Source organism: Anianabacter salinae, from assembly GCF_019061145.1.
GTDB lineage: Bacteria > Pseudomonadota > Alphaproteobacteria > Rhodobacterales > Rhodobacteraceae > Anianibacter > Anianibacter salinarum.
The window spans coordinates 280,773-334,190 of sequence record NZ_JAHQZS010000005.1 but is presented as its reverse complement, the minus strand read 5'-3'; the positions used below and the strand labels follow the sequence as shown (position 1 = coordinate 334,190).

Annotated in this window: 58 protein-coding genes and 1 tRNA gene (2 of these 59 running past the window's edge); 24 read left to right on the top strand and 35 right to left on the bottom strand. The window is 66.0% G+C overall.

The features are described from left to right. Nucleotides 1-368: the end of an iron exporter MbfA gene (gene mbfA / locus KTJ87_RS15125; RefSeq protein WP_267139973.1), read on the top strand. 610 nt of this gene lie to the left of the window's left edge; the window shows 368 of its 978 coding nt (coding positions 611-978); its start codon lies beyond the left edge, outside the window; the stop codon is at nt 366-368. Nucleotides 369-415: 47 nt separating this feature from the next. On the opposite strand, the gene KTJ87_RS15120 is transcribed toward mbfA, so the two are convergent. From KTJ87_RS15120 to KTJ87_RS15105, 4 genes are all read right to left on the bottom strand, one after another. After that, nucleotides 416-1,132, bottom strand: coding sequence for an NYN domain-containing protein (locus KTJ87_RS15120; RefSeq protein ID WP_267139972.1), 717 nt, complete (start codon nt 1,130-1,132; stop codon nt 416-418). A 96-nt stretch (nt 1,133-1,228) separates the two neighbouring features. Then, nucleotides 1,229-1,708, bottom strand: coding sequence for a GNAT family N-acetyltransferase (locus tag KTJ87_RS15115; protein ID WP_267139971.1), 480 nt, complete (start codon nt 1,706-1,708; stop codon nt 1,229-1,231). Then, nucleotides 1,708-2,838 carry an S-(hydroxymethyl)glutathione dehydrogenase/class III alcohol dehydrogenase gene (locus tag KTJ87_RS15110; protein WP_267139970.1) on the bottom strand — a complete coding sequence of 377 codons (1,131 nt, stop codon included), beginning with the start codon at nt 2,836-2,838 and terminating at the stop codon, nt 1,708-1,710. Before KTJ87_RS15110 ends, KTJ87_RS15115 begins: the two co-directional genes overlap by 1 nt. A gap of 125 nt (nt 2,839-2,963) precedes the next feature. After that, nucleotides 2,964-3,407: a c-type cytochrome gene (locus KTJ87_RS15105; RefSeq protein ID WP_267139969.1), complete on the bottom strand. Its 444-nt coding sequence runs from the start codon at nt 3,405-3,407 to the stop codon at nt 2,964-2,966. A 149-nt stretch (nt 3,408-3,556) separates the two neighbouring features. Here KTJ87_RS15105 and KTJ87_RS15100 point away from each other — a divergent pair, with 149 nt between their 5' ends. Both KTJ87_RS15100 and KTJ87_RS15095 read left to right on the top strand, forming a co-directional pair. Then, complete coding sequence (locus KTJ87_RS15100; protein ID WP_267139968.1) at nt 3,557-5,212, top strand: Y-family DNA polymerase; 1,656 nt, start codon at nt 3,557-3,559, stop codon at nt 5,210-5,212. A 255-nt stretch (nt 5,213-5,467) separates the two neighbouring features. After that, complete coding sequence (locus KTJ87_RS15095; RefSeq protein ID WP_267139967.1) at nt 5,468-5,815, top strand: DUF2794 domain-containing protein; 348 nt, start codon at nt 5,468-5,470, stop codon at nt 5,813-5,815. On the opposite strand, the gene KTJ87_RS15090 is transcribed toward KTJ87_RS15095, so the two are convergent. Genes KTJ87_RS15090 through KTJ87_RS15080 form a run of 3 tightly spaced genes read right to left on the bottom strand, consistent with a single transcriptional unit; the run spans nt 5,812 to nt 8,412 of the window. Continuing rightward, complete coding sequence (locus KTJ87_RS15090) at nt 5,812-6,657, bottom strand: C40 family peptidase (RefSeq protein WP_267139966.1); 846 nt, start codon at nt 6,655-6,657, stop codon at nt 5,812-5,814. The two genes, KTJ87_RS15095 and KTJ87_RS15090, sit on opposite strands and share 4 nt — an antisense overlap. Then, nucleotides 6,657-8,033 (bottom strand): leucyl aminopeptidase family protein, encoded by a 1,377-nt coding sequence (locus tag KTJ87_RS15085; RefSeq protein WP_267139965.1) that lies wholly within the window; start codon nt 8,031-8,033, stop codon nt 6,657-6,659. Before KTJ87_RS15085 ends, KTJ87_RS15090 begins: the two co-directional genes overlap by 1 nt. A 58-nt stretch (nt 8,034-8,091) precedes the next feature. Continuing rightward, the gene (locus tag KTJ87_RS15080; RefSeq protein ID WP_267139964.1) at nt 8,092-8,412 is read right to left on the bottom strand and encodes a hypothetical protein; all 321 of its coding nucleotides are present in this window, start codon (nt 8,410-8,412) and stop codon (nt 8,092-8,094) included. A 136-nt stretch (nt 8,413-8,548) separates the two neighbouring features. Between KTJ87_RS15080 and KTJ87_RS15075 the strand changes: the two genes are divergently transcribed. The 4 genes from KTJ87_RS15075 to KTJ87_RS15060 all read left to right on the top strand — a co-directional run bounded on the left by KTJ87_RS15075 (nt 8,549) and on the right by KTJ87_RS15060 (nt 10,654). Next, the gene (locus KTJ87_RS15075) at nt 8,549-9,199 is read left to right on the top strand and encodes a carbonic anhydrase (RefSeq protein ID WP_267139963.1); all 651 of its coding nucleotides are present in this window, start codon (nt 8,549-8,551) and stop codon (nt 9,197-9,199) included. A gap of 30 nt (nt 9,200-9,229) precedes the next feature. Further along, the gene (locus tag KTJ87_RS15070; protein WP_267139962.1) at nt 9,230-10,210 is read left to right on the top strand and encodes a sodium-dependent bicarbonate transport family permease; all 981 of its coding nucleotides are present in this window, start codon (nt 9,230-9,232) and stop codon (nt 10,208-10,210) included. 3 nt (nt 10,211-10,213) lie between these two features. Next, a complete protein-coding gene (locus KTJ87_RS15065) occupies nt 10,214-10,525 on the top strand; it encodes a P-II family nitrogen regulator (RefSeq protein WP_267139961.1) in 312 nt (103 codons plus the stop codon). A 52-nt stretch (nt 10,526-10,577) separates the two neighbouring features. Next, nucleotides 10,578-10,654: transfer RNA gene (locus KTJ87_RS15060), tRNA-Pro, on the top strand. A 53-nt stretch (nt 10,655-10,707) separates the two neighbouring features. Here the strand turns inward: KTJ87_RS15060 and modC are convergent. The 4 genes from modC to KTJ87_RS15040 all read right to left on the bottom strand — a co-directional run bounded on the left by modC (nt 10,708) and on the right by KTJ87_RS15040 (nt 13,733). Continuing rightward, nucleotides 10,708-11,799 carry a molybdenum ABC transporter ATP-binding protein gene (gene modC, locus KTJ87_RS15055; RefSeq protein WP_267139960.1) on the bottom strand — a complete coding sequence of 364 codons (1,092 nt, stop codon included), beginning with the start codon at nt 11,797-11,799 and terminating at the stop codon, nt 10,708-10,710. Next, the gene (gene modB, locus KTJ87_RS15050) at nt 11,799-12,497 is read right to left on the bottom strand and encodes a molybdate ABC transporter permease subunit (protein ID WP_267139959.1); all 699 of its coding nucleotides are present in this window, start codon (nt 12,495-12,497) and stop codon (nt 11,799-11,801) included. Before modB ends, modC begins: the two co-directional genes overlap by 1 nt. A gap of 6 nt (nt 12,498-12,503) precedes the next feature. Further along, entirely contained in the window at nt 12,504-13,274 is a 771-nt protein-coding gene (gene modA / locus KTJ87_RS15045; RefSeq protein ID WP_267140030.1) for a molybdate ABC transporter substrate-binding protein, read from the bottom strand. A 75-nt stretch (nt 13,275-13,349) separates the two neighbouring features. Then, a complete protein-coding gene (locus KTJ87_RS15040) occupies nt 13,350-13,733 on the bottom strand; it encodes a winged helix-turn-helix domain-containing protein (RefSeq protein WP_267139958.1) in 384 nt (127 codons plus the stop codon). A gap of 118 nt (nt 13,734-13,851) precedes the next feature. Here KTJ87_RS15040 and KTJ87_RS15035 point away from each other — a divergent pair, with 118 nt between their 5' ends. Beyond that, nucleotides 13,852-15,036: an MFS transporter gene (locus KTJ87_RS15035; protein WP_267139957.1), complete on the top strand. Its 1,185-nt coding sequence runs from the start codon at nt 13,852-13,854 to the stop codon at nt 15,034-15,036. Nucleotides 15,037-15,102: 66 nt separating this feature from the next. Next, nucleotides 15,103-16,125: an aspartate-semialdehyde dehydrogenase gene (locus tag KTJ87_RS15030; RefSeq protein ID WP_267139956.1), complete on the top strand. Its 1,023-nt coding sequence runs from the start codon at nt 15,103-15,105 to the stop codon at nt 16,123-16,125. A 285-nt stretch (nt 16,126-16,410) separates the two neighbouring features. Here KTJ87_RS15030 and KTJ87_RS15025 read toward each other — a convergent pair whose 3' ends face one another. Genes KTJ87_RS15025 through KTJ87_RS15015 form a run of 3 tightly spaced genes read right to left on the bottom strand, consistent with a single transcriptional unit; the run spans nt 16,411 to nt 19,460 of the window. Further along, nucleotides 16,411-17,370, bottom strand: coding sequence for a DMT family transporter (locus KTJ87_RS15025; RefSeq protein ID WP_267139955.1), 960 nt, complete (start codon nt 17,368-17,370; stop codon nt 16,411-16,413). A 24-nt stretch (nt 17,371-17,394) separates the two neighbouring features. Beyond that, nucleotides 17,395-18,504: a 3-isopropylmalate dehydrogenase gene (gene leuB / locus KTJ87_RS15020; protein WP_267139954.1), complete on the bottom strand. Its 1,110-nt coding sequence runs from the start codon at nt 18,502-18,504 to the stop codon at nt 17,395-17,397. A 59-nt stretch (nt 18,505-18,563) separates the two neighbouring features. Beyond that, nucleotides 18,564-19,460 carry a LysR family transcriptional regulator gene (locus tag KTJ87_RS15015; RefSeq protein ID WP_267139953.1) on the bottom strand — a complete coding sequence of 299 codons (897 nt, stop codon included), beginning with the start codon at nt 19,458-19,460 and terminating at the stop codon, nt 18,564-18,566. 94 nt (nt 19,461-19,554) lie between these two features. Here KTJ87_RS15015 and KTJ87_RS15010 point away from each other — a divergent pair, with 94 nt between their 5' ends. After that, nucleotides 19,555-20,427: a Rossmann-fold NAD(P)-binding domain-containing protein gene (locus tag KTJ87_RS15010; RefSeq protein ID WP_267139952.1), complete on the top strand. Its 873-nt coding sequence runs from the start codon at nt 19,555-19,557 to the stop codon at nt 20,425-20,427. On the opposite strand, the gene KTJ87_RS15005 is transcribed toward KTJ87_RS15010, so the two are convergent. The 5 genes from KTJ87_RS15005 to leuC form a co-directional block, all read right to left on the bottom strand. Next, complete coding sequence (locus KTJ87_RS15005) at nt 20,395-21,573, bottom strand: endonuclease/exonuclease/phosphatase family protein (RefSeq protein WP_267140029.1); 1,179 nt, start codon at nt 21,571-21,573, stop codon at nt 20,395-20,397. The genes KTJ87_RS15010 and KTJ87_RS15005 overlap by 33 nt on opposite strands. Then, nucleotides 21,456-22,292 carry a hypothetical protein gene (locus KTJ87_RS15000; protein ID WP_267139951.1) on the bottom strand — a complete coding sequence of 279 codons (837 nt, stop codon included), beginning with the start codon at nt 22,290-22,292 and terminating at the stop codon, nt 21,456-21,458. Before KTJ87_RS15000 ends, KTJ87_RS15005 begins: the two co-directional genes overlap by 118 nt. A 269-nt stretch (nt 22,293-22,561) precedes the next feature. Continuing rightward, on the bottom strand, nt 22,562-23,167 hold the full coding sequence (gene leuD / locus KTJ87_RS14995; protein WP_267139950.1) for a 3-isopropylmalate dehydratase small subunit: 606 nt from the start codon (nt 23,165-23,167) through the stop codon (nt 22,562-22,564). A 17-nt stretch (nt 23,168-23,184) separates the two neighbouring features. Continuing rightward, on the bottom strand, nt 23,185-24,732 hold the full coding sequence (locus KTJ87_RS14990) for a sialate O-acetylesterase (RefSeq protein WP_267139949.1): 1,548 nt from the start codon (nt 24,730-24,732) through the stop codon (nt 23,185-23,187). Nucleotides 24,733-24,801: 69 nt separating this feature from the next. Beyond that, entirely contained in the window at nt 24,802-26,208 is a 1,407-nt protein-coding gene (gene leuC / locus KTJ87_RS14985) for a 3-isopropylmalate dehydratase large subunit (protein ID WP_267139948.1), read from the bottom strand. Between the two features lie 284 nt (nt 26,209-26,492). Between leuC and KTJ87_RS14980 the strand changes: the two genes are divergently transcribed. Further along, nucleotides 26,493-27,821: a mechanosensitive ion channel family protein gene (locus KTJ87_RS14980; RefSeq protein ID WP_267139947.1), complete on the top strand. Its 1,329-nt coding sequence runs from the start codon at nt 26,493-26,495 to the stop codon at nt 27,819-27,821. Nucleotides 27,822-27,876: 55 nt separating this feature from the next. After that, nucleotides 27,877-28,548 (top strand): FAD-binding oxidoreductase, encoded by a 672-nt coding sequence (locus KTJ87_RS14975; protein WP_267139946.1) that lies wholly within the window; start codon nt 27,877-27,879, stop codon nt 28,546-28,548. Nucleotides 28,549-28,554: 6 nt separating this feature from the next. On the opposite strand, the gene KTJ87_RS14970 is transcribed toward KTJ87_RS14975, so the two are convergent. After that, nucleotides 28,555-28,818: a DUF7218 family protein gene (locus KTJ87_RS14970; protein ID WP_267139945.1), complete on the bottom strand. Its 264-nt coding sequence runs from the start codon at nt 28,816-28,818 to the stop codon at nt 28,555-28,557. Between the two features lie 101 nt (nt 28,819-28,919). On the opposite strand from KTJ87_RS14970, the gene KTJ87_RS14965 reads away from it, so the two are divergent. Next, a complete protein-coding gene (locus KTJ87_RS14965; protein ID WP_267139944.1) occupies nt 28,920-29,798 on the top strand; it encodes a formate/nitrite transporter family protein in 879 nt (292 codons plus the stop codon). Here KTJ87_RS14965 and KTJ87_RS14960 read toward each other — a convergent pair. Genes KTJ87_RS14960 through KTJ87_RS14940 form a run of 5 tightly spaced genes read right to left on the bottom strand, consistent with a single transcriptional unit; the run spans nt 29,795 to nt 33,949 of the window. Further along, nucleotides 29,795-30,505, bottom strand: a complete 711-nt coding sequence (locus tag KTJ87_RS14960; RefSeq protein WP_267139943.1) for a gamma-glutamyl-gamma-aminobutyrate hydrolase family protein — start codon at nt 30,503-30,505, stop codon at nt 29,795-29,797. The two genes, KTJ87_RS14965 and KTJ87_RS14960, sit on opposite strands and share 4 nt — an antisense overlap. Continuing rightward, nucleotides 30,502-31,470 (bottom strand): amidoligase family protein, encoded by a 969-nt coding sequence (locus KTJ87_RS14955; RefSeq protein ID WP_267139942.1) that lies wholly within the window; start codon nt 31,468-31,470, stop codon nt 30,502-30,504. The genes KTJ87_RS14960 and KTJ87_RS14955 overlap by 4 nt, the downstream gene beginning before the upstream one ends. Nucleotides 31,471-31,474: 4 nt before the next feature. Next, the gene (locus tag KTJ87_RS14950) at nt 31,475-33,223 is read right to left on the bottom strand and encodes a sensor histidine kinase (RefSeq protein ID WP_267139941.1); all 1,749 of its coding nucleotides are present in this window, start codon (nt 33,221-33,223) and stop codon (nt 31,475-31,477) included. Then, nucleotides 33,223-33,774: an RNA polymerase sigma factor gene (locus KTJ87_RS14945; RefSeq protein WP_267139940.1), complete on the bottom strand. Its 552-nt coding sequence runs from the start codon at nt 33,772-33,774 to the stop codon at nt 33,223-33,225. The genes KTJ87_RS14950 and KTJ87_RS14945 overlap by 1 nt, the downstream gene beginning before the upstream one ends. Next, nucleotides 33,764-33,949 carry a NepR family anti-sigma factor gene (locus KTJ87_RS14940; protein ID WP_267139939.1) on the bottom strand — a complete coding sequence of 62 codons (186 nt, stop codon included), beginning with the start codon at nt 33,947-33,949 and terminating at the stop codon, nt 33,764-33,766. The genes KTJ87_RS14945 and KTJ87_RS14940 overlap by 11 nt, the downstream gene beginning before the upstream one ends. A gap of 75 nt (nt 33,950-34,024) precedes the next feature. On the opposite strand from KTJ87_RS14940, the gene KTJ87_RS14935 reads away from it, so the two are divergent. Then, nucleotides 34,025-34,852 (top strand): response regulator, encoded by an 828-nt coding sequence (locus KTJ87_RS14935; protein ID WP_267139938.1) that lies wholly within the window; start codon nt 34,025-34,027, stop codon nt 34,850-34,852. A gap of 45 nt (nt 34,853-34,897) precedes the next feature. Here the strand turns inward: KTJ87_RS14935 and KTJ87_RS14930 are convergent, their stop codons facing one another. After that, nucleotides 34,898-35,749, bottom strand: a complete 852-nt coding sequence (locus tag KTJ87_RS14930; RefSeq protein WP_267139937.1) for a YihY/virulence factor BrkB family protein — start codon at nt 35,747-35,749, stop codon at nt 34,898-34,900. Between the two features lie 219 nt (nt 35,750-35,968). On the opposite strand from KTJ87_RS14930, the gene rsfS reads away from it, so the two are divergent. The 5 genes from rsfS to KTJ87_RS14905 all read left to right on the top strand — a co-directional run bounded on the left by rsfS (nt 35,969) and on the right by KTJ87_RS14905 (nt 40,865). Further along, nucleotides 35,969-36,340, top strand: coding sequence for a ribosome silencing factor (rsfS, locus tag KTJ87_RS14925; protein ID WP_267139936.1), 372 nt, complete (start codon nt 35,969-35,971; stop codon nt 36,338-36,340). Then, nucleotides 36,340-36,810: a 23S rRNA (pseudouridine(1915)-N(3))-methyltransferase RlmH gene (rlmH, locus tag KTJ87_RS14920; protein ID WP_267139935.1), complete on the top strand. Its 471-nt coding sequence runs from the start codon at nt 36,340-36,342 to the stop codon at nt 36,808-36,810. Before rsfS ends, rlmH begins: the two co-directional genes overlap by 1 nt. Nucleotides 36,811-36,874: 64 nt before the next feature. Further along, nucleotides 36,875-38,392 (top strand): 2,3-bisphosphoglycerate-independent phosphoglycerate mutase, encoded by a 1,518-nt coding sequence (gene gpmI / locus KTJ87_RS14915; RefSeq protein ID WP_267139934.1) that lies wholly within the window; start codon nt 36,875-36,877, stop codon nt 38,390-38,392. Further along, entirely contained in the window at nt 38,389-39,507 is a 1,119-nt protein-coding gene (locus KTJ87_RS14910; protein WP_267139933.1) for a murein hydrolase activator EnvC family protein, read from the top strand. The genes gpmI and KTJ87_RS14910 overlap by 4 nt, the downstream gene beginning before the upstream one ends. A gap of 11 nt (nt 39,508-39,518) precedes the next feature. Next, nucleotides 39,519-40,865 (top strand): S41 family peptidase, encoded by a 1,347-nt coding sequence (locus tag KTJ87_RS14905; protein ID WP_267139932.1) that lies wholly within the window; start codon nt 39,519-39,521, stop codon nt 40,863-40,865. A 74-nt stretch (nt 40,866-40,939) separates the two neighbouring features. On the opposite strand, the gene KTJ87_RS14900 is transcribed toward KTJ87_RS14905, so the two are convergent. From KTJ87_RS14900 to KTJ87_RS14880, 5 genes are all read right to left on the bottom strand, one after another. Further along, complete coding sequence (locus tag KTJ87_RS14900; protein WP_267139931.1) at nt 40,940-41,134, bottom strand: Trm112 family protein; 195 nt, start codon at nt 41,132-41,134, stop codon at nt 40,940-40,942. Then, nucleotides 41,131-41,766 (bottom strand): LON peptidase substrate-binding domain-containing protein, encoded by a 636-nt coding sequence (locus KTJ87_RS14895; protein WP_267139930.1) that lies wholly within the window; start codon nt 41,764-41,766, stop codon nt 41,131-41,133. The genes KTJ87_RS14900 and KTJ87_RS14895 overlap by 4 nt, the downstream gene beginning before the upstream one ends. Before the next feature lie 27 nt (nt 41,767-41,793). Further along, complete coding sequence (trxA, locus tag KTJ87_RS14890; RefSeq protein WP_267139929.1) at nt 41,794-42,699, bottom strand: thioredoxin; 906 nt, start codon at nt 42,697-42,699, stop codon at nt 41,794-41,796. 109 nt (nt 42,700-42,808) lie between these two features. Further along, complete coding sequence (locus KTJ87_RS14885) at nt 42,809-43,597, bottom strand: exodeoxyribonuclease III (protein WP_267139928.1); 789 nt, start codon at nt 43,595-43,597, stop codon at nt 42,809-42,811. A gap of 54 nt (nt 43,598-43,651) precedes the next feature. Next, entirely contained in the window at nt 43,652-44,116 is a 465-nt protein-coding gene (locus KTJ87_RS14880) for a lytic transglycosylase domain-containing protein (RefSeq protein WP_267139927.1), read from the bottom strand. Nucleotides 44,117-44,275: 159 nt separating this feature from the next. Between KTJ87_RS14880 and KTJ87_RS14875 the strand changes: the two genes are divergently transcribed. Both KTJ87_RS14875 and KTJ87_RS14870 read left to right on the top strand, forming a co-directional pair. Next, nucleotides 44,276-45,079 carry a hypothetical protein gene (locus KTJ87_RS14875; RefSeq protein WP_267139926.1) on the top strand — a complete coding sequence of 268 codons (804 nt, stop codon included), beginning with the start codon at nt 44,276-44,278 and terminating at the stop codon, nt 45,077-45,079. 87 nt (nt 45,080-45,166) lie between these two features. Beyond that, a complete protein-coding gene (locus KTJ87_RS14870; RefSeq protein WP_267139925.1) occupies nt 45,167-47,071 on the top strand; it encodes an FAD-binding monooxygenase in 1,905 nt (634 codons plus the stop codon). 124 nt (nt 47,072-47,195) lie between these two features. Here KTJ87_RS14870 and KTJ87_RS14865 read toward each other — a convergent pair whose 3' ends face one another. Continuing rightward, nucleotides 47,196-47,882, bottom strand: coding sequence for a response regulator transcription factor (locus KTJ87_RS14865; RefSeq protein ID WP_267139924.1), 687 nt, complete (start codon nt 47,880-47,882; stop codon nt 47,196-47,198). 142 nt (nt 47,883-48,024) lie between these two features. Between KTJ87_RS14865 and ribA the strand changes: the two genes are divergently transcribed. The 3 genes from ribA to KTJ87_RS14850 are packed head-to-tail and all read left to right on the top strand — an operon-like array spanning nt 48,025 to nt 50,652. Then, entirely contained in the window at nt 48,025-49,113 is a 1,089-nt protein-coding gene (gene ribA / locus KTJ87_RS14860) for a GTP cyclohydrolase II (RefSeq protein WP_267139923.1), read from the top strand. Nucleotides 49,114-49,159: 46 nt separating this feature from the next. Continuing rightward, complete coding sequence (locus tag KTJ87_RS14855) at nt 49,160-50,161, top strand: LLM class flavin-dependent oxidoreductase (protein ID WP_267139922.1); 1,002 nt, start codon at nt 49,160-49,162, stop codon at nt 50,159-50,161. After that, nucleotides 50,158-50,652 (top strand): L,D-transpeptidase family protein, encoded by a 495-nt coding sequence (locus KTJ87_RS14850; RefSeq protein ID WP_267139921.1) that lies wholly within the window; start codon nt 50,158-50,160, stop codon nt 50,650-50,652. Before KTJ87_RS14855 ends, KTJ87_RS14850 begins: the two co-directional genes overlap by 4 nt. A gap of 4 nt (nt 50,653-50,656) precedes the next feature. On the opposite strand, the gene thpD is transcribed toward KTJ87_RS14850, so the two are convergent. From thpD to KTJ87_RS14835, 3 genes are all read right to left on the bottom strand, one after another. Then, nucleotides 50,657-51,589, bottom strand: a complete 933-nt coding sequence (gene thpD, locus KTJ87_RS14845; protein ID WP_267139920.1) for an ectoine hydroxylase — start codon at nt 51,587-51,589, stop codon at nt 50,657-50,659. Nucleotides 51,590-51,846: 257 nt separating this feature from the next. After that, the gene (locus KTJ87_RS14840) at nt 51,847-52,500 is read right to left on the bottom strand and encodes a YggS family pyridoxal phosphate-dependent enzyme (RefSeq protein ID WP_267139919.1); all 654 of its coding nucleotides are present in this window, start codon (nt 52,498-52,500) and stop codon (nt 51,847-51,849) included. Between the two features lie 3 nt (nt 52,501-52,503). Beyond that, nucleotides 52,504-53,418, bottom strand: the 3' portion of a protein-coding gene (locus KTJ87_RS14835) for a tetratricopeptide repeat-containing sulfotransferase family protein (RefSeq protein ID WP_267139918.1). The gene runs 915 nt beyond the window's last position; only the last 915 of its 1,830 coding nucleotides appear in the window; the start codon falls outside the window, past its right edge; its stop codon occupies nt 52,504-52,506.

Sequence of the window (53,418 nt, the reverse complement as noted above, 5' to 3'; positions counted from 1 at the left end):
CCACGCAAGACACATGGACGACGTTCCTTGTCGGCCTCGCCGCGTCGATCGGCGCGGGGATCTCGATGGGCTTTACCGAGGCGGCATCGGACGATGGCCAGTTGTCGGGGCGTGGCAGCCCGATCAAGCGCGGTCTTGCAGCCGGGGTGATGACGACGGTCGGCGGGCTGGGGCACGCGCTGCCCTACCTGATCCCGGATTTCTGGACCGCGACGATCACCGCGATGATCGTGGTCTTCGTCGAGCTTTGGGCCATCGCCTGGATCCAGAACCGCTATATGGATACGCCGTTCCTGCGCGCCGCGTTTCAGGTCGTGCTGGGCGGCGCGCTGGTGTTCGGCGCGGGCGCGCTGATCGGCGCGGGGTAGCGGCAAAGGGTCGTGCAGGAACCTTCACCCGAAGCCGGGCGCGCCTGTCAATCGACCCGGCGCACCATCATCTGGTTGCCGACCTTCCGGGTCTCGAAGCGCTTGAGTTCCTGCACAAGGTCGCTGAGCTTGCGCTTGCCATAGGTCCGCGTGTCGAAATCCGGCGTGTCGGCGGTGATGTACTGGCCGATCTGGCCAAGGGTGTACCAGTCGTCGTCCTGCTCGATCTTGTCCATCGCCCGCAGGATCAGCGGCAGCGCGTCGATCGGGTCGGCCTTGCCGGTCTTGGCCGGGGCGGCGCCGCGCGTGGTCTCGACCGGTTCGTCGACGATGTTCTCGATCAGGATGAACCGGTTGCAGACGTTGCGCAGCGATTCTGGCGCCTTGCCCTCGCCGATGCCGATGACGTCCATGCCCTGTTCGCGCACCCGGTTGGCCAGCGCGGTAAAGTCGCTGTCCGAGGACACCAGAACGAAGCCGTCGAAGCGCCCGGTGTGCAGGATGTCCATCGCGTCGATGACAAGGCCGATGTCGCTGGCGTTCTTGCCCTTGGTATTCGCGGTTTCCTGATGCGCGACGAGGCCCAGCGCCTTGACCTGGTCCGACCAGCCCTTGAGCTGCCCGCTCGACCAGTCGCCGTAGACCCGGCGCAAGGCAGGCTCGCCCAGCGAGGTGATCTCTTTCAGGATCGCACCCGCGTGGCGCGCGGGGATGTTGTCGGCGTCGATCAGGACGGCGTAGAGCGGGCGGTCGCGTTGCGGCATGGGTGCTGGCCTTGTGCTGTGTGGCAAGGCCGGGGGGCGCTGCCCCCCGGACCCCCCGGAGGTATTTGTGGACCAAAGATGTCTGCCGCGTTCCTTTCAGAGGAAGCGGTGCATGACAAGAGCATCCACCTCGCCGCTGCCCGGGTGGTCGAAGGCGCGGGGGAGGCGTCCGACGGTGTCGAAGCCATGTTTTTCCCACAGCCGGATCGCGCCGGTGTTGGTGGAGACGACGAAGTTGAACTGCATCGCCCGGAAGCCCGCGGCGCGTGCGGCGTCCAGCGAATGGGCGCACATGGCAGAGGCGATGCCGCGCCCGCGTGCTGCGGGAAGCGTGGCGTAGCCGCAGTTGGCGACATGGGCGCCGCCGCCCTGCTGGTTGGGTTTCAGATAGTATGTGCCCAGCACATCGCCCGCATCCTCGGCCACGTAGCAGCGGTGCGCCGTCCAGTAGGCCAGCGCGTCCGCGCGCGGAATGGCGGGGTCGATGGTGTAGGTGTCCCCGGCACGGAACACCGGCTTCAGGATCGCCCAGATGGCATCATGGTCCGCCCCGGTGGCGGGACGGACCGCAAGCATCAGTAGACGACGACCGAGCGGATCGACTTGCCCGCGTGCATCAGATCGAACCCTTCGTTGATGTCGTTCAGCGCCAGCGTGTGCGTGATCATCGGGTCGATCTCGATCTTGCCGTCCATGTACCAGTCGACGATCTTCGGCACGTCGGTGCGGCCGCGCGCGCCGCCAAAGGCCGTGCCTTTCCAGACCCGGCCGGTGACCAGCTGGAAGGGCCGTGTCGCGATCTCGGCACCGGCGGGTGCGACGCCGATGACGATCGACTCGCCCCAGCCTCGGTGTGCGCATTCCAGCGCCTGCCGCATCACGGTGACGTTGCCGGTGCAGTCGAAGGTATAGTCCGCCCCGCCGATCATGTCGCCGCGCCGTTTGGTCAGGTTGACGATGTAGGGAACGATGTCGCCGTCGATCTCCTTTGGGTTGACGAAATGAGTCATCCCGAAACGCTCGGCCATCTCTTTCTTGCCGGGGTTGAGGTCGACGCCGATGATCATGTCGGCACCCGCGAGCCGCAGTCCCTGGATCACGTTGAGACCGATGCCGCCGAGGCCGAACACTACGGCGGTTGATCCGATCTCGACCTTGGCGGTGTTGATGACCGCGCCGATGCCGGTCGTGACGCCGCAGCCGATGTAGCAGATCTTGTCGAAGGGGGCGTCTTCACGAACCTTCGCCAGCGCGATCTCGGGCAGGACGGTGTGGTTCGAAAACGTCGAGCAGCCCATGTAGTGCAGGATCGGGTCGCCATCGAGCGTGGTGAAGCGCGACGTGCCGTCGGGCATCACGCCCTGTCCCTGGGTCGCGCGGATCGAGGTGCACAGGTTGGTCTTCTGGCTTTGGCAGGAATAGCACTCGCGGCATTCCGGCGTGTAAAGCGGGATCACGTGGTCGCCCGGTTTCAGGCTGGTGACGCCCTCGCCGACCTCCATCACCACGCCCGCGCCTTCATGGCCGAGGATCGCGGGGAACTGGCCTTCGGGGTCGGCACCCGACAGGGTGAATTCGTCGGTGTGGCAGATGCCGGTGGCCTTGATCTCGACCAGCACCTCGCCCGCCTTCGGGCCGTCGAGGTTCACATCCATGATTTCAAGCGGCTTGCCCGCCTGTGTGGCGACGGCGGCACGGGTTCTCATGCGGGGCTCCTCCCTTGGGGCTTGGTCCGGATTTGGCCGCAGGTTAAGCGGAGCCTGCGCGAAGGCACAACCGCTAACCTGCGTAACAATCGGCAAAAAGGGGGCGCCGAAAGGGAGGGAGACCGTTATTCGCGGAAGGTCTCGTGGCAGGCGCCGCAGGTCCGGCCGATGCCGCCAAGGCCGCTGCGCAACGTGTCGGGCGAGGTGATCGAGGACGCAGCGCCCGTGGCGGCGACGCGCAGGGCCTCTGACCTTGCGGTGAAGCCTGCGAAATCGGTCCAGATGACCGGCAGCGCCTCGGATTCGGGATCGGTTTCCTGCGCCTCGAAAGCGGCGGGGATGCGGGCCGCGTGGGCGGCGATGGCGGCGGCGGCGGCCTGCGCCGCGGCGGCATCGAAGGGGCGTTCGGCCTTGGCCATGTCGCCGAGCACCTTGGTGTTGGAGGCGATCTGGCCCATCAGGTCCATCCGCGCCTTCACGGCGGGGTTCTGGACAGCGGTCTGGGCGGTGGTCTGGACGGCGACAGTGACGGCGCAAATCGTAAAGACGGCGGCAAAGGTGCGGATCATCGGGGGCTGGTCTCCTGTGTTGGGGCAATGAGTTCGGCAGGGGCAGGCTACAGCGCAAAGGGCACCGGTAAACGACGCTGACGGCTCGACTCGATCACAAACGCGCGCTAATTGAGAACATATCAAGAACATTGAAGCCGACTCGCCCGATGCCGATCCGCCGCGTCCTTTCGCTCTGGTTTCCCCGCATGGCCGCCGAGCGCCAGCTTCGCGGCTTTCGCGGGCTGCTGGACGCGCCTTTTGCCGTCGTGGGGGATCGCGGCGGGATGCAGGTGCTGGCCTCTCTTACCCGCGCGGCCGAGGCCGAGGGGCTGCGCACCGGCCAGCCCTTGCGCGATGCGCAGGCGATGTGCCCCGCGCTGATGACCCGAAGCGAAAGCCCGCATATCGATGCCGCCTTCCTGACCGCGCTGCGCCGCTGGGCGGGCAAGTTCAGCCCCTGGGTCGCCGAGGAACCGCCCGCCAGCCTTGTGATCGACCTGACCGGGTGCGCGCATCTGTTCGGCGGCGAGGCGGCGTTGATCGACCATGTGGCGCTGGACTGCGCCGACCTGGGGCTGTCGGTGCAGGCAGGGGTGGCCGACACGCTGGGCGCGGCCTGGGCACTGGCGCGCTATGCGGGGCAACCGGGCACGGCGCTGCGGTCGGGCGATGCCATCGACCAGGAAGCCTATGCCACACGCTCACGCGCGGCAAAACGGCGCAACTGGGAACGCGGCGGCGCGGCGCCGTCTGCGGGCGCGCCAAAAGCCCATGTCACCCGGATCGCGCAGCCCGGCCAGACCCGGCAGGCGATCGGCCCGCTGCCCGTCGCCGCCCTGCGGATCGAGGATGAGGCGGCGGCGGCCCTGGCGCGGCTGGGGCTGCGGCGGATCGAGGATCTGTGGGGGATGCCTCGCGCAGCACTGGCGCGGCGTGTCGGGCAAGGCGTGGTCAAGCGGCTGGACCAGGCGCTGGGGCTCGACCCAGAGCCGGTGTCGCCCGCCCGCCCCGAGATGAGCCTTGCGGTGCGGCTGACCCTGCCCGAACCCATCGGGCTGGAGCAGGACATCCTTGCCGGCATCGACCGGCTGCTGCCGGAACTGGAGAAACGGCTGGTTGCCAAGGGGCACGGCGCGCGGCGGGTGCGGATGCAGTGCTTTCGCGCCGATCAGGGCGTCGAGGCGGTCGAGATCGGGCTGGCCCGCCCCTCGGCCCGGCCCGACCGCATCCGCCCCCTTCTGGCGATGAAGGTCGGTGGCATCGACGCAGGGTTCGGCATCGACGCGATCCGCATCGAGGCGGTGGCGACGGAACCCGTCCATGACCGCCAGCACCGGGGCCATCTGGACGCCGCCCGCGATGTGGCCGAACGGCTGGAAGCGAACACCGGGCTGGACGATCTGATCGGGCGCGTGGGCGCACGCATCGGGATGGAGGCGATCACCCGGCTGCACCCCGCCGACAGCCATATTCCCGAGAAGACTCAGAAGGTGCTGGCCGCCGCGTGGTCGGACCCCGCGACCGACTGGGCCCCGCCGCCCACACCGCGCCCGCTCTTGATGTGGCGGCCCGAGCCGGTGACGGCCGAGGATCGCCCGGCCATGCCCGCCGCCTTTCGCTGGCGCAGGCGCATGTTCGAGACGGCACAGGCGCGCGGCCCCGAGCGCATCGCGCCCGAATGGTGGCTGGACGAGCCGGAATGGCGGTCGGGCGTGCGGGATTACTGGGATGTGGTGACGACGGACGGTCAGCGCCTGTGGCTCTACTATGCCCATGGCGGCACGATGTCGTCGGGGTGGTTCTGTCAGGGGCGTTTCGCCTGATCCGGAGAGGGTAGCCCCGGCGCCGCGCCGGGTGGGGGCAATGTTTGGCGCGGCACCGGGTATAGCACTCTCTCGCTATGACCCTTGTATGATGCCTGACTGCGGCCGAAGAAGGTTGCCGCCAAGGAAAGCGCGCGATGATTTTGCGACATTCGCAAGGCAGAGGGTGGCCAGCGGGGCAACAGCGCTGGGCCTGAAACGAGTGATCTGCGGAAATGCTTGATTTCGGGATCGCGGCGGCACACGTTGGAGGGAATGAACGTGCAGAACCCAACGCCCTTTCCCGGTCCGTCCAGCCCGCCCGAACAGGTGGCGTTCGACCGCTCGGAACTTGGCCTGATCCTTGCGGTCTATGGCCGGATGGTCGCTGCGGGCGAATGGCGCGACTACGGCATGTCCTTTCTACGTGAAGTGGCAGTATTCGCGATCTTCCGCCGCACCGCCGAACACCCGCTCTACCGGATCGAAAAGCGCCCGCGCCTGCGCAACAAGCAGGGCATGTACGCGGTGATCGGCATGGACGGCCAGATCCTGAAACGCGGGCATGACCTGAAATCCGTGCTGCGCGTGCTGGAACGCAAGCTGATCCGAGCGGTCGATTAAAGCCGCCGGATCGACGTCACCGGCCCGTCGCCCTGCGCGATGATCCGGTCCACCGCCGCATCGAAATCCTCATACGCGACGGCCATGTCATGGGCATTGGCGTGGATCAGCCGGTCGGGAGACGCCAGCCAAGCGACATGGCCCTTCCAGAACACCAGATCGCCGCGCTGACGCGGGGCACCGTCCGGCAAGGGCTGGCCCAGCTCGGCCTCCTGCATGTCACCGTCGCCGGGGCAGGCGATGCCGCAGGCATGACAGGCGATCTGCACCAAGCCCGAACAGTCGATCCCGAACGCCGAATTCCCACCCCAGAGGTACGGGGTGCCCAGTAGCAACTCCGCCACCTCGACCGGGTCGTCGCCCGACACGTCCGCAGGGTTCAGATGCGCCTTGGGCATGTAGCGCGGGCGGTCTTCGCCCGGCAGATGGATCGCCACCCAGCGCCCGTGATCGCCCGTGACATGCACCAGCGATCCACCCGAAATGGCGAACCCGTCCTCTGATGTCTTCAGCTCAGGCGCAAGGATCGCGTAGCTGCGCGCCACCTTGACGACATGGGTCGGCGCGGCACGGGCGGGCTGCAATTCGACCGCGCGTACCCAGCCCGCATAGCCGCACGCCTCGGCGAAGCCGAAGACATGGTCGCCCTCGCGGTCCAGAACGATGAACCGCCGCCCCAGAAGCAGCTGACGGTCGCGCTTGCCCCCCGGCGTGGTCCAGATCGTCGCGACAGTGGTCACCACCTCGTACGGCGTGCCTTCAATGAAGCGGTCGGCCTGAACCCGCCCCTTTAGCGATACATGGGCGACGCGGCCCGAGGACCAGTGGCGGCGATGGTCCATCAGTACCCCAACACCTCGGGCAACGCCGCGAGGATGGCGCGGGCGCCCTGCCCGACGCCGCCCTTTGGCCGGGCGGGCGCGGACGACGGTTGCCAGCCGTAGATGTCGAAATGGATATACGTGCCGCTGGTGAAGCGCCGCAGGAACAGCGCCGCCGTTATCGCCCCGCCAAACCCGCCTTTGGGCGCGTTGTCGAGATCGGCGATGCCGGGGTCCAGCATCGTCTCGTAGGGCTCGTGGAACGGCAGCCGCCAGACCGGGTCGCGCACCGTGTCGCCCGCCACCGACAGCGCCGCCGCCATGTGATCAGAGGTGGAAAAGAACGGCGCGATGTCAGGGCCGACAGCGACCCGCGCGGCCCCCGTCAGCGTCGCCATTGACAGGATCAGGTCGGGCTTGTCCTCGGACGCCAGCGCCAGCGCATCGGCCAGCACCAGCCGCCCCTCGGCGTCGGTGTTGTTGATCTCGACCGTCAGGCCGTTGCGCGCGGTCAGGATGTCGCCGGGGCGAAAGGCCGAGCCGTCGATAGCGTTCTCGACCGCCGGGATCAGCACCCGCAACTGCACCGGCAGCCCCAGCGCCATGATCGTCTGCGCCAGGCCGAGCACGGTCGCCGCCCCGCCCATGTCCTTCTTCATCAGGCCCATCGACGCGGCAGGCTTGATGTCGAGCCCGCCGGTATCGAAACACACGCCCTTGCCCACCAGCGTCAGTGTCGGTCCCGTGTCGCCCCAGCGCATGTCGATCAGGCGCGGCGCCTTGTCCGACGCGCGGCCGACGGCGTGGATCATCGCGAAATTGGCGGCGAGCAGCGCGTCGCCTTCGATCACCTCGACCGATGCGCCGTGCGCCTGTGCCACATCCCGCGCCGCCGCTTCCAGCGCGTCGGGGCCCATGTCAGAGGCGGGCGTGTTGATCAGATCGCGCGTCAGGCACTCGCCCTGCGCGATGGCCTGCAGTCGAACGGCATCGACGCCGCCGGGCGCGGTGATGCGCACGTGCCGGTCGCCCATGTCGCGGTAGCGGTCGAACCGGTAGTCGGCCAGCAGCCAGCCCAGCGCCGCCTCGTCCAGATCATCCCCTTTCAGGTCGGTCACAAGGCGATACGTGCCGCCCGGCAAAAGCGCCGCCGCCCGTGCCGCGACGAAACGGTCGCGCAGGCGGTCCTGCGGGCTGCCGATGCCCGCGACGAAACCCGGGGCCGCACCGCCATTGCCGGGCAGCGGATGCAGCGCGCCCGCAGCGGCACGAAACCCCAGGCTGTCCAGCCAGGCACGATCGGATGCGCTGCGACTGTCCAGCCAGTCCTCCAGCGCCTCAGCGCGAACAAGGTGCAGCGGGATGGCTTCGGCATCGGCGGCGAAGGCGGGGGTCATGGGCTCTCCTGTGTCGGACGCCGCCAGCCTAGCGGCGTGCCATGCGGCTGCAAGGGGATCAGATCGACAGATCCTCGATGTCCCATGCGACAAGGATCGACACTTCGCCAAGGCGCATCACCCGCGCAAGCACGGCAGCCCGCGCGCGCGGGCAACAGGACGGCGGCAACGACGCCAGCGCACCAGCAGCCGTGCACAGGCTGTGCAGGCCAAGCTGCCCCGCCAGATCGCGCACCTGTTCTGCCGCAGCGGCATCCGCGCCCGCGTGATACAGCCGCAAGGCCAGCGTTTCGAGGGCCGCCGCGCGCCCCGCAGCGCCGCCGCAGTCAAGACAGATATCCACCCGCTCGCGCGGGCGAAGCCGGATCACGTTCGTCATCTTCACCCCTTGCCCCGACCGCGATACTTGCCGAAGCCGACCAACAACAGGTTGACAACTCACCGCGAAATGCCTCGCAATTCCGGAAAATCCGGCCTATCTCGACGCAACGCTCGAACCACAAGGAGAGATCAGCATGGTGCCCGCACGTCCGCTTCCAAGCTATCTTTTGCAGCGGTATCATGGCTGGAAAGCGACGACCTACGCCGAGAACAAAAGCTGGTATCGCCGTCTGGCAGATGAAGGCCAGCGCCCCCGCGCGATGGTGATTTCCTGCTGCGACAGCCGCGTTCACGTCACCTCGATCTTCGGCGCGGACACCGGCGAGTTCTTCATTCACCGCAACATCGCAAACCTCGTGCCGACCTACGAGCCCGACGGCAACCAGCATGGCACCTCGGCGGCCGTGGAATTTGCCGTGACGTCCCTCAAGGTCGCGCACCTGATCGTTCTGGGCCATTCCAGCTGCGGCGGCGTGGCGGGGTGCCACGCCATGTGCTCTGGCGCGGCGCCGGAGCTGGAAGAGAAGTCCAGTTTCGTCGGCCGCTGGATGGACATCTTGCGCCCCGGATACGAGCGCGTGAAGGACCTGCCGGACGAGGATGCCCAGCGCGCCCAGCTTGAGAAAGAGGCGGTCATCGTCTCGCTCGAAAACCTGATGACCTTCCCCTTCGTCGCCAAGGCCGTCGAGGAGGAAGAGTTGTCGCTGCACGGGCTCTGGACCGACATAGGCGGAGGCGGGCTGGAACAGTTCAACCCCGCCCAAAAGGCGTTCGAGCCGCTCTAGGCAAGCGGCAGGTTCAGGGGAAACGACCGGATGGAGATGATCTTCGGGCTGGCGGCGCAAAACCTTGTCTCGCCCATTATCCTGTCCTTCGCGCTGGGGCTGTTCGCGGCGCTCGCACGGTCCGACCTGAGCGTGCCCGAAGCCGCTGCGAAGGCGCTTTCGCTCTATCTTCTGTTCGCAATCGGCTTCAAGGGCGGCGTCAGCATCGCCGAGAACGGGATCGACGCGACGCTCGCCCTGTCGATCCTGGCAGGCGTGATCCTGTCCTTCCTGCTGCCGTTCATCGCCTTCGCCCTGCTCCGGGGCATGACGCGGATGAGCGCGCTCGATGCGGCCGCCGTGGCCGGGCACTACGGCTCGATCTCGATCGTCACCTTCGTCGCCGCGACCTCGGTGCTTGAAAGCCAGGGCATCGCGTCCGAGGGGTATCTTGTCGCCGTCGCCGCCGCGATGGAGGCGCCTGCGATCCTGTCGGCCTTGTGGCTGGCGATGCGCGGCAGCCGCGGCGCGGCGCAAGTCGACGGGACACTCTGGCGCGAGATCCTGCTGAACGGGTCCATCGTCCTGCTGCTGGGCGCCTTTGCCATCGGCTGGATCACCGGCCCGGCGGGACTGGCCGAGATCGACAGCTTCATCGTCGCGCCCTTCAAGGGCGTGCTGTGCCTGTTCCTTCTGGACATGGGCCTTGTTGCGGGCCGGGGCCTGCGGCAGACGCGCGGCGCACTGGGCGCGGGGGCGGTCGCCTTCGGCCTCGTCATGCCGCCCATCGGCGCGGCGTTCGGGCTGGCGGCAGCGCTGCTTCTGGGCCTCAGCACAGGCGGAACGGTGCTGTTGATGACGCTGTCCGCCTCCGCCTCGTACATCGCGGTTCCGGCGGCGATGCGCGTGGCGCTGCCCCAGGCGAACCCGTCGATCTATCTCACCCTGTCGCTGGGCGTGACCTTCCCGTTCAACCTGACCGTGGGCATTCCCGTCTATCTCGCGGTTGCCACGCTTCTGACCGGAGGCTGACCGATGCAGACCCACATGGCCAAGCGCGTCGAGATCATCATCGAGGCCCCGATGGAGGGCCGCCTGCGCAGCGCGCTCGCCGGTGCCGACATCTCGGGGTACACGGTGCTGCCGGTCCTTGGCGGATCGGGACGGTCGGGAGAGTGGAGCCGCGAAGGCCAGGTCGGACGCGCAGGCGGCATGATCGCGGTGATCTGCATCGTGCACCCGGACCGCGTCGACGGGCTGCTTTCGGCCGCGTTCGCGGTGCTGGAAAGCCACATCGGCGTGGTTTCCGTGACCGATTGCGAAGTGCTGCGGGCCGAGCGGTTCTAGGCTTATTGCTCTTGCATCGCCCGCCGCTTTCAGGCAAAGCCCCGCGCACGGTCGGAGCGTAGCTCAGCCTGGTAGAGCACTGTCTTCGGGAGGCAGGGGCCGGAGGTTCGAATCCTCTCGCTCCGACCAGTTTACCAGATATCATCAAGTCGCGGACGGCGCGTCGGGCTTTGCCTCGGGTGTCATCCTGCCCCGCTCGTCCCGATATCGGCGGCTGCGACGGACACTGTCTTGACCACGGCGTGCACGTCCATGCCCGCCCGCAATCCCAGCGCCTCGGCAGAGCGCCGCGTGATGCGGGCCAGCACCCGGCCAGCAGCGGTATCCAGCGCCACGATGGCGCCAGGGCCGTCGCCGGGCCGCACGTCCTGCACCCTGCCGGGCAGGATATTGAGCGCCGACAGCCCCTCGGGCCGCTCGCGCGACAGGATCACGTCATGCGCGGCGATCCGCACCCGCAGCAGGCTGCCGGGGGCAAGGGCGACGCGCGGCAGGAACAGCGGGATGCCGCCCGCATCCAGCTCGGTCAGGCCGTCATCGTGATGTGCGGCGACGCGCGCCGTCAGGACCGCACCCGCCTCGCGTGCGCCAGCGGGCAGGATCGCGGGATCGCCCAGCACCTCGGCGGCGGGGCCTTGCGCGATGACACGCCCGCCCTCAATCGCGACAACGGTGGTGGCAAGGCGCGCGACCTCGGATGCGGAGTGGCTGACATAGAGGATCGGTACCGACACCTCGTCGCGCAACCGCTCGAAATAGGGCAGGATCTCGGCCTTGCGGGCCTCATCCAGCGCCGCGAGCGGCTCGTCGGCCAGGATCAGGCGCGGCGCGGACAGCAGGGCGCGGCCAATGGCGACGCGCTGCTTCTCGCCGCCGGACAGGGCAGCGGGCCGCCGGTGCAACAGTGGGCCGATCCCCAACATCTCGACCACGCGGCCCATGTCTTCGCGCGGGGCACCTTTCGGGGCGAACCACGTGCCGTAGGCAAGGTTCTGGCGCACGGTGAGGTGCGGGAACAGGCGACCTTCCTGAAAGATGTAGCCCAGGCGGCGGCGATGGGGCCGCAGCCGAACGCCGCGATCCGTGTCGAGCAGAACCCAATCCCCCGAGGCGATGCGCCCCTCGTCCGGCGACAGAAGCCCCGCTACCGCGTTCACGATGGTCGTCTTGCCCGAGCCGGATCGCCCGAACAGCACCGTGACCCCCGGCGGCGCCCGGAACTGCGCGTCCAGCGTGAAACCGGCAAAGGCATGGCGCAGCGACACCTCCAGCATCACCGCCCCCCCACGCGCGCAGCGACGCGCCGCGACACCCATTCCGACAGGACCAGTGCCAGCGCCGCCAGCAGGATCGACAGCCCCGCCAGCCGGGCCGCCGCGCGCTCTCCGCCCGGCGTCTCCAGCAGCAGGTCGATGGCCAGCGGGATCGTCCGGGTCTCGCCGGGGATGTTGGACACGAAGGTGATCGTCGCGCCGAACTCGCCCATCCCCTTGGCAAAGGCCAGCACGGTTCCGGCAATGATCCCCGGCAGGATCAGGGGCAGCGTGACCGTCAGGAACACCCAAGGGCGCGAGGCGCCCAGCGTGGCGGCGGCCTGTTCAAGCCTTGGGTCCACCGCCTCGATCGACAGGCGCACCGCGCGCACCATGAAGGGAAAGGCCATGACACCCGAGGCAAGCGCGGCGCCGGTCCAGCGGAAGGCAAAGGTGAAACCGAAGGCGCTGTCGAGAAATCCGCCTATCGGCCCGCGTGCACCGAACGCCAGAAGCAGCAGATACCCCGTGACCACCGGCGGCATGATCAGCGGCAGGTGCACGAGGATGTTGAGCGCCTCGCGCCCCGGGAACCGCCAGCGGGCAAGCGCGAAGGCCACGAACACCCCCAGCGGCAAGGTGAACAGCGTTGCCCAGAACGCGACGCGCAGGGACAGGCGCACGGCCTCCCATTCAGCGGGGCTGAGCCAGTCCGCCATCCCGCGCTATTCGCCGACCATCACGAAACCCTCGGCTTCGAAGGCGTCGCGCGCGGTCTCGCCGCGCAGGTAATCCAGAAAGGCCAGCGCAGCCTCTCCGGTGCGGCCGTTGATGCCTGCCACCGGGTAGACGATGGGCGGGTGGCTGCCCGCCGGAAAGGTGCCGATCACGGTCACATCGTCCTCGGCCACCGCATCGGTCGCGTAGACGATGCCGTAGGGCGCGGCGCCGGTCGCCACGAAGGCCAGCGCCGCGCGCACGTTGTCGGCCTGCGCCACCTGCGGCTCGACCGCGTTCCACACCCCGAGGCTTTGCAGCGCAGCCTTGCCGTAGATGCCCGCGGGCACGGCATCGACCAGCGCCATGGCGAGACGACCCTGGCCAAGAAGGTCCGCAAGGTCGAAGCCCGGCCCGATCACGACCGGATCTGCGGCGCCGTAGGCAATCAGGACGATGCTGTTGCCCAGCAGATCGACCCGCGTGCCGTCCTCGATAAGCCCGGCGTCCTCGACCCTGTCCATCCAGTCAGGGCTGGCCGAGATGAAGATATCCGCGGGCGCACCTTGTTCGATCTGCCGCGCAAGCGCCGAAGACCCGGCGAACGCGATGGCGACATCATGGCCCGTATCCGCCTCGAACGCGGCTTCGATTTCAGTCAGCGCATTCGACAGGCTGGCGGCGGCGAAGACGGTGATCCGCTCCGCAGCGGCGGACGTCGCGAGGGTGAGGGCGAGGGCGAAACCGGCCAGCACGGCACTGGCGCAGGAACGGAACATCGACGACAACGGGCGGCCTCCCTGCCTGATATGTCCTGCGAAACATATCGCAAGCACCCCTCCAGCGAGCAAGCGTTATTTTCCTTCGGGAATATCCCTCAGCATCGACTGGATCGCTGCAATCCGGTCGGCGCCAGCCTCGGCCATGATGCCTTCGAGCTTTCGGTAATGGTCAAGAACCTCTGCCCCGGCCTCTGTCAGCCTGGCGCCGCCGCCCTTCACGCCGCCCCGCGTGCTTTCGACCAGGGGCGCGCGGAACGCCTTGTTCATCGTCTCGACCAGCATCCACGCGCGCTTGTAGCTCATCGCCATCCGGCGGCCTGCCGAGGCGATCGACCCGGTGTCGCGGATATGCTCCAGCAGATCGGCCTTGCCGGGGCCAAGCATCGCGTCCTCGCCGAACAGGATGCGGATGCGAAGGCTGGGCCTGTCCCGGGTCTGGTCTTGGTCGTCGCTCATGGCCGTCACTATGGCCAGCCCGACCGGCGGCGCGCAAGCGATCGAGGCAAGCCGCTTTGCACATTGTCCCTGCCCGGCCCGAGGGATAGCCCTGTGCAGGGGCCCGAGGAGGATGCCGATGCGTGCCGGACTGATCGCGCTGGTCGCGGCCTATGTGCTAAGCCAGTTCTACCGCGCCTTTCTGGCGGTGCTTGCGCCCATGCTGATCTCGGATCTGGGGGTGACGGCGGCAGAGCTGTCGACGGCCTCGGGCCTGTGGTTCGCGGCCTTCGCGGCGATGCAGTTGCCGGTTGGCTGGGCGCTTGACCGGATCGGGCCACGGCGCACGGCGGCGGGGTTGTTCCTGATCTGCGGCACGGCGGGGGCGGCGCTTTTCACGCTGGCAACGGGGGCGGTGGCGGTCTACGCGGCGATGATCCTGCTGGGCATGGCCTGTTCGCCGGTGCTGATGGCCCCCTACTACATCTGCGCGCGGGTCTATCCGCCTGCCATCTTCGCGACTATTGCCAGCATCATCATCGGCGTCGGGTCTTTGGGCAACGTCGCGGGGTCGATCCCGCTGGCGCTGGTGGCCGAGGCGACAGGGTGGCGCATGACGATGGCGGGGCTGACGGCGATGACGCTGATCGTCGGGATCGCGCTGGCGATCCTCGTGCGCGACCCGCCGGCGACCACAGAGGAACGGGCGCAGAAGGGATCGGTGCTCGACCTGCTGAAACTGCCCGCGCTCTGGGTGATCTTTCCGATCATGTTCGTCCATTACATCCCCGCCGCCGCGCTGCGCGGGCTTTGGGCGGGGCCCTACCTCTTCGACGTCTACGGCGCGTCGGCCACGACGATCGGCTGGGTCACGTTGGCGATGAGCCTTGCCATGGTGTCAGGCAGCCTTGCCATCGGACCGCTCGACCGCCTGTTCGGCACCCGCAAATGGATCATCCTGCCCGGCAACGCCATCGCGGCGGTCGCGTGCTTTGCGCTTTACCTGTCGCCGTCGTCTGGCGTGGTGCTGTCGGCAGTGCTGCTGTCGGCCATCGGGTTCTTTACCATGACCTACGCGGTCATCATCGCCCATGCGCGCAGCTTCTTTCCCGCGCACCTGACTGGGCGCGGCGTCACGCTGATGAACCTGTTCGGGATTGCGGGCGTGGGGCTGGCGCAGGTCGCCACCGGGCGGCTTTATGAGGCGACCACCGCAGCCGCCTCCGACCCGGCCCTGCCCTACCGCGTTCTTTTCGCGGTGTTCGGAACCCTGCTGCTTCTGGGGTGTTTGTCTTACTTGTTCAGCCGGGACCGCACCGACTGACCCCTTTCGCCTGCGCGGTTGCTACGCTAGAAGGCCGCGTCCCGAACGAGACAACAGGAGACCCAAATGGGCTACAAAGTCGTCGTCGCCGGCGCCACGGGCAACGTGGGCCGCGAAATGCTGAACATCCTGGCCGAGCGCCAGTTCCCCGTCGACGAGATCGCCGTTCTGGCGTCGCGCCGGTCGCTGGGAACCGAGGTCAGCTTTGGCGACAAGACACTGAAGACCCAGGATCTTGCGACATTCGATTTCACCGGCTGGGACATGGCGCTGTTCGCCATCGGCTCGGACGCGACCAAGGAATACGCCCCCAAGGCGGCCAAGGCGGGCTGCGTGGTGATCGACAACTCGTCGCTCTATCGCTACGATCCCGACGTTCCGCTGATCGTGCCCGAGTGCAACGCCGACGCGATTCACGGCTATTCCAAGAAGAACATCATCGCCAACCCCAACTGCTCGACCGCGCAGATGGTCGTCGCGCTCAAGCCGCTGCATGACCGCGCGAAGATCAAGCGCGTCGTGGTGTCGACCTACCAGTCGGTGTCGGGCGCGGGCAAGGACGGCATGGACGAGCTGTGGGACCAGACGAAATCCATCTATAACCCCACGTCCGAAGTGCCGCCCAAGACGTTCCAGACCCAGATCGCGTTCAACGTGATTCCTCAGATCGACGTCTTCATGGAAGACGGCTCGACCAAGGAAGAATGGAAGATGGTCGTCGAGACCAAGAAGATCGTCGATGCCTCGATCAAGGTCACGGCGACTTGCGTGCGGGTGCCGGTCTTTGTCGGCCATGCCGAGGCTGTCAACATCGAGTTCGAGGAACATCTCGACGAGGACGAGGCGCGCGACATCCTGCGCGAGGCCCCCGGGATCATGGTGCTCGACAAGCGTGAACCCGGTGGCTACGCGACGCCGATCGACTGCGTCGGCGACTACGCCACCTATGTCAGCCGCATCCGTCAGGATTCGACCATCGACAACGGCCTGAACCTTTGGATCGTGTCGGACAACCTGCGCAAGGGCGCTGCCCTGAACGCAGTGCAGATCGCCGAGCTTCTGGGCCAGAAGGTTCTCAAGAAGGGCTGACGCGGGGCGCCTCGCAAGCCACTGGAAACGCCGCCTTCGGGCGGCGTTTTGCGTCTTGCGGCCTGGTTGCGGATATCTTGCGGGGAACCGGCGGGCCTTTGACCCGTTGACAGGGCGAACTCAACTCCCCGTGAGGGGCAGAAAGGCACGCCATGAACCAGATCATCTACATCGTCGGGCTCGTCGTCATCGTCCTTGCCATCCTGTCCTACGTCGGATTTGGCTGAAACCAACGGCACCACGTGAAAGGGCCGCGTCCCGCCGGGCGCGGCCGTTCTCGTGCCGTCACTTGCGGCGCGGCGACCGCTTGAGGAACGAATCGAGCCGCAACGCGGCGACGGTATCGCCCCGCAGCAGCCGCGCCGTGGTGATCGGGCGGATGACGGACCGCCCGCCTCCCGTCTCGCGCGCGACGATGAACAGGCCGCTTGCGATGATCACGGCAGAGCCGACGATGGTCCATGTGTCGGGATACTCGGCAAAGAACACCGCGCCATAGACCGCCGCCCACAGGATCTGGGAATACTGCATCGGTGACACGATCGCAGCGGGCGCGTAGCGGTAGGCCAGGATCATGCACAGCGAGGCGACGAAAGCGCAAAGCGCCAGCGCCGCCGACAGGCCAAGGTCGAACAGCGGCATTGGGCGGTAGACAAAGCCCAGCACCGCGCCTGCAAGGATGAAGTTGCCGATCATCGGGTAGAGAATCAGCACCGCCGAGCGTTCGGACGATCCGAACTTGCGCAGGATCACCGCCACCAGCGCGCCGCCAATGGACGCGATCACCGCCGCCAGATGCCCCATCCCCAGGGGCGCCGACCCCGGACGGATCACGATCAGCACACCGCAGAGGCCAACAAAGATCGCGGCCCAGCGATATGGGCCGACCTTTTCCCCCAGGACCGGGACCGACAGCGCGGTGATGATGAGGGGCTGCGCGAAGATGATCGCGTAGACCTGTGCCAGCGGCAGCAGCGCAAAGGCGGTAAAGGCGGTCAGGCCCACCGTCACGCCCAGCACGGTGCGGATCAGCATCCAGCGCAGGTTGACCGGGCGCAGCGTGCCCGCTTGCGGGTCGCTGATGAGCATGATGGCGATCAGCGGAAACCCGAAGACCATGGCGAAGAACATCACCTGGAACGGCGAATAGCCCGCCCCCAGCGCCTTGACCAGCGCGTCATGCGTCGCGAAGAACCCGAAAGCCCCCAGCGCGAACAGAACGCCGCTGCGCGGTTTGTCGGCCATGTCGGCCTCCGTGGTAGGGACGCCTCAGGTCAGCGAGGCGTCGAGTGCCGCGACGATGGCATCGCCCATCTGGGACGTCGAGACCGGCGTGCGTCCATCCTCGCCCAGAAGATCCGCCGTGCGCACGCCGTCTGCGAGAACCTGCTCGACCGCCTTTTCCAGACGTGCCGCCTCGTCGCCCTGATCGAAGCTGTAGCGCAGCGCCATCGCAAAGCTCAGTACGCAGGCGATCGGGTTCGCCTTACCCTGCCCCGCGATGTCGGGTGCGGAGCCGTGCACCGGCTCGTACAGCGCCTTGGGGCGGCCGTTTTCCATCGGCGCGCCCAGCGACGCCGACGGCAACATGCCCAGCGATCCGGTCAGCATCGCGGCAAGGTCGGACAACAGGTCGCCGAACAGGTTGTCGGTGACGATCACGTCGAACTGTTTCGGCCAGCGGGTCAGCTGCATCGCGCCCGCGTCGGCATACATGTGCGACAGCTCGACATCGGCGTATTCCGCCTGATGCACCTCGGTCACGACATCGCGCCACAGGATGCCCGATTCCATCACGTTGGCCTTCTCCATCGAGCAGACCTTGTTGCCACGCCGGCGCGCCAGCTCGAAGGCGGACCGTGCGACGCGGGCGATCTCGGATTCGGTGTAGCGCTGGGTGTTGATGCCGACGCGCTCGTTGCCTTCCTTGAAGATGCCGCGCGGCTCGCCAAAATAGACGCCGCTGGTCAACTCGCGCACGATCATGATGTCGAGACCCGCCACCACGTCCTTTTTCAGCGACGAGAAATCCGCCAGCGCGTCAAAGCACTGCGCGGGGCGCAGGTTGGCGTAGAGGTCCATCTCCTTGCGCAGGCGCAAGAGCCCGCGCTCGGGCTTCACGCTGAAATCGAGGCTGTCGTATTTCGGCCCGCCGACGGCACCCAGAAGAACGGCATCCGCTGCCTGCGCCTTGGCCATCGTCGCATCGGTCAGCGGTGTGCCGTGGGCGTCATAGGCGCAGCCGCCGACCAGATCATGCTCGACGGCGAAGTGCAGCCCGCGCTTGTCGCCGTACCAGCCGATGATCTTCACCACCTCGGCCATGACTTCGGGGCCGATGCCGTCACCGGCAAGGACAAGAAGGGACGGGTTCGACATGGCGGTTTCCTCGTGCTGCAATGCGTCGCCGTTCGGACTATCCCGGCCCCCGGGGGCGGTCAAGAAACCAGCGCGCCCAGCCGGTCCGCCAGCCTGTCCCACACAAGGGCGACACGCGGCACCCGGCGCACCCGTTCATGCGCGGTCAACCAAAGCGGCAGGACGGGCAGCGCTACCTGCGGCAGGATCTGTTCCACCGCCGGGTCCTTGCGCCCCATGATCACCTGCCCGAACCCGATGCCGACCCCCGCGCGCACCAGTTCCCAGGCGACGGCGTAATTGTCACAGCGCAGCCCGAAGAATGACCGGCCCACGTCGATGCCGACAGCGCGCAGGCCTGTCAGGATCTCGTCGTTGCGGTCGCCGCCGATAACCTGGTGGCGCGTGAAATCCTGCGTGGTCTCAGGTCGTCCGTGGCGGTCGAGGTAGCTGCGCGCCGCGAATATCCCAAGCGCGATGTCCCCGACATGACGGGTGACCATGTCCAGCTGGGTGGGCCGGTACATGCGCAGCGCGATGTCGGCCTCGCGGAACAGCAGGTTCTCGGTGGTGTCCGACGGCACAAGCTCGATCTCGATCCGGGGATGGTCACGCTTCAGGTCCTCAAGGATCTCGGGCAGGTGATAGTGCGACACGATCAGGCTTGCGGTGATCCGCACGGTGCCCGACAGCGCGGCGTCGCCGCCGGCGGCGGCCAATGCCATTTGGCCCGCCGCCTCTTGCATTGCGCGCGCCGGGATCAGCAGCGCGGCGCCGGTATCGGACAACGCCATGCCGCGCGGCTGGCGGTGGAACAGGGTGGCGCCCAGCGCCTCTTCCATCGCCAGCACCTGCCGCCCGACGGTGGGCTGGCTGATGCCCAGCCTGCGCGCGGCCCCCGACAGAGACCCGGTCTCGGCGACGGCGAGAAAGGACTGGACCAGCGACCAGTCGAGGGAGTTGAGCGTCTCTGCCATTCACAGATGAATAGCAGACCTGCACATTCTGGCAATTCCATAAACAACGTGAATGGCGACATTGGACCTGTCAGCACAGGAAAGGAATGACACGATGACCAAGACTGCCCTTGTCCTCGGCGCGTCCGGCCGGTTCGGTCGCAATGCCGCGCAGGCCTTCTGGAACGCCGGGTGGCGTGTCCGATCCTTCGACCGCAAGACCGACGACCTGATGCGCGCGGCACAAGGCGTCGACATCATCGTCAACGCCTGGAACCCGCCCTATAACGAGTGGACAAGGACCCTGCCCGAGATGTCGCGCCAGTTGATCGCCGCCGCCCGCGCGGCCGATGTGCCGATCCTGCAGGCCGGGAACGTCTACAACTACGGCGCCGACATGCCGCCGGTGCTGACCCCCGACACGCCGTGGCGCGGGAGGAATTCGCTTTCCCTTGCGCGGCAGCGGTTCGAGACAGAGCTGCGCGAGTCGGGGCTGAAGGTGACGGTGCTGCGCGCGGGCGACTTCATCGACACCGAGGCCAGTGGCAACTGGTTCGACAAGGTGCTCATCGCCAATCTGGCCAAGGGTCGCCTCGTCTATCCGGGCCCGGTCGAACTGCCCCATGCCTGGGCGTATCTGCCCGACATGGCCTTGGCCGCCGTCCAGCTTGCAGAGAAGGGCGACAGCCTTGCCCAATGGGAGGACGTGACCTTTCCCGGCTATACCCTGACAGGCCGCGAGCTGGCGCAGGCGATCGGTCGTGTCACGGGCAAGGCCCCGCGCCTGACGCGGTTCAACTGGCTGCCGCTGCGCCTGTTCCGGCGGTTCATTCCGATGGCCCCCGGGTTGATCGAGATGAGCTATCTCTGGCGCACCCCTCACCAACTGGACGGCGCACGGTTCACCGAGCTTCTGCCCGACTTTCCCGCGACGCCGCTGGACGAGGCCCTGCGCCTAGGGGTCCAGCACCAGGTCGACCCAGACTAGGGCATGTCGGCGCGCACCGTCGCTGTCGGACGCGGTCCATTCGACCCCGGCGTCGGCAACACCGAGGCGCACGTCAGGCAGGATGTAACTGACGCGCAGGTTTCCCGGGCCCGGAACGTCCGTCCAGTCCGCTGTGTCGAGCGCCGGATCGCCGCGATGGCCCGCGTTGGCGCCGCCCTGCGCGGCGGCGCGGGTCCTGCCCTCGTCGCTGCCGGGCTGCGGGTCCTGCAGGCGCGGATGCGAAAGCAGCGCGTCAAGCGCGCCGCGTCGCCCGTCGCCGTCCAGCGGATCAAGGTTCATGTTGCCCAGCACGACCACCGGCCCGTCGGGCGGCGCCATGCCCAGCCGTCCTTCAAGATAGTCCACCCAAAGCCCGACCTCGCCCGCATTTCGCAACCCGTTGCGATCCTCGGCCCCGTCGAACAGAGGCGGCGTTGCCGACAGCGCAAGCAGGTGCACCCGTCCCTGCGGCGTATCGACCGCGACGTCCCAGTGCCCGACCGACGACAACCGCTGGATAGCGATGGCCGCGTCTGAAGGAAACGGCGCATCGCCGAACATCGGCAGGACTGCACCCGGCAGATCACGCCACACCAGCGCCGACAGATCGCGCGATGCACCTTCATCGACGGGATGCCGCGACAACACGACCATGGCCCCATGCCCGTGAAAGCGACCATATCCCTGACCGTCGCGCGCGGTGCCCGCCCGGCCGTCGCCATCCATGTCCAGCCCAGTGGCAAGGCCCGCGTTCGGCGCTGCGGCGTGGATCACCGGCATCGGATGACCCGCATCCTCCAACCTGTCCGCCAGCGCGCGAAAGGCCAAAAGCCCCGCGTCCCAGTCGACCCCGGTGAGCAGCACGATATCGGGGCGCACCCGGACGAGCACAGCCACCACCGCACCCACATCGGGCGCATCCGCCATGTCCGCCAGAAGCAGACCCGGGCCATCGCGCGTCAGTTCGGTGTGCCATGTGGCGATGCGAAGCGGTTCGCCCCAGGCGGCAGGCGCCCAGAGCAGCAGGATCAGGCAGGCTGCAACATGGCGCCAGTGGCCTGCGCGTTCATGCGCCGCTTTGCCTCGATCAAGGCGGCGATCCGGCTCATCGCGAGGCCGCGCATGAACAGAGATGCCGGAAGAAATGCCCATGCCGCCACAATCCAGATCATCGTCTGCGGGTTATCCATGGCGATCACGCCGAACAGAGAGCCCGCAGCCTTCGTCATCGCCGGGACGAAGAATGGCATCAGGAACCCTAACACGATGTTAAAGCGCGCATCGCGGGTCAGCCGGTTCACGATGTCGCCGCCGACGGTCGGATCGAAGGTCGGCAGGTTCACCCAGACGTTGAACGTGCCCGAATGCACCGGCCAGCGGCGCATGCGGATGACGTAGTAGAACAGGGCAAGCGACAGCAACGAGATGACGTAGGCGATCGCGGCGGCGATCCGAAGCTGCTGAACCAGCGCGTAGCTGGTGTTCTCGGGCAGCATCAGCACGACAAGGCGCACGGGGCTGTAGGGGAAATCGAAGATCCCGGCCATCTTGTAGCCGAACGCCTGAAAGAACGAGCCAAGCGCGGTCGGGTCCATGCTGTTCCGGCTGATCAGGGTCAGCACGAACACGGTCGAGAGCAACGACACGAACCGGATGCGGTTGAACGGCGGGGCGTCGCGGAACTCGATCAGGCCGGGGTAGACCGAGCCGTATTCGAAGATGATGAGGCCAGCCGCGAAGATCGCGACAAGCGCCACGATCTGCATCGTGTCCGACGTGACGCCGGGCAGCGCAAAGGACGGCATCACCACAAGCAATACCATCAGTATCGCGCGCACAAGCGCACCTGTCAGACGGGTTATCACCGCTCTCGTTCCCTCAACTTGGACGGACGCGATTCGATGCCGCGGCCTTGTTCCAATTTGATGCCGCCGGGATTGGCGGACTGCCTCATATTGGTCACAATCCTGCCCACATTCACTTCCCCCGGCAAGCCTTTGGGGCAGCGTGAAAATGCAGGGACGTCTTTTAAGGGGGAAAGTGGTGCCGCTTTGCATCAACACTTTGGTGGGTTAGCGCCCCCCGACCGGGGAGCCGCTATATCTTGTGTGGCGCTGCCCGAATTAAGGCAGCATCAGGCCCAGGGGCGTTCCGCGGCCAGACGCTTTTCGTAGGCGTCGATGTCCGGCGCGCGTTCCATCGTCAGGCCGATGTCGTCGAGGCCCTCCATCAGGCAGTGCTTGCGGAACGGATCGACGTCGAAGGCAAAGATCTGCCCGTCCGAGGTGGTGATCTGCTGGTTTTCAAGGTCCACGGTCATCCGGGCGTTCGCGCCCTTCTCGGCGTCCTTCATCAGGATGTCGACCGTCTCTTGCGGCAGCGCGATCGGGAGGATGCCGTTCTTGAAGCAGTTGTTGAAGAAGATGTCGGCAAAGCTGGGCGCGATCACGCAGCGGATGCCGAAATCCTTGATCGCCCAGGGCGCATGTTCCCGGCTCGACCCGCAGCCGAAATTCTCGCCCGCGACCAGAACTTCCGCGTCGCGGTAAGCAGGCTGGTTCAGCACGAAATCCGGCTTCTCGCTTCCGTCGCGCTCATACCGCATCTCGTCGAACAGGTTCACCCCCAGCCCCGACCGCTTGATGGTCTTCAGGAACTGCTTGGGGATGATCATGTCGGTGTCGATGTTGACCAGCGGCAAGGGCGCCGCAATGCCGGTGAGGGTGGTGAACTTTTCCATGTCCGTCCTTCTTTCGTTCAGTGTGCGGCGGGTGCGCCGCGCGTCTTGTTAAGGGTCTCGCGCAGGGTGCGCAGTTTTCGGTCGGAACTGCCAAGGTCTTCGAGCCGGGCAATGGCATGCTCGGCCATGGGATGGCCCCGCGCGGCCAGCGCATCCGCCCGTCCCTGCCAGTAGAACTTGCTTCGTCGGCGGTTGATCCGGACCCGGCGCAGGATGGCGCGGGGTTTTGGCCCCTGTCCCAGAACATCCTGCACCAGCATCTCGAGAGCGTTGGTCTCGGCGAGATACTCGCCAACGTGATGCGCCGCGAACGGCAGGCGCAAATGCGCGATCCCGCGATCCTTCGGCATCAGCGCGACGTGCTTTGCGTCATCGGAAAGCGGATCGTAGAGGATCAGCTTTTGCCCGTCCCGTGCAACGTGGTCGGCCAGCCGGTGACGAAACGGCCCGATCTCGGCGGCAGCGCGGCTCCAGCGGTTTTCGAACGGAACCACGGCGCGGTCGATCGACACTTGCGGGGCGATGGCAATCACCCGCTCGGCCCGCAGCGCCCCGGAAAACAGAAGTGCGCCGAAACCGCCCATGCTGCTGCCGTAGGTGACAAGGCGCGTATCGTTCGGAATCGCCGCGCGGATCGCCTGCGCCATCGCGGCAAAACTGTCGGTCTGGAACCAGTCGTTTCGGGACGCGCGCAAATGGATCGACGTCAGACCGCGCGAGACGGCAAGGCTTTGCGCATAGGCAGGATCGTTGAACCCGTCACCCGCCGAGACAAAGGGAAAGGTGACCAGCGCCGCACCGGGGCGCAGGTGCGGTCCCTCGATCCAGACCTGGTGCCTGTCGTCGTTCCACAGCCAGCGCCGCTGACGGTCCGCGCCCGGCACGGCGCCGTCCAGCCCGAGCAGAAGGTGCCCCGCGCGGCGGCCAAGACTGGCGAGCCCTGCGGCAGGCAGGCAGCCGTCGTCTTCCACCGGCGCTCCCGCCGCAATGGGAAACCGCCCATCCCCCTGCCGCGACAGCGCGCGGCGCAGCGCGGTGCGCGCCGCGGTCTCGCCGTCTTGCCGAGGGGGAACCACGGTCAGGACCGGAAGGTCCGGCACCCCGACAGCGGCGCGGAGCCGCGCGATCATCCGGCCAAGCCAGGTGTCGTAGACCCGCGCCTTGCGATTGTCGGTCAGGTCGGCGGCGCCCTGATACCAGATGAGGCCGCGCACCCGCACAGGCCCGTCATGCATGACCGCGCGCAGCTTGCCGACCAGCCGGTCGAGCAGATCGCTGGTGGTCTGGCCATGCCAGTCGCCGGTCAGCGAAGACCCTGGGACCGCCATCTTGAGGATTCCAAGAGGGCGCGCGGTCTCGGTGGCGTGCAATTCGGCCAGCGCAAGCTCTGGCCCGACGAACACCGCCGGGGCCGCGAACATCGGCCCCCATCCACCGTCAGCCCAAACTTCGGTGCCCGCCACCCGGTCCTGCCACGCCGACAGGTCGGCGACAGACGCGGGCCGCCCAAGCAGCGCCTCGTCTCCAGCCAACACGACGACGTCGCGGGGTTCGGTGGTCTTCAACTTTCGTCTCCGGTCAATGCGACGGGGCGGGCAAGCAGCGGGGGCGATCCAGCCGCCCCCGCACCGCGCCTATGCCAGATCGCGCACGTCGGTCAGGCGCCCCGTGATCGCTGCGGCGGCGGCCATGCCGGGCGAGACCAAGTGCGTCCGGCCCTTGTAGCCCTGCCGCCCCTCGAAGTTGCGGTTCGAGGTGGACGCGCAACGCTCGCCCTCGGCCAGCTGGTCGGGGTTCATGCCAAGGCACATCGAACAGCCCGCCATGCGCCATTCGAACCCGGCCTCCTGCAGCTTTTGCGCGATACCCTCTTCCTCGGCCTGGGCACGGACAAGGCCCGATCCCGGAACGATCATCGCGCGCAGGCCGGCCTTGACCTTCTTGCCTTCCATGACCTTGGCAACTTCGCGCAGATCCTCGATCCGGCCATTGGTGCAGGACCCGATGAACACCGTGTCGATCTCGATCTCGGACAGCTTCTGCCCCGGTGTCAGACCCATGTAGTCGAGCGACCGCTTGGCAGCCTCGACCTTGCCGCCGGTGAAATCGGACGGCGACGGCACGACCCCAGTGATCGGCAGCACGTCCTCTGGCGAGGTGCCCCATGTCACGACAGGCACGATTTCAGAGGCGTCGATCTCGATGATCTTGTCGTAATGCGCGCCCTCGTCCGAGGTCATCGTCTTCCAGTAGGCCAGCGCGTCCTCCCACGCGTCGCCCTTGGGCGCGTGCGGGCGGCCCTTGACGTAGGCAAAGGTCTTTTCATCGGGCGCGATGAGGCCAGCACGCGCGCCGCCCTCGATGGCCATGTTGCAGACCGTCATCCGGCCCTCGACCGACAGCGCACGGATCGCGGACCCGGCGTATTCGATCACATGGCCGTTGCCGCCCGCCGTGCCGGTGCGACCGATCACCGTCAGGGTGATGTCCTTGGCAGTGACACCGGGCGGCAATTCGCCCTCGACCTTCACCAGCATGTTCTTGGATTTTTTCTGGATCAGCGTCTGGGTGGCCAGCACATGTTCCACCTCGGACGTGCCGATGCCATGCGCCAGCGCACCGAATGCGCCGTGCGTGGCGGTGTGGCTGTCGCCGCAGACGATGGTCATGCCCGGCTGGGTCCAGCCCTGTTCGGGGCCGATGATGTGAACGATGCCCTGGCGGACATCATCGACATCATACATCTCGACGCCGAAATCGCGGGCGTTCTTGCGCAGCGCCTCGACCTGGATGCGGGACTGTTCGTCCTTGATCTCCTCGGCGCGGTCCAGCGTGGTGGGCACGTTGTGATCCGGCACCGCGATGGTCTTTTCGGGCGCACGCACCTTGCGACCCGTCATCCGCAACCCTTCAAAGGCCTGCGGGCTCGTCACCTCGTGCACGAGGTGACGGTCGATATACAGAAGGCAGGTGCCATCGTCGGCCTGATGCACGACATGGGCATCCCAGATCTTGTCGTAGAGCGTCTTCGGGGCGGTCATGTGGTCCTCTCCCGGGGTATATCTTGGAAAACAGGGGAACGGGCGCGTCAGCGCCGATGGCCATGCCCTATAGGCTGGCCAGCACCGTCAGCGACGCGCCGAAAAACCGCCAGGGCAGCCGAGCGTGGTCGTCGAGATCGAAAATCCGTTCCATGATGCGTTGCGATACTCCTTCGCGGGGGCGCGATCAAGCGTCACGGACGAGGGGCAGCTTGCCGAGGCCCCGTAGCATCGCACATCCTTGGGGGCAGGCAGGGCAGGAACCGCAGGTTAGGGCAACGAGAATGGACGGCGAAATTCAGGCGATCCTGGCGCAACTGGTCGCGCTGGCGGGCATGATCGAAAGCCAGGCGCGCAACCTCTTGCTGCCCTCGCGCCTTGTCCAGCTTGCGATTCTCGTGGGATGCCTTGTCGCGGCCTACCTGCTCAAGATGGCGATCTCACCGCGCTACCGCGAATGGCTGCGCACGCGCGAAGGCTGGCAGATGTGGCGCCTGCGGGCGGCGCTGACCTTCGATCGTCGGCTGCTTCTGATCTTTTTCGTCGCCTTGTCCTGGATCGCGACCTGGACGATGCAGGCGATTCACGCCTTTCCCTCGCGCAGCTATCTTCTGGAACTGGTGGCGACCATTGCGCTGGCCCTCTTGCTGGTGGTCTTTGCCACTCGGCTGGTCCGCAACCCGGCCCTGCGCAGCGTCGTGCGCTGGGGGCTCTGGGCCTATGTGATCGTCTACTACACCGGCCTTGTCGACGAGATGACCGCGATCCTCGACGGGCTGGCCGTGGAATTTGGCGAGTTCCGCCTGTCCGCGCTTACACTTCTGAAGGCGGCGGTCGTCACCGGCCTTCTGTTCACGCTGGCGCGGATCGTGTCCACGACCACCTCAGCGCGCATCCGCTCGAACGAGGCGATCAGCCCGTCGATGCAGGTGCTGATGGTCAAGATGCTGCAGATCGGCCTGTATGCCGCCGCCTTCTTCATCGGGCTCAAGGCGGTGGGGTTCGACCTGACGGGGCTGGCGGTGCTGTCGGGGGCCATCGGCGTCGGGCTTGGGTTCGGTCTGCAAAAGGTGGTGTCGAACCTTGTGTCGGGCGTGATCCTGCTGCTCGACCGGTCGATCAAGCCCGGCGACGTGATCTCGCTGGGCGAGACGTTCGGCTGGATCAACGCGCTGGGCGCTCGCTATGTCTCGATCACCACGCGGGACGGCAAGGAATACCTGATCCCGAACGAGGACCTCATCACCGGACAGGTGGTGAACTGGTCGCATTCCAACGATTTCGTGCGGCTCGACATCTTCTTCGGCACCGCCTACGGGGACGATCCGCATCTGGTGCGCAAGGTCGCCGTCGAGGCGGCGAGCAGCGTCAACCGCGTGCTGACAGACCGTCCCGCAGTCTGCCATATCGTCGGGTTCGGCGACAGCTCGGTCGACTACATCCTGCGCTTCTGGATCCGCGATCCGACGCAGGGCCTGACCAATATCCGGGGCAACGTCTATCTTGCCTTGTGGGATGCGTTCCGAGAGCACGGCATCTCGATCCCGTTCCCGCAACGCGAGGTGAAGATGCTGGAGGGCAGTCAACTTGCCACAGGGGCCCCGCCGGACTGATCGGAACCCTTGCGCGCCCTGGCCGGTTGGTTCGCCAACCAGACAGGAGCACCAGATGACCCATACGCTCACGCTGCACAGCATCGAGCCGGTGACACACGACGTGAACCGCCTGCGCTTCGACAAGCCCGCAGGCTATGACTTCACGCCGGGACAGGCGACGGAACTGGCTGTCGACAAGGACGGCTGGCGCGACGAACAGCGCCCGTTCACCTTCACCTCGCTGCCGGGGGACGATTTCCTTGAATTCACCATCAAGAGCTACCCCTCGCATGACGGCGTGACCGAACAGATCGGCAAGCTGACCAAGGGCGATACCGTGCTGATCGAGGATGCCTGGGGCGCCATCGAGGACAAGGGCGACGGCGTGTTCATCGCGGGCGGCGCCGGGGTCACGCCCTTCATCTCGATCCTGCGCGCGCGGGACAAGGCGGGCAAGCTGAACCCCTGCACGCTGATCTTTTCCAACAAGACCGAGGCCGACATCATCCTGCAAAAGGAATGGGAAGCGATGCAGGGCCTTGGCGTCCTGTTCACGCTCACGGACGAAGACAAGACCCGGTTCCGCAGCGGCCAGATCGACAAGGACCTGCTGCGCGAGACGGTCGCCGAGTGGGAACAGTATTTCTACATCTGCGGACCAAAACAGATGGTCAAGGACATCTCGGCGACCTTGACCGACCTCGGCGTGCCCGAAGCCAAGATCGTGCACGAGGATCTTGGGTAAACCGCCTCAACGACGACGCAAGGCGGCGATCAACTGATCCTTGGTCATGTCCGACCTCCCGTCGACGCCCAGTTCTTGCGCGCGGGCATAGAGATCGTCCTTGGTCCAATCGTCATAGGGTGGATGCTCTCCGCCCTTTACCGAGGGCGATTGCGTGTCGTTCGCCTGCGCATTCGCGATCCGCGCGGCGGCTTCCTTTGACCGGCCATCCTTGCGCAGGGCGTCGTAGGTCTTGTCATCCTTGATGGCGGGGCCATGCGATTTGGTCATTCGCCTCTCCTTTCCGGTCGCCTGACCCAAGAACCGGCGCACCGCCTTCACGGTTCCGTAGAGCGGCGGAACGGACCGCAAGCGAAAAGGGTTCCCTAACCATGGACCAGACGAATTTCAGCCGCGCAGACAAGGAAATCCCCGTCGCGGATCAGCATAACGGCAACAATGCCGTCGACAGTTCCACGGATGAAAAGGATGTGCAGGACGCCTCGCGGCTGAGCGCCGTTCTGATCTACGAGGTGATCCGCCGCGACGGCGTGGAAGAACTGCACCGCCCCGTGCAGTCGCTGATCTATTCAGGTCTGGCGGCGGGTATCTTCATCAGCCTGTCGGTGCTGGGCGAAGCGGTGTTCCGGGATCAACTTCCCGACACTGCATGGCGCCCGCTGGTCGAGAACCTGGGATATTCCTTCGGGTTCCTCGTCGTGATCCTTGGGCGGATGCAGCTTTTCACCGAGAACACGATCACCACCGTGTTGCCGGTCATCAACGACTTCTGCCTGCGGAGCGTCGGCAGGGCGGCGCAGCTTTGGGGCGTGGTGTTCCTGTCCAACATGGTGGGCGCCTTCATCGCGGCGATCTTCATCGCGCACACGCCCACCTTTGACGCCGATTTCCTGTCCACCGTCACACAGCTGTCAGAGCACGCCGTTGGCTACGACCCGGACGTTCTGTTCTTCAAGGCGATCCCGGCGGGGGTCATCGTCGCCGCGATCGTCTGGATGCTGCCGTCGGGCACAGCCGCCAACTTCTTCGTGATCCTGACCTTCACCTGGCTCATCGCAGCCGGGGATTTCGCGCATGTCGTCGCGGGCGCGGTCGAGATGGCGTATCTTGTCGTGACCGGAGCGATGCCGCTCTACGACGGGTTCGCGGGGTTCCTTGTGCCGGTGTTTGCGGGCAACGTGGTCGGCGGAACCGTGGTGTTCACGCTTCTCGCCTGGGGGCAAGTCAAGAACGAGGTGCAGCGCCGCTAGCCCACCGTCCCCGCAGCCTCGACCTGCGGCGCGCCGTCGCGGCAGGCCTTGGCGGCAAGGGCCAGCGCGGCGAAGATCGCGCGCTGCCGCCCGGCGTAGAACAGGTGTTCGGGATGCCACTGGACGCCCAGCGCAAAGGGATCACGCACCCGCTCGACGGATTGGATCATGCCGCCCTTGTCGCGCGCCGCGACACGCAGACCGCTTCCAAGGTCCTGAACGGCCTGACTGTGCAGCGCGTTCACCACCATGTCCGTCGGACCGACGATCTTGTGCAGGCGCGTGCCGGGCTCGATGTAGACGGTCTTGCGCGGCAGCACCGTCCAGTAGCGGTCGCTGGCGGTATAGACGCCGTAGGCGTCCTGCCACAACGTCCCGCCCAATGCGATGTTCAGCATCTGGGCGCCGCGGCAGATGCCCAGCACCGGCTTGCCCGCATCGAACGCCTCACTCACCAGACGTTGCTCAAGCGCATCGCGGCCCGCGTCTAGGCGCGCGCTGCTCACCAGCTTTCCGCCGTAAAGGTCGGGCGAGATGTCGTCGCCGCCACCGATGATGATGCCGTCCACGCTGCCGATGTCGGCGTCGCCGCCCGCCTGCCAGCGCACTGCCCGCGCCCCGGCCAGCCAAAGGTTGAACGCGACCAGCGGAAAGATGCGCCAGCCCGACCTGCGGGACGTCGTGACACCGATCACCGGCCGGGTCATGCCGCCTCGGTGCGGGCGCGCCAACCTGTCAGCATCTCACCGCTTTGCCGGGCCCAGTCGCCGCGAAGGGTCGTCAGGCTGGCACGGTGCGCGCAAAAGGCGGCAGCAAGATCGGCGACAAAGCCGTGATCCGCCGCAACCCGTTCGATCAGGCACCAGCGGTTCCAAGTGGGCGCAAGGCTCCACCCTTCCTCGTCGATGCGGCTGTCGGGAAGACGGTAGTGAAAGGCGGGTCGCCCGCTGACGGACTGCGCGTCGCTGCCAAGCGCGGCAACGACACGGTCTTCGTCGAGGTGCCGCAGCACCGGCAACAGGTCAAGCGCATGGTTCCGCGATGGCGCAAGGCCAAGGTAGGCCGCAATCATGCGATCAAGCGTCCAGTCCGCCGCGGCTTCCTCGGCCAGTGCATCGACCAGACGGCGCGGATAGGGATCGACAAACGGCAGCACGCGCCGCGATGCATCGATCGGTTCCGCCTCGCGCAGCCAGTCCTCAAGCAGCGCAAAGGCGCGCAGCGTCGGCAGGATGTGCCCGGCATCCTCGCCCGCAAGCGACGGGTTCAGGTGCGTGCCGAAGCCAAGAAGCATTCCGTCCTTGGTGCCCAGCGCCCCGGCGCCGCGCAGACGGGCCAGCAGCGTGTCGAGCTGCGGCAGATCGGCGGGGTCGAGCGGTTCGGTCACGATCTCGACCGGGACGACGGCGCGTGAGACGTTCAGCCCCCATTCGGCCACCGGATTGTCCGCCTTGTCTCGAAGCGCGGTGTCCAGCAGCACCTTGATGCCGCCGATGGACGTGCCGCGCACCCGGTATTCATGCGGTCCGGTATGGTCGATCTCGCCGCCCAGAACATCGACGACAATCCGTGCCACATGCGTTTCGCCAAGGCCGCCGAACTCGATTTCCACACCGACCTTACGGACCGCGCCGTCTGTGCCCTGCGCCGGGACAAGGCTTGCGTAGTCCATCGCCTCAGGCCCCGCCATTGCGGTCCTCGGGCTGATCGAAATCGGCGATCTCGAACACAAGGCTCAGGCTGAACCGGTCCTCCAGTTCTTCAGAGGTCAGCTCGGCACCAAGCTGCGTGGTGAAGGCGCGCATCAACTGGCTGCCAAGGCCATAGCCCTCGCGGGCAATGGTCTGCGCCACCGGCTCGCCCGTCGAGTTCTGCACCACCAGTTCCACCCGGCCGTCCTGCAATCGGTGCAGCTTGACGTCGATCCAGGGATCGGTGTCGGCAGAGGGGCGCCCGAGGAATTTCAGCGAGTTGGTGATCGCCTCGTTCGCCATCAGCGCCAGCGGAACCGCCTGGTCGGGATACAGGACCGTGGTGTCCAGCGAATGCGTCACCCGGATGCCGCTGTCTGGTCCAAGCGTGCGCATCAACAGCTGATTGACGATCTCGCGCACAAGGATGTCCGCCCGCACCTTCGACAGCGACGAGGCGTGATACAGGCTGCGGTGGATCACCGACAGGCCAAGCACGCGGTCCTGAAGACGGTGCAGCACATCCTTGGCCTCGTTGGAATCGCAGCGCCGGATCTGCATGTTCACCATCGACGTGATGAGCTGCAGGTTGTTCTTCACCCGGTGATGGACCTCTTTCAGAAGCACGTTCTTGTCGTGCAGCGAATTGGCAAGGTCGGCCTCGTCCGCGAGAATCCGTTCAGTCATCGCGTAGAAGGCTTCCGCGACCTCGCGCAGTTCGGACGGCATGTCGGCGGGCACCGGATCGGGCAGCGTGCGCCGCGCCGACGAGAACACGCGGATCTGGTGGCGCAGGTGCCGGACGTGCCGGATCACCAGCCGGTGCACCGCGAAATAGGCCACGGCGACGCTGGCCAGCCACATCAGGATCGGAAAGGCGAGCGTCGGCATCGGGATCGACCCGGAATACCCGGGGGACAGCCGCTGCGGCCAGACCGCCATCGCAAAGACGGCGTCTCCGATCAGCGGCACGACGGTGTAGAACCGGTCCTCTCCGTTATCGACGGTATCGGTAAACGAGGCCGAGCCTTGCGTGTTCAGCGCCGCGAGCGAGCGATTGACCGGCAGACGTTCGCTGACCGTGTCGATGCCGCGCGCCGAGGTCAGGACATCACCCCGCGCGTTGAACGTGATGACGTCGTCGGGTCGACTGCGCTCATCGCGGCCGAACGAGCGGTCCATGAGCGTCTGCAGCGAGATCGAGATCGGCACGCCGCCGCGAAACTCATCACCGTCGAAGATAGGGACATTCACCACCACGACCGGAAGACCCGAGGCGCGGCCTGACTGGCTGACATTGACGGTCAGCGTCTGGTCCTGGCGGAACTGCTCCCAAACCGCGTAGCCGGTAAAGTCGATCGGGTCTCCGGTAGACGAACAGGCCAAGGTGCCGTCCGCCTCGATGAAGCCCGCAAAGACATAACTGGGGTTGGCGTCGACGAATTGGGTGAAGGGTTCGTCACAGGTCGCCCGGTCAACCAGATACTGCTCGATCGAGATCGCGAAAACTTCGGCGGCCCCGATCGCGGTCTGGATCAATTCGCGCTGGTAGGATGCCGCCTCGACCGTTTCACCGATCAGCGCGGCCTCGGTCCGCTGGTTCGCCTCGTCGATGACGCGGTAGGTCTGCAGGATGGCGATCAGCCCAAGCGGTAGAAGCGCCACGGACAATAGCGCCACCAGCCGGAAGCCCAGCCTGTTCAGCTGGTCAAGACCACCCCCCGCGCCAAGCATCAGGCGGCATTGTTGCCCGAAGACAGGACCGCGGCCGTGTTATGATCCGAGATCAGCATGTCTTCGTCGTCGCCCAGATGAAGCAACTCGGCAAGACGTTTCCGCCCGCGATTCGCCCGGCTCTTGATCGTTCCGACCGCGCAATTGCACATGTCGGCCGCTTCCTCGTAGGTAAAGCCCGAGGCCCCGACCAGGATCAGCGCCTCGCGCTGCTCGTCGGGCAGCTTTTCAAGCGCGTTGCGAAAGTCGTTCATCGCCAGACGTCCGTCGTGATGCGGCTTTTCGGCAAGCGACGCCGCCATCACGCCATCGACATCCTCGACCTCGCGCTTGGACTTGCGGCGACCGGAATAGAACGTATTGCGCAGGATCGTGAACAGCCAGGCGCGCAAGTTCGTGCCGACCTCGTACTTGTCCAGATTGCGCCACGCCTTTTCGATGGTATCCTGCACCAGGTCGTCGGCCGCACTTCGGCTTCGCGTCAGGCTCATCGCGAAGGCCCGGAGCGCCGGGAGGTGATCGATCAGTTCTTCGCGCGGGTCACGAGTCATCGGACTTGTCCCCCTGCTGCTGCTTGAGCTGCTGCAACAGTTGAACGAACCGGTCCGGAACATCTTCGGTCACGGTTTCATCGTAGACCCGCCGCAGATTTTCATCGATCTGCCTGCGGATGTTTGATTTTTCACGAGCCTGCGTCACGTGCTGTAACACTGCATTTGCTTTCATTCCCTTAATCTGGGAACCAACTGGAGCCTCAAGTGTTTGGTTCCACGGAACAGAGAAAATTTTCCTGAGGGTATCATGAACGATCAGAGCGCGACCGTCGACCTTTCCAGCGAGATCGGCACGCACCTACCTTACCTGCGCCGTTACGCACGCGCTCTTACGGGCGGTCAGACAAGTGGCGACCGTTACGCTGCGGCAACACTCGAGGCGATCCTTGAAGATCCAAGCGTCTTCGAACCCGGAATGCCGACCAAGGTCGCCCTGTTCCGTGCGTTCCACCTGATCTGGGCCTCGACGGGCACTCCCGTCGCCCAGAGCGACGAGACCCTGTCGCGGCTCGAAGCGGCCGCGATCGACCATCTCAGCGCGCTGACTCCCAACACGCGCGAGGCGCTTTTGCTGCACACCATCGAAGGCTTCGAGGTGCCGCAGATCGGGCAGATCATTTCCGTCCCCGAGAGCGAGGCCGAAAGCCTTATCAACATCGCGCTGCAGGAGATGGAAGCCTCGATCACCGGCAAGGTGATGATCATCGAGGATGAAGCTATCATCGCCATGGATCTGCATTCCATCGTCTCCGAGATGGGCCACGACGTGGTCGGCATCGCGCGGACCAAGGACGCGGCGGTCGAGATGGGGTCGCGCACCGAACCCGACCTCGTGCTGGCCGACATCCAGCTTGCCGACAATTCATCCGGCATCGACGCGGTGAACGAGTTGTATCAGCAGTTCGGCGACATGCCGGTGATCTTCATAACCGCCTTCCCCGAGCGCCTGTTGACCGGCGAGCGCCCGGAACCCGCCTTCCTGATCTCCAAGCCCTATTCCGAGGAACAGGTGCGCTCCGCGGTCAGCCAGGCGATGTTCTTCTCGTCAACCGAGACGCTCAACAAGGCGTCCTGAGCCGCATAGCCATTCTGAAAGGCCCCGGCATTGTCCGGGGCCTTTTCATGTCGGGGCTTCATCAAACGAACCGCGATTTCGCGCCCGTGCGGCCACGACGTTCAGCACCGCCCCCAGAAGCACCACAAGCGCAGACAGATAGAGCCACAGCATCAACGCCACGGCCGCCCCGATGGACCCGTAGATCTGGCTGAACCTCGGAAAGCTCGACAGGTAGATCGACAACCCGACCGACAACGCCAGCCAGGCGGCGAAGGCAAAGAAGCTGCCATAGGACAGCCACGCCCCGCGCGCGCCGTCATGGTTCGGCCCGTAGCGGTAGAGGATCGACAGGCCCAGCGTCATAGCGGCAACGGCAACGGCCCAGCGCACCACCTCGACCAGCCAGGCAGCCTCGGGGACAAGGGGCAGCAAGGCGACCGCGATCGGCGCGACCACCACGCTTGCCAGCGCAACCAGACCCAGCGAGATCAGGGTAAAGGTGATCATGATGGCGACCAGCGCCTGCCGGGCCCCGTGACGCCGCGCACCGCCATAGACGGTGTTCAGCGCCCGCATCAGCGCCGCGACGCCCAGCCGCGCCGTGACAATGGCGATCAGCGTGGTCAGCGCACCCGCGAATCCCAGCGATCCGGTGTCGGCCGACACAAGCTGCTGCACCCGCATGTCCAGAAGGTCGAAAATCTGCGCGGGCAGAATCGTCTGCATCAGCACCATCTGCTCGGACACTTGCTCTGCATCGGACAATAGCCCCCAAAGTGCGACAATGGCGGCGATTGCCGGAAACAGCGAGAGCATGAAATAAAACGCGACGCCCGCGGCGACGAGGCTCAGATCACGGTCGATGAAGATGCTGTAGCCTTCGGAAAAAAGGTGTCTTGCATGGCTCGGGCTCACATCGATCCTCCGGTGTCGTCACTACAAGCCCCGGGAGATTGGGCCAGTTCCCGCCGAAAACCACAGCTGTGCGCAAACGCGAAGCGGCTTCATTGAGATTTCATATCGCCGATGCTATCTGGAAAGTGCGCCAGATCATGTGGCGTGAACATACTGGAGGACAATGTCCTGTCTTACATTGCAGAAACGGTCCGTGGAACGACCGTGCCGGAGTCGCGAATGAGCGGCCAGATGGCGCAACCCTCAAGCGAAGAGCTGCTTGAACACATCGTTCAATCCCTCGAAGACGACAAAGCCGAAGACATCGTGTCGATCAGCCTGCGCGGTAAATCCGAGATGGCCGACTACATGGTGATCTGCTCCGGCCGCTCCTCGCGGCAGGTCGCGTCGATGTCGGAAAAGCTGTCCGACCGGCTCAAGCAGGATTTCGGGCGGTCGTGCAAGATCGAGGGCAAGGAGTCGGGTGACTGGGTGCTGATCGACGTGGGCGACGCCATCGTTCACATCTTCCGGCCCGAGGTGCGCGATTTCTACCAGCTCGAAAAGATGTGGATGACTCCGGCCGAAGCGGCGAAGCTTACCAAGGCCTGATGCGGGTTCACATCTGCGCGGTGGGCCGGATGCGTTCTGGCCCGGAACGCGCTTTGGCCGACGACTATGCCACCCGGTTCGACCGGACCGGGCGGGCGCTTGGTCTTGGTCCGCTCAACATCATCGAGGTCGACGATCGCAAGGGCGGCGGCATGGCTGCAGAGGCCGCGCTGATCGACAAGGCGCTGCCGCAGGGCGCCCGTCTTGTCACGCTCGATGAACGGGGCCGAACGCTGTCGTCGCCGGAATTCGCCGATGATCTGGCGCGCTGGCGCGACGAGGCGCGCGGCGAGATCGCGTTCGTCATCGGCGGCGCCGACGGCATCGACCCCGCCCTGCGCGACCGCGCCGAGGCTTCCATCTCGCTTGGCCGGATGGTCTGGCCGCACATGCTGGTGCGGGTGATGCTGACCGAACAGCTTTACCGCGCCGCCTCGATCCTGGCCGGAAGCCCCTATCACCGCGCCTAGGACGGGTTTCGCCGCGCTGCCCCGCGCGCTAGAAGCGATGCAGCAACTTTACAGGAGCCACCGGATGAGCGCACCCAAACCAGTCGTCCTGTGCATTCTGGATGGATGGGGCATCGGCCCGGGGCTTGAAGGCAACGCGCCCGCCCTTGCCAACACCCCGACCTACGACCGCCTGATGGCCGAATGCCCAAGCGCGACGCTGGTCACGCACGGCCCCGACGTGGGCCTGCCGACCGGCCAGATGGGCAATTCCGAGGTCGGACATACCAACATCGGCGCGGGCCGCGTCGTGGCGATGGACCTTGGCCAGATCGACCTTGCGATCGAGGACGGCAGTTTCGACACCCGGCCCGCGCTGACACGCTTCATCGACGCGCTGAAGGCATCGGGCGGCACCGCGCAGATCATGGGGCTTGCCTCGCCGGGCGGTGTGCACAGCCACCAGCGCCACATTGCACACGCCGCAAAGGTCATCGCGCAGGCGGGCGTGCCGGTTCAGGTGCACGCAGTCACCGACGGGCGCGACGTGGCGCCAAGCTCTGCCGCCGGACAGATCGCCGAATTGCAGGAAGGCCTGCCGGACGGCGCACGGATCGGCACGCTGATCGGCCGCTACTACGCGATGGACCGCGACACCCGCTGGGACCGCGTGCAAGAAGCCGCCGACCTTGTGCTGAGCGGCAAGGGACGCAGCGCGCCGGATGCCGTCAAGGCGGTCGCGCAGGCCCATGACGATGGCCAGACCGACGAATTCATCCGCGCGGCGGTGGTCGACGGGTATCAGCCGCCCAAGGATGGCGATGGCCTTCTGTTCATCAACTTCCGCGCCGACCGCGCCCGCGAGATCCTGTCGGCGCTTGTCGATCCCGGTTTTGCCGAGTTCGACGCCCCCCGCCCCGACTGGGCCGTCGTCACCGGCATGGTGCAGTATTCGGACCGGCTAGAGCAGGTGATGGACGTGATCTTTCCCAAGGCGAAGATCGTGAACACCCTTGGCGAATGGACGGCAAAGCACGGGTTGCGCCAGTTTCGCGTCGCCGAAACCGAGAAATATCCGCACGTCACCTTCTTTCTGAACGGCGGCAAGGAATCGCCCGAGGAGGGCGAGGATCGCAAGATGCCGAAATCGCCCAAGGTCGCGACCTATGACCTGCAACCGGAAATGTCGGCGGGCGAGGTCAGCGATGCGCTCGTTGGCGCCATTGCGGAAGGCTATGACCTGATCGTGGTGAACTACGCCAATCCCGACATGGTCGGGCATACCGGCGATCTGGACGCGGCGATCAAGGCCTGCGAGGCAGTGGACCACGGGCTTGGGCGCGCCGCTGCCGCGTTGGAGGCGGCAGGCGGGGCGATGATCGTCTGCGCCGACCACGGCAACTGCGAGACGATGATCGACCCGGTGACGGGCGGGCCGCACACGGCGCACACGCTGAACCCGGTTCCGGTGATCCTGGTTGGCGGTCCCGCCGGTGCGTCGCTGGCGCCCGGACGGCTGGCCGATCTGGCGCCGACGCTGCTGGAGTTGATGCGCCTCAAACCGCCGCCCGAGATGACCGGGCAAAGCCTGATCCGCCGATGAAGGGCTTTTGCGCCTTCCTGCTGGCGCTGGGTCTCGCGCTTCCTGCCGCCGCGCAAACCCAGTCTCCGGCCGAGGCGGCAGAGCGCGCCGCGCGTGCGCTGTCCGAGGCGCAGGCGGCGCTGGATGCCGCCGACAGTGCGCAGGACCGGGTCGCCGCCCTGACCGACGTGATCCGCGCCTTCGAGGACGGTCTTGGCGCCCTGCGCGACGGCCTTCGCCGCGCGTCGCTGCGCGAGGATGCCATCCGCGCCCGTTTCGACGCGGAAAGCGAACGGTTGTCCCGCCTTCTGGGTGTCCTGCAATCCATCCAGTCGACGCCCGCCCCCCTGCTGCTTCTGCATCCCGGCGGGCCGGTCGATACGGCGCGGTCGGGCATGATCGTGTCCGACATCGCCCCCGCGCTGACACGCGAGGCCGACCGCCTGCGCGCTGAACTGGAAGAAGTCGTGTTGCTGCGCGCGCTGCAACTCAATGCCGCCAAGACGCTGGAGGACGGGCTGCGCGGGGTGCAGGACGCGCGCGCACAACTGGCGCAGGCCGTGTCCAACCGCAGCGATCTGCCAAAGCGCTATACGCAAGACCCGGAGGCGCTCAGGTCTCTCGTCGACTCCAGCGAGACGCTGGCCGCCTTCGCAAGCGGACTGGCCGACGTCGGCGGCGCGGCGCAAGACACCCCGATCCGCGACTTCGCCTCGGCGCGCGGGACACTGCGTTTGCCCGTCACAGGCCGCGTGCTGCGCGGCTTTGACGAGGCGGATGCCGCAGGCGTCGCGCGCCCCGGACTGGTCATCGCAACACAGGCGAGGGCGCTGGTGACGACCCCCTGGGCTGCGACGATCCGCTATCGCGGCCCGCTTCTGGACTACGGAAATGTGATGATACTGGAGCCGGGCAGCGAATATCTGATGGTGTTCGCGGGGCTTCAGGATGTCTATGGTGACGTCGGAGAGGTGCTTTCCGCCGGTGCGCCCGTGGGCATGATGGGCGGAGAGATGCCAGGGGCGGACTCGATCTTGTCCGACGGGGCTGGCACGGACCTGACCGAGACGCTCTATCTTGAGCTGAGACAAGGCAAGACAGCCGTGGACCCGGCGACGTGGTTCGCAATCGACTGAGAGAGGATGCGATGAGAAAATTCGTGATGGCCGCGCTGGGAGGAACCTTGGTCGGTGCCCTGGCAACGACCCAGGTGGCAGGCCCCCTGATCGCGCAGGAGAACCAGCGCAACGCGTCGGTCTATGAACAGCTTGACCTGTTCGGCGACATCTTCGAGCGCATTCGCGCCCAGTATGTCGAGGAAGTGGACGAGAAAGAGCTGATCGAGGCCGCGATCAACGGCATGCTCACCTCGCTCGATCCGCATTCGAGCTACCTTGCGCCCGACGATGCCGAGGACATGCGTGTGCAGACGCGCGGCGAATTCGGCGGCCTTGGCATCGAGGTCACGCAGGAAGAAGGCTTCGTCAAGGTCGTCTCGCCCATCGACGATACCCCCGCCGACCAGGCCGGGATCGAGGCGGGCGATTTCATCACCCATGTCGACGGCGAGTCGGTGCTGGGCCTGACGCTTGACGATGCGGTCGAGATGATGCGTGGCCCGGTCGGCTCCGAGATCGTCATCACCGTGGTGCGCGAAGGCCGGGACGAGCCGTTCGATGTCAGCATCATCCGCGACACGATCAAGCTGACCGCCGTGCGCACACGGACCGAGGGCAAGACCGTCGTTCTGCGCGTGACCACGTTCAACGACCAGACCTATTCCAACCTCGAACAGCAGCTTCAGGACGCGGTGGACGAGCTTGGCGGGATGGAGAATGTCGAAGGTTTCGTGCTTGACCTGCGCAACAACCCCGGCGGGCTTCTGACCCAGGCGATCCGCGTCTCGGACGCCTTCCTCGACGCGGGCGAGATCGTATCGACCCGTGGCCGCGAAGCCCAGGACGGAGAGCGCTACAACGCGACCGTCGGCGATCTTGCGAACGGCGCGCCTATGGTGGTGCTCATCAACGGCGGTTCTGCCTCGGCGTCGGAAATCGTCGCCGGCGCGCTTCAGGATCATCGCCGCGCCATCGTCGTGGGGACGAAATCCTTTGGCAAGGGCTCGGTCCAAACGGTCATGCCGCTGCGGGGCGATGGTGCGATGCGCCTGACGACAGCGCGCTACTACACGCCGTCGGGCCGCTCGATCCAGGCGCTTGGCGTGTCGCCCGACATCGTGGTGCAGCAGCCGCCCACGCGCCCCGAGGCCGAAGAGGATGAAGAAGAAACCTCGTCGGTGATCCGCAACCGGTCCGAAGCCGACCTGCGCGGCAGCCTCGACAACGACAGCCTGTCCGAGGACCAGCGCCAGCTGATCGAGGAAGAGCGTGCCGCTGCCGAAGAGGCTGCCCAACTGCGTGAAGAAGACTATCAGCTGGCCTATGCCATCGACCTGCTGCACGGCCTGAAGGCCCTGGCCCGCAACGAGAACTGACGCGGACTTGCAGAACGACAAAAGGCCTCTGCCAATGCAGGGGCCTTTTTCATGCGCGGGTCTTCAGGGCAGGATCAATCCAGCTGGCGCGCCTCGTCGATCAGCATCACGGGGATGCCGTTGCGGATCGGATAGGCCAGGTGTGCCGCCTTGGACACCAGTTCCAGCCGCTCGGCGTCGAAGGACAGGGGCGCTTGCGTCTGCGGGCACACCAGCGCTTCGAGCATCCGGCGATCATAGGTCTGTTCCCGCGGGGCGTCGCCGGTCATTGCATCATCTCTTCGTTCGATCCGCCACGCAGCGAAAACTCGATCAAGGTCACCAGCGTTTCTCGCCGCGTGGACAGCGACGGCGCCTCAAGCAGCGCCTGCTTGTCCTCGGGGTCGAAGGGGCACAGCATCGACAACGAGTTGATCAACAGCTCGTCGTCCGCTTCTTCCAGCGATTCCCAGTCGGTCTTGAGCCCGCGTTCGTCAAAGAACCGGCCCAGAAGCGGCAGGAAGGTCGACCGGTCGAACCCGGCGTCGGTCTCGGTCGCGCCAAGATCCCGCTCGAACCCGTCCCATGTCACATCGCAGCGCCGATAGGGGGTGAAGCCGTCAATCTCCTGCCGGATGCGGAACCTCGACGCGCCCGACAGGGTGACCATGTAGCGCCCGTCCTCGGTTTCCGAGAACGCCGTCAGACGTCCGGCGCAGCCGATGGAATGCAGTCGCTCGCCGCTTTGCCCGTAAGGCTGAACCATGCCGATCAGCCGGTGCTGGGTCTTGAGCGTGTCGTCCAGCATCGCAAGGTAACGCGGCTCGAAGATGTGCAACGGAAGCCGCGACCGGGGCAAGAGCAGCGCCCCGGGCAACGGAAATACAGGTAGTGTCTTGGGAAGGTCTATCGCCGCCAACATACCCATGCAGCTAGGCCGCCGGACGCATCAGGCAAATATCATCGAAGACAGCTTGCGGCGGCCCTTCTGCACGATCGGATCCTTGGCCGGAAGCGAGTCGAATATGGTGAAAAGCTGCTGTTTTGCAGCGCCTTCGTTCCACTCGCGATCCCGGCGGAACACCTCGAGCAATTCGTCGATGGCCTCTTCGGTGCGCCCGCTCGCCTGAAGCGCCTGCGCCAGATCGAACCGCGCCTGCAGATCGCCGGGGTTCGCCTCGACCTTGGCGGTCAACTCGCCCACCGGGCCGACGCCTGCCGCCTGCTTCTTGAGCTGCAGTTGCGCATGCGCGGCTTCCAGTTCGGGGGCCTTGGAAATCTCGACCGGCGCGCCGTTCAGGATCGCCTCGGCCTGCGCCAGATCGTCTGCGGCGATATGCGCGCGCACCATCCCGCCATAGGCAGCGGCGTTCAGCGGGTCTTCTTGCAGGATCGCGGCGAAAGTCTCGATCGCGTCTGCGACGGCGCCCTGTTCCAGCATCTCTTCTGCGGCGGCGACCGCCTCACCAAGACCGCCATCCCCCGCCATGCCGGACAGGCGCTGGACGAACGCCATGATCTCGGACTGGCTGACCGCGCCCTGAAATCCGTCGACCGGCTGGCCGTCGTGAAAGGCATAGACGGTCGGAATCGACTGGATGCGAAGCTGCGCAGAAATCTGCGGCGCCTCGTCCACGTTGATCTTGACCATCTTCACCTTGCCGGCCGCGCCCTTGACGGCGGATTCCAGCATCGGGCCAAGCGTCTTGCAGGGGCCGCACCAGGGCGCCCAGAAATCGACGATGATCGGCACCTCTTTCGAGGCTTCGATCACATCCTGCATGAAGGTCGCTTCGGACCCGTCCTTGACCAGATCGTCTTGTGCCTGCGCTGCGCCGCCGCCGAGTTCCAGCATCGCTTACCTCTTTGAACCAAAGTCCGCCCCTATATGATCGCCGAACGCGCGAAGTTGAAGGGGGCAGAAGAACATCGACCCCGTCTGCGCAGGTCCGGCGGGCGGGAATTTACAGATCGAACGTCGCAAAGACCGGCGCGTGATCCGATGGGCCATCCCAGCCGCGCACGGCTTTCAGGATGCGCGAGCCATGAGCCGCGTTCGAGATATCGGATGTGGCCCAGACATGGTCGAGCCGCCGCCCCTTGTCCGCCGCTTCCCAATCCTTCGCGCGGTAGGACCACCAGCTGTAAAGCCGCCCCTCGGGGATGTCCTGCCGCGTCACGTCGACCCATCCGCCCGCATCCTGCGCCGCGCCAAGGTGTTCGACCTCGATCGGGGTGTGGCTGACGACCTTCAACAGCTCCTTGTGGCCCCAGACGTCATCCTCGCGCGGGGCGATGTTCAGATCGCCGACAAGGATGGATTTCGCCGGGGCCTCGCCGTGGAACCAGTCGCGCATCTCGGTCAGGAAATCGAGCTTGTGGCCGAACTTGTCGTTCACCGCGCGGTCGGGAACGTCGCCGCCCGCCGGGATGTAGTAGTTGTGGATCGTCACGCCGTTCTCCAGCCGTACGGCGACGTGGCGGGCATCACCCTTGCCAACGAAATCGCGGTGGCCCGCATCCTCGATCGGCAGCTTCGACAGGATCGCAACGCCGTTGTAGCCCTTTTGCCCGCGCGCGACGGCGTGCGTGTAGCCCAGCGCCGCGAACTGGTCGAACGGCATCTTCTCGACGGGGGACTTGCACTCTTGCAGGCACAGGATGTCCGGCGCCTCCTCGGTCAGCAGACGCTCGACCAGCCCCGCCCGCAGGCGCACCGAATTGATGTTCCAGGTGGCAACGGTAAAGGTCATGGCAAAGGCTCCGGCGTCAGGGTCGCGCGACCCTAACCGCCGCCCCCTGCCCCATCAACCCGCAGGGCGCAGTCCCGTCTCGACCAGCAACCCGCGTCGCTTGGCCTCGTAGTAGTAGCCGCGCGCGTACCAGCCGACGGCGGTATCGTGGTCGCCGTCCGACACCAGCCACGCCCCGCGCAGATATTTCACCGCCCATTTCAGGTTCTCGTCCGCCGACAACAACTCTTCCGGCGGGCCGCGATGGCCCATGGTTCGCGCTGTCTGCGGCAGGATCTGCATCATGCCGTAGTAGGGACCGTTGCGCGCGGCGGGGCGGTAATCGCTTTCGCGCTGGATGACCCGGTGCACCAAAGGGCGCGGCACCTCGTAGAGGTCCGCGTACTTGTTCACCAGCACGCGGATTTCGGGCGTCTCTCCGGGATAGAGCGGCACGTCTCGACTGACCTCGGCAGGCTTGGGGCCGGACCCGCAGGCGGCAAGCGACAGGATCAAGGCCAGCAGGGCAAGAACGCGCATGGATGTCTCCGGCGGAGGTATGACTGTCTTCATGGCATTTACCGCGCGTTTGGCCTTCGGGGAACCTTGCGTTGCAGTGTCTGGCGGTGTTTCGCCCATCGCCGCTTGATCCGGGGGGCTGGCATCGGGCACGCTTGGGATCAAAACAAGAGAGTCGCCATGCGAGCAGCCTTGATCCTGAGCCTTGCCGTCGCCACAAGCCCCGTGCTGGCGCAAGAAGATGACGCGCCCCGGTGGGAAACCTATTCCCATGACGGCGGGCGCGGGGCGGCCATCTGCCCCAGAAGCGATTACGAGAACGACGATTACACCTGTCTTCTGATCTCGTGCGCGCCGCTTGGCGGTCCGCTGCACCTGCGCGTCGCTTTTGCCGGGCGCGACTTTGGCAACGACGCGCCCGAGCTTCGCCTGACCGTGGACGAGAATCCCGCCGTGACCCTGCGGATGCGGCGGCTGGCCGATGCCGACCACTTCGATTTCTCGACCCCGGTGCGGCAGGACCGCGATGCAGACCTTCTCGAGCAACTGATGGGCGGATCGGACGCCAAGGTGGCGCTTGGCTCGGGCAGCGATGCGTTCAGCTTTACTGCGCCGCTGTCGGGGTCGCGCGACGCGATCTCGGCCCTGCCAGACCTGTGCGGCCCTCAGGCCGACGCCGGGCGCCCGCCCCGCGATTCGCTGATCGCGGGCGAGGTCGAGGAAATCCTGTTCGAGCGTCGGCTGGCCTTTGGCGGTGCTGCGTTCTCGGCGGACCTGCTGTTCACCCGCAGCGGCGGCGTCTCCGGCGACATCGTGCGGGACGGAGAGATCACCGAAATCTCCGGCGACTGGGAGCTGGAACCGGACGGCCGCCTGTGCCTTCTGACCGCCTATGGCGGCTGTTTCCGCTTTTTCCGCAAGGGCGATGAGATTTCGGTGCACCGGGACGAGCGGCTGGGCGAGGTCAGCTTTCTGGAAGACTGATCTCCGGGCATTGTAAGTGCGCGTATCAATCCGTTGACGTGGGCTTGGCCATATAGTAAGTTTACTTATCATATTGGAGGGAGCGCCATGCAATTCCATCTGAACGGCTTTCGCGCGGGCGATCCTCGTATTGCGCCAGCCATGCCCGACGGCGACCGGAACGACGCCCTGCCCGCCGACGTCGATGTCCTGATCGTCGGCTGCGGCCCTGCCGGTCTGACGCTGGCCGCGCAGATGGCGCAATTCCCCGGCATCCGCACCGCCATCGTCGAGCAAAAGGATGGCCCGCTGGAGCTTGGGCAAGCGGACGGCATCGCCTGCCGCACGGTCGAGATGTTCAACGCCTTCGGCTTCGCCGAAGAGGTGCTGCGCGAAGCCTATTGGGTCAACGAAACCTCATTCTGGCGACCGGACGGTGACGGAACCGGCATCGCCCGCGCCAGCATCATCGACGATACCGAGGACGGGCTTTCGGAATTTCCGCATGTCATCCTGAACCAGGCGCGCGTGCATGACCGCTATCTCGAGGTGATGCGCAACAGCCCACACCGGATGGAGCCAAATTATTCCCGCCGCTTTGCCGGGCTGGAGATCGGGACAGGCGATTATCCCGTAACCGTCACGCTGGAGCGCACGGACCCCGATCATGCCGGGCAGACGGAAACCGTGCGCGCGCGGTATGTCGTCGGCTGCGACGGGGCCCGAAGCGGCGTGAGCACGGCCATCGGGCAGACGCTTAGGGGCGACTCGGCCAATGTCGCCTGGGGCGTGATGGACGTGCTTTGCGACACCGATTTCCCTGACATCCGCCGCAAGGCGCTGATCCAGTCGCCGCAGGACGGCAACATCGTCCTGATCCCGCGCGAAGGCGGTTACCTCGCCCGCATCTACGTCGAACTGGACAAGCTGGGCGAGGACGAGCGCGTGTCGGCCCGTGACATCACGGCGGACAAGCTGATCGCGGCGGCGCAGCGCATCTTTCGCCCCTACCGCTTCGAGGTGAAGGATGTCGCCTGGTGGTCCTGTTACCAGATCGGCCAGCGCCTGTGTGACCGCTTCGATGATGTGCCGCAGGATCTGGCCCCAACCCGCACCCCGCGCGTGTTCATCGCAGGCGACGCCTGCCACACCCACAGCCCCAAGGCCGGGCAAGGCATGAACGTGTCGATGCGCGACGCCTTCAACCTTGGCTGGAAGCTGGCGGCGGTGCTGCGCGGGCAAGCGGATGCCAGCCTGCTGCACAGCTATACGGACGAACGGCAGGGCATCGCGCAGGCGCTGATCGACTTCGACCGCGAATGGGCCAGCATGATCAGCAAGCGCGCAGCCTCGGGCACCGAAGCGGGCGTCGATCCCGACGCCTTCCGCCGCTACTTCATCAAGAGCGGGCGATACACCGCCGGAACGGAAGAGGGTTACGCGCCCTCGCGCCTGACGGCCGAAGCCACGCACCAAACCCTTGCCAGCGGGTTCATCATCGGCAAGCGGTTCCACTCGGCCCCGGTGATCCGCATGGCGGATGGCAAGCCGCTGCACCTTGGCCACACGGTCACAGCGGACGGGCGCTGGCGACTGTTCGCCTTTGCCGGGCGGGACGGAGACCTGACGGCCTTGTGCGACTTCCTGCAAGCCGATCCCCGCTCGCCGCTGCTGCGGCACACACCCGAGGGGCAGGACATCGACAACCTGTTCGACCTGCGCGGCGTGTTCCAGACACCGCACCGCGAGATGACGGTGAACGATCTGCCACCGCTGCTGTTCCCGGCAAAGGGGCGGCTGGGCCTGCACGACTATGAAAAGGCGTTCTGCGCCGATCCCCGCGCCGACATCTACGACACGCGCGGCATCGACCGAAAGCGCGGAGCGCTGGTGATCGTGCGCCCCGACCAGCACGTCGCGCATGTCCTGCCGCTTGACGCGCACGCTGAACTTGCAACCTTCCTTGGCGGCATTTTCCTGCCGCAGTCCGAGGCGCAAAGCGACGCGGCATGAAAAAAGGCCCCGGCGCGAAGCCGGGGCCAGTCCAACAGGGAGGTTCATGCCATAACCCCGGCATGAGAGGGTTCTTTCGCCTTCAATCCCTACAACGGCAGGGATCAAGAAACTCTTACCGCGATCAGGCGACGAGCCTGTAGCCGCCGCTCTCCGTCACCAGCAATCGCGCGTTGGACGGGTCTGGTTCAATTTTCTGACGCAGCCGGTAGATGTGGGTTTCCAGCGTATGCGTCGTGACACCCGCGTTGTAGCCCCAGACCTCGTGCAACAGCACATCGCGCGGCACAACGCCTTCGGACGCGCGGTAGAGGAACTTGAGGATATTCGTCTCTTTCTCGGTCAGACGGATCTTCTTTTCGTCCTCGGTCAGAAGCAGCTTCATCGCGGGCTTGAAGGTGTACGGACCCAGCGTGAACACCGCGTCTTCGGACTGTTCATGCTGGCGAAGCTGCGCACGGATGCGGGCCAGAAGCACCGGGAACTTGAACGGCTTGGTGACATAGTCGTTCGCGCCCGAGTCGAGGCCAAGGATCGTGTCGCTGTCGCTGTCGTGTCCGGTCAGCATGATCAGCGGGCATTTGACGCCCTGCTTTCGCATCTTGCGGCACAGCTCGCGTCCGTCGGTGTCGGGAAGGCCGACGTCCAGGATCACCAGATCGAAGTGCCCGGCCTTGATCTTCTCCATCGCGTCATGGCCATCGGCGGCCTCGAACACGTCGAAGTCGTCGGTGTCCACCAACTGCTCGCTCAATGCCTCGCGCAGGTCGTCATCGTCATCGACCAGAAGGATTTTCTTCAGGTTGCTCATTCAAGCCTCCTCAACTTTGTGGGAGTGAAGTGTTAGGCAATCACGTCCCCGGCAAGCTATGCTGCAAGCGCATCACGCGGTCGTGTCGACATGGGGCGGTTTGTTTCATATTTGAGGGCGTGATGCCTGTCAGGACCGCCCGATGCCGCTTAACCCCAGCCCCGTTGAAACCATTGCCCGCGCCCGCGCCGACCTGCGGATGGGTGTGCCCGTAGTGCTGACGGACAGGGCAGCCGGGGCGATCGTGATTGCTGCCGAAACCCTGACACCCGCGCGGCTGGCCGATCTGCGGGGCCTTGGGGCGCCGGTTCTGGCGGTGACGGCGCGTCGGGCGGCCACGCTCAAGGCGCGGGTCTACGACGGTGATCTGGCCCGGATCGAGGTGCCGCAAGACGCCGATGCCGACTGGATCGCCGCAGTCGCCGACCCCGCCGACGATCTTGCGCGGCCCATGAAGGGGCCGTTGACGACCGCGCGCGGCGGAGAGGCGCGCTATGCCCGCGCCGCGATAGCGCTCGCCAAGGCATCGCGCCTGCTGCCCGCCGCGTTGGTGCTGGAACTGAACGATGCCGCCGCGCTGGCGCGAGATCACGCGCTCACGCAGGTGGCGCTGGCCGATGCCGAGGCGCTGGCGGACGTGCTGTCGCCGCTGCATTCCATCATCAGCGCCCGCGTCCCGCTCGAGGTGTCCGAGGCGGGCCGTCTGCACGTCTTCCGCCCCGAAGACGGCGCCGAGGAACACTATGCCGTCGAGATCGGCCGCCCCGACCGCAGCGCGCCGGTGCTGGCGCGGCTGCATTCGGCCTGCTTCACCGGCGATCTGATGGGCAGCCTGAAATGCGACTGCGGCCCGCAACTGCGCGCCGCGCTGGCCCGGATGGGCGAGAACGGATCGGGCGTGCTGCTGTATCTCAGCCAGGAAGGACGCGGCATCGGCCTTGCCAACAAGATGCGCGCCTATTCGTTGCAGGATCAGGGCTTTGACACCGTCGAGGCGAACCACCGCCTTGGGTTCGAGGATGACGAGCGCGATTTCCGTATCGGCGCCGACATCCTGCGGCGCATGGGGTTTTCACAGGTGCGCCTGCTGACGAACAACCCGGCCAAGGTCGATATGATGAACGCATACGGGCTGACGGTGACGGAAAGGGTGCCCCTCAAGGTCGGCCTGAACCCGCTGAACGCCCGGTATCTCGACACCAAGGCGAAGAAATCCGGCCACATCCTCTAAACTCTGCCCGCCGGAACCCCTAGCTTGAGGGTCAGGAGGCATCGCCATGCAGTATTCCGTTCTCGATCTTTGCCCCGTGCCCGAGGGGTCCACCGCCGCCGACGCCATCGCCAACACGGTCGATCTGGCGCAGCACGCAGAGCGTTGGGGCTATCACCGCCACTGGCTGGCCGAGCATCACAACATGCCCGGCATCGCGTCCTCCGCGACCGCCGTGCTGATCGGTCATGTCGCCAACGCCACCAGGACGATCCGTGTCGGCGCGGGCGGCATCATGCTGCCGAACCACGCCGCCCTGACGGTGGCCGAGGCGTTCGGCACGCTCGCCACGATCCACGGCCCGCGCATCGACCTTGGGCTGGGACGCGCGCCGGGTGGTGACATGGCGGTGATGCGCGCACTTGGCGCGAGTTCCGAGAAATCGGAACGCTTTCCCGATGATGTGGCGCAGCTTCTGGCGTTGCTTGGACCGGAACGCGACGGCGCGACGATCAACGCGCATCCCGGCCAAGACACCAACGTGCCGCTCTGGATTCTTGGGTCGTCGCTGTATGGCGCACAGGTCGCGGCGCATTTCGGCCTGCCCTATGCCTTTGCCTCGCATTTCGCCCCCGCCGCGCTGACGCAAGCGCGCGAGACCTACCGGCGGTATTTCCAGCCGTCGCAGCACCTGCAAGAGCCGCATTTCATGCTGGCGATCAACGTCTTCGGTGCCGACACCGATGCCGAGGGCGCTTACTTGCGCACCACGATGCAGCAGGCCTTTGCGCGCCTGCGGATGGGCAAGCCGGGCAAGCTGCCCGCCCCGGTGCGCGACATCGACGCCGAGATCGGCGCAGGCATCCGCCGCGCGGTGGATGAGGCGCTGTCGGTCACTGCCGTCGGGTCGCCCGGATCGGTGCAGCGCCAGCTTCAGGCGCTGATCGACGAACATGCCCCCGACGAGGTGATCCTGACGGGCCAGATCCACGACCACGCCGCGCGGCTGCGGTCGTTCGAGATCGCGGCGGACGCGATGCAGCACATCGGGACGAGCATCGCCGCATGACGCCGAACGACATGGTGCTGACCCCGCGCGGGCTGCGGTTCCGGGGGCGGGTGTTTCCCTGCAGTATCGGACGCGGCGGCATCACGGACGACAAGCGCGAAGGCGACGGTGCCACCCCGCGCGGCATTCACCGCATCGTCGGGTGCCTGTATCGCCCCGACCGGCTGGCGCAACCCTGCGACTGGGCGGTGCCGATCCTGCCGGGCGATCTGTGGTCGGATGATCCGCGCGATGAGGATTACAACCTCATGGTTCGCGCGCCTTATCCGCACAGCCACGAACGGCTCCGCCGCGCGGATCCGCTTTATGATCTTGTTTTCATTCTGGATTGGAACTGGCCGCAGGCCGAACGCGGGGCCGGGTCGGCGATCTTCATTCACCAGTGGCGCAAGCCCGGCCACCCCACGGCAGGTTGCATCGCCCTGCGCCCGGATGACCTGCGCTGGATCGCCCCGCGCATCGGCTACGACACGCGGGTCATCGTGGCCTGACGCCTCACGCGATCCGACCGTTCGTGACCTTCAGCGGCTCGGGCGAGCCGCGTTCGGCCAGGAAATCCGGGCGCGGTTTCTGCGCCGCGAAGGGGTGCGTCACCGCGTTCGACATCGCGTTGAACACGAAGAACGCGTTCGAGCGTGGGAACGGCGTGATGTTCCCGTTCGACCCGTGCAGCGTGTTGCACTCGAAGAAGATCAGCGTGCCCGCCGGGCCGGTCGCCGTGTCGATGCCGAAGCGCTCGGCCATCTCGGCCAGCGTCTTCTGCGACGGCACGCCGACCTCCTGCTTCTTGAGCGAGGACTTGTGGTTGTCGTCCGGCGTCTCGCCCTGACAGGCGATAAAGTGCTTGTGGCTGCCCGGGATCAGCATCAGCGGGCCATTGACCTCGGAATTGTCCGTCAGCAGCAACGACGCCGACACCGCGCGCATCCGGGGCATGCCATCCTCGGCGTGCCAGGTCTCGAAATCGGAATGCCAGTAGAATTCCTTGCCGGTGAAGCCCGGTTTGTAGTTCAGCCTTGACTGGTGAAGATAGACGTCATCGCCCAACAGGAACCGCGCCGTTCCCGCCAGCCGCGTGTCGCGCGCCAGCCGCGAGAAGATCGAGGAATGCCGATCGAGGCGAAAGATCGTGCGCACCGCGTCGCCATCAGGCTCGGTCACAAGATCCTCGGACGAAATGCGCGTCCCGCCCCCACGCAGATCGGAAGAGGCGTGGATCAGCGCCTTCACCTCTTCGGGGCTGAACAGGTCGCGGCGCACAAGATAGCCGTTCCTGGAATAGCTGTCGGCCTCGTCCTTCGAGATCGGGGCCGCATCGGTCCAATCGGACCAGAGCACGGGATCCGTGCGTTCGGTCAGGCGCTCACCCTCTCGCAGGCGGGTGGGATAGATGTCCTGGAAGACGTCGGTCTTGGTCTGGATATTCATGACTCTCCTCCGGTCAGTCGTATGAACGGATCGGCGCCAATCGCTGGAAACAGGGTTTCCCTCGGGACGTCAGCCGCTCCTGGGGCTGCGCAACCGATCCTTGATGTCAGGGCGACAGCCAAACGCGTCGCTCACCTGATGCGGCAACCCTGCCCTGCGACACTTGGTTCCAAGGCGGGAACACTGCCGTCACGGCATGGACGCGCGCGATCAGGCGAGGCCGGTATACGGGCCAAGGGGCGCCCTGAAAACAGCTGTCAGCCGTAGGCGCGTTCTCCGAAGATCGCCGATCCCACCCGGACATGGGTCGCGCCAAGGGCTATCGCCGTCTCGAAATCCGCGCTCATCCCCATCGACAACCCGGCAAGACCGTTGCGTTCCGCGATCTTGGCCAGAAGCGCGAAGTGCAGCGACGGCTCCTCGTCGACGGGCGGAATGCACATCAGCCCGCGCACCGGCAGGTCCATTCGCCGGCATTCTGCGACGAAGACGTCTGCATCGGCGGGCAGGACTCCCGCCTTTTGATTCTCCTCGCCGGTGTTCACCTGAAGAAACAGGTCCGGGCAACGGCCATCCTCTTGCGCGATACGGGCGATGGCATTGGCCAGCTTGGGCCGGTCGACGCTGTGGATCGCGTCGAACAACTCCATCGCGGCGCGGGTTTTGTTCGATTGCAATGGCCCGATCAGGTGCAGCTCGATCCCGTCAAGGCGTTCCCGAAACGCGGGCCACTTGCCCTGCGCTTCCTGAACCTTGTTCTCGCCGAACACCCTGTGACCTTCGCCCAGCACCGCCTCGACCCTGTCCAGCGGCTGCACCTTGGACACGGCGATCAGCGACACCTCGCCTTCCGCTCGTCCGGCTGCCTGCTCCGCAGCGCGCACGCGGCTTTCGATGTCCTGCAATCCCATCCTTCACTCCTTTGGCAGCGCGTCGCCCAGCGCGTCGAACAACTCTTGCAGCTCGTCGCCATACCGCTCCCACGCCTTCAGCGAGCTCTTGTACAGCGGCTGGCGCACCTGCGCGAGGCTCAGCGTGTCCACCCGCCGCGTGCTTTCGTGGAAGGTCATGCACTGGTCTTCCCACGGCAAGCCGCAGGCGGCGACCAGCTTGCGCGTCTCGGCCTCGGGCGCGGCGATCAGGTCTTCATAGCGGATCTCATGGATCCGCCCCGGCATCCGGTCCTTCCAGAAGGCGACGATGTCGAGGAAAGAGCGGTAGTAATGCGCCAGATCGGCAAGGTCATAGGCAAAGCGGTGCTGCCCGAGTTCAAAGAAGTTGCGATAGCATGACAGCAGCAGGTCGCGCGGGTCACGGTGCACGATGACGAAATGCGCGTTCGGCAGGGCGGCCGCGATGGGGCCAAGCAAGGCGTAGGTCTGCACGCTCTTGTCCGTGATCCGGGCCGCACCCGGAAAGCGGTCGCGCATCGCCGCTTCGGTTTCGGCGCCGCAGGCGGCAAGCTGCCCCTTCGGCAGATCGCCAAGCGTCTTGAACCGCCCGCCTTCGATCAGCGCCTCGGACAGGACCGCGCGGGCAAAGCCAAGCTCGCCGCCGCCGGTCACCTCGGAATGGCTGGCGAGGATCTGTTCGACCAGCGTGGTTCCGGATCGCGGCATTCCGGTGACGAAGATCGGGGCGAACCCTGCGTGGCCCTCTACCGGACGCGGCTCGACGAACGTTTCATACGCAGCCTTGATCGCGGCAAGATCGCGGCCGCGTCCCTCACGCGCGTAGGGATACAGCCGCCGCACGGTCTCGTTCGCGGGGCGCAAGTAGGTGAACACCCGGCCGTGCTGCTTGCTGTCCTCCAGCGCCTTGGTCAGCGC

Bases quoted from the DNA above. Each gene is read 5' to 3' on its own strand.
- KTJ87_RS15120 (WP_267139972.1), bottom strand. From the start codon at position 1,132: ATGCCGCAACGCGACCGCCCGCTCTACGCCGTCCTGATCGACGCCGAC.
- KTJ87_RS15115 (WP_267139971.1), bottom strand. From the start codon at position 1,708: ATGCTTGCGGTCCGTCCCGCCACCGGGGCGGACCATGATGCCATCTGG.
- KTJ87_RS15110 (WP_267139970.1), bottom strand. From the start codon at position 2,838: ATGAGAACCCGTGCCGCCGTCGCCACACAGGCGGGCAAGCCGCTTGAA.
- KTJ87_RS15105 (WP_267139969.1), bottom strand. From the start codon at position 3,407: ATGATCCGCACCTTTGCCGCCGTCTTTACGATTTGCGCCGTCACTGTC.
- KTJ87_RS15100 (WP_267139968.1), top strand. From the start codon at position 3,557: ATGCCGATCCGCCGCGTCCTTTCGCTCTGGTTTCCCCGCATGGCCGCC.
- KTJ87_RS15095 (WP_267139967.1), top strand. From the start codon at position 5,468: ATGAACGTGCAGAACCCAACGCCCTTTCCCGGTCCGTCCAGCCCGCCC.
- KTJ87_RS15090 (WP_267139966.1), bottom strand. From the start codon at position 6,657: ATGGACCATCGCCGCCACTGGTCCTCGGGCCGCGTCGCCCATGTATCG.
- KTJ87_RS15085 (WP_267139965.1), bottom strand. From the start codon at position 8,033: ATGACCCCCGCCTTCGCCGCCGATGCCGAAGCCATCCCGCTGCACCTT.
- KTJ87_RS15080 (WP_267139964.1), bottom strand. From the start codon at position 8,412: ATGACGAACGTGATCCGGCTTCGCCCGCGCGAGCGGGTGGATATCTGT.
- KTJ87_RS15075 (WP_267139963.1), top strand. From the start codon at position 8,549: ATGGTGCCCGCACGTCCGCTTCCAAGCTATCTTTTGCAGCGGTATCAT.
- KTJ87_RS15070 (WP_267139962.1), top strand. From the start codon at position 9,230: ATGGAGATGATCTTCGGGCTGGCGGCGCAAAACCTTGTCTCGCCCATT.
- KTJ87_RS15065 (WP_267139961.1), top strand. From the start codon at position 10,214: ATGCAGACCCACATGGCCAAGCGCGTCGAGATCATCATCGAGGCCCCG.
- modC (WP_267139960.1), bottom strand. From the start codon at position 11,799: ATGCTGGAGGTGTCGCTGCGCCATGCCTTTGCCGGTTTCACGCTGGAC.
- modB (WP_267139959.1), bottom strand. From the start codon at position 12,497: ATGGCGGACTGGCTCAGCCCCGCTGAATGGGAGGCCGTGCGCCTGTCC.
- modA (WP_267140030.1), bottom strand. From the start codon at position 13,274: ATGTTCCGTTCCTGCGCCAGTGCCGTGCTGGCCGGTTTCGCCCTCGCC.
- KTJ87_RS15040 (WP_267139958.1), bottom strand. From the start codon at position 13,733: ATGAGCGACGACCAAGACCAGACCCGGGACAGGCCCAGCCTTCGCATC.
- KTJ87_RS15035 (WP_267139957.1), top strand. From the start codon at position 13,852: ATGCGTGCCGGACTGATCGCGCTGGTCGCGGCCTATGTGCTAAGCCAG.
- KTJ87_RS15030 (WP_267139956.1), top strand. From the start codon at position 15,103: ATGGGCTACAAAGTCGTCGTCGCCGGCGCCACGGGCAACGTGGGCCGC.
- KTJ87_RS15025 (WP_267139955.1), bottom strand. From the start codon at position 17,370: ATGGCCGACAAACCGCGCAGCGGCGTTCTGTTCGCGCTGGGGGCTTTC.
- leuB (WP_267139954.1), bottom strand. From the start codon at position 18,504: ATGTCGAACCCGTCCCTTCTTGTCCTTGCCGGTGACGGCATCGGCCCC.
- KTJ87_RS15015 (WP_267139953.1), bottom strand. From the start codon at position 19,460: ATGGCAGAGACGCTCAACTCCCTCGACTGGTCGCTGGTCCAGTCCTTT.
- KTJ87_RS15010 (WP_267139952.1), top strand. From the start codon at position 19,555: ATGACCAAGACTGCCCTTGTCCTCGGCGCGTCCGGCCGGTTCGGTCGC.
- leuD (WP_267139950.1), bottom strand. From the start codon at position 23,167: ATGGAAAAGTTCACCACCCTCACCGGCATTGCGGCGCCCTTGCCGCTG.
- leuC (WP_267139948.1), bottom strand. From the start codon at position 26,208: ATGACCGCCCCGAAGACGCTCTACGACAAGATCTGGGATGCCCATGTC.
- KTJ87_RS14980 (WP_267139947.1), top strand. From the start codon at position 26,493: ATGGACGGCGAAATTCAGGCGATCCTGGCGCAACTGGTCGCGCTGGCG.
- KTJ87_RS14975 (WP_267139946.1), top strand. From the start codon at position 27,877: ATGACCCATACGCTCACGCTGCACAGCATCGAGCCGGTGACACACGAC.
- KTJ87_RS14970 (WP_267139945.1), bottom strand. From the start codon at position 28,818: ATGACCAAATCGCATGGCCCCGCCATCAAGGATGACAAGACCTACGAC.
- KTJ87_RS14965 (WP_267139944.1), top strand. From the start codon at position 28,920: ATGGACCAGACGAATTTCAGCCGCGCAGACAAGGAAATCCCCGTCGCG.
- KTJ87_RS14960 (WP_267139943.1), bottom strand. From the start codon at position 30,505: ATGACCCGGCCGGTGATCGGTGTCACGACGTCCCGCAGGTCGGGCTGG.
- KTJ87_RS14955 (WP_267139942.1), bottom strand. From the start codon at position 31,470: ATGGACTACGCAAGCCTTGTCCCGGCGCAGGGCACAGACGGCGCGGTC.
- KTJ87_RS14950 (WP_267139941.1), bottom strand. From the start codon at position 33,223: ATGCTTGGCGCGGGGGGTGGTCTTGACCAGCTGAACAGGCTGGGCTTC.
- KTJ87_RS14945 (WP_267139940.1), bottom strand. From the start codon at position 33,774: ATGACTCGTGACCCGCGCGAAGAACTGATCGATCACCTCCCGGCGCTC.
- KTJ87_RS14940 (WP_267139939.1), bottom strand. From the start codon at position 33,949: ATGAAAGCAAATGCAGTGTTACAGCACGTGACGCAGGCTCGTGAAAAA.
- KTJ87_RS14935 (WP_267139938.1), top strand. From the start codon at position 34,025: ATGAACGATCAGAGCGCGACCGTCGACCTTTCCAGCGAGATCGGCACG.
- rsfS (WP_267139936.1), top strand. From the start codon at position 35,969: ATGAGCGGCCAGATGGCGCAACCCTCAAGCGAAGAGCTGCTTGAACAC.
- rlmH (WP_267139935.1), top strand. From the start codon at position 36,340: ATGCGGGTTCACATCTGCGCGGTGGGCCGGATGCGTTCTGGCCCGGAA.
- gpmI (WP_267139934.1), top strand. From the start codon at position 36,875: ATGAGCGCACCCAAACCAGTCGTCCTGTGCATTCTGGATGGATGGGGC.
- KTJ87_RS14910 (WP_267139933.1), top strand. From the start codon at position 38,389: ATGAAGGGCTTTTGCGCCTTCCTGCTGGCGCTGGGTCTCGCGCTTCCT.
- KTJ87_RS14905 (WP_267139932.1), top strand. From the start codon at position 39,519: ATGAGAAAATTCGTGATGGCCGCGCTGGGAGGAACCTTGGTCGGTGCC.
- KTJ87_RS14900 (WP_267139931.1), bottom strand. From the start codon at position 41,134: ATGACCGGCGACGCCCCGCGGGAACAGACCTATGATCGCCGGATGCTC.
- KTJ87_RS14895 (WP_267139930.1), bottom strand. From the start codon at position 41,766: ATGTTGGCGGCGATAGACCTTCCCAAGACACTACCTGTATTTCCGTTG.
- trxA (WP_267139929.1), bottom strand. From the start codon at position 42,699: ATGCTGGAACTCGGCGGCGGCGCAGCGCAGGCACAAGACGATCTGGTC.
- KTJ87_RS14885 (WP_267139928.1), bottom strand. From the start codon at position 43,597: ATGACCTTTACCGTTGCCACCTGGAACATCAATTCGGTGCGCCTGCGG.
- KTJ87_RS14880 (WP_267139927.1), bottom strand. From the start codon at position 44,116: ATGCGCGTTCTTGCCCTGCTGGCCTTGATCCTGTCGCTTGCCGCCTGC.
- KTJ87_RS14875 (WP_267139926.1), top strand. From the start codon at position 44,276: ATGCGAGCAGCCTTGATCCTGAGCCTTGCCGTCGCCACAAGCCCCGTG.
- KTJ87_RS14870 (WP_267139925.1), top strand. From the start codon at position 45,167: ATGCAATTCCATCTGAACGGCTTTCGCGCGGGCGATCCTCGTATTGCG.
- KTJ87_RS14865 (WP_267139924.1), bottom strand. From the start codon at position 47,882: ATGAGCAACCTGAAGAAAATCCTTCTGGTCGATGACGATGACGACCTG.
- ribA (WP_267139923.1), top strand. From the start codon at position 48,025: ATGCCGCTTAACCCCAGCCCCGTTGAAACCATTGCCCGCGCCCGCGCC.
- KTJ87_RS14855 (WP_267139922.1), top strand. From the start codon at position 49,160: ATGCAGTATTCCGTTCTCGATCTTTGCCCCGTGCCCGAGGGGTCCACC.
- KTJ87_RS14850 (WP_267139921.1), top strand. From the start codon at position 50,158: ATGACGCCGAACGACATGGTGCTGACCCCGCGCGGGCTGCGGTTCCGG.
- thpD (WP_267139920.1), bottom strand. From the start codon at position 51,589: ATGAATATCCAGACCAAGACCGACGTCTTCCAGGACATCTATCCCACC.
- KTJ87_RS14840 (WP_267139919.1), bottom strand. From the start codon at position 52,500: ATGGGATTGCAGGACATCGAAAGCCGCGTGCGCGCTGCGGAGCAGGCA.